This window comes from Arhodomonas sp. SL1 (genome assembly GCF_052060015.1).
Lineage (GTDB): Bacteria > Pseudomonadota > Gammaproteobacteria > Nitrococcales > Nitrococcaceae > Arhodomonas.
Window position 1 is genome coordinate 220,173 of the sequence record NZ_JBPODZ010000004.1, and the last position, 57,208, is coordinate 277,380.

The window sequence follows — 57,208 nt, forward strand, 5'->3', positions numbered from 1 at the left end:
GCCCCCTGTTCCACGATCTGGCCGCTGTGGATATAGATGGCGCGGTGGGCGACCTCGCGGGCGAAACCCATCTCGTGGGTGACCACCAGCATGGTCATGCCCTCGCGGGCGAGCTCCCGCATTACATCCAGCACCTCGCCGATCATCTCCGGGTCGAGTGCCGAGGTGGGCTCGTCGAAGAGCATCACCTTCGGCTCCATGGCCAGCGACCGGGCGATGGCCACGCGTTGCTGCTGGCCGCCGGAGAGCTGGCTCGGGTACTTGTCTGCCTGGTCGGCGATGCCCACGCGCTCGAGCAGGCGCTCGGCGTTCTCGGTGGCCTGCTCCCGGGACCAGCCCCGCACCTTCATCGGCGCCAGGGTGATGTTGTCGAGGACCTTCCGGTGGGGGAAGAGATTGAACTGCTGGAAGACCATGCCGACCTCCGTGCGGATGGCCTGCAGGGCGCCACGGCCGCCGCCGTGGGGCAGCAGCCGGTAACTGTCCACCTCGATGGCCCCGTCCTGGAAGGGCTCCAGGCCGTTGATGCAGCGGATCAGGGTGGACTTGCCGGAGCCGCTGGCCCCGATGATCACGATCACCTCACCGGGATCCACGGCCAGGTCCACGTCCTGTAGCACATGGAGGCTGCCGAAGTGCTTGTTCACCTTCTCCATGCGCACGATGGGCTCGTCGCTACGCTCGCTCACTCCAGGCTCCCTATTCAGGCGCGGCCGGCCGCACCGCGGCGTTCGTACATTCGCAACAGGAACGAAAGGCTCAGGGTGACGACCAGATAGAGCATCGCCACCATGAAATACGTCTCCAGCGCCGAGAAGGTGTCAGCGATGTAGATCTGCCCCTCGCGCACCAGCTCACCGACCCCGATCACCGAGAACAGCGAGGTGTCCTTGAGGCTGATGATCGCCTGGTTGCCGAGCGGCGGAACCATGCGGCGCAGCGCCTGGGGCCAGATGATGTAGTAGAAGGTCTGGCTGCGCGACAGGCCGAGTGACAGCCCCGCCTCCCGCTGCCCGCGCTCGATGGACTGTACGCCGCCGCGCACGATCTCGGAGATATAGGCGCCGGAGTTCAGGGCGATGGCCGCGACGCTGGCGGTGATCTTATCGATGGGCCCACCGAGGATCTGGGGGAGTCCATAGAAGATGAACAGCACCTGCACCAGCACGGGGGTGCCACGGAAGATCTCGATGTAGGTGATCGCCGGCGCCCGTGTGAACCGCGATGGCGCGATGCTGAGCAGCCCGAACAAGATGCCGATGAAGAAACCGATGAACAGCCCGCCGCCGGCGATGGCGACAGTCCAGGGTAGCCCTTGGAGCAGGTAAGGCAGCGCATTGAAGGCCGCCTGCCAGTCGAACTGGAACTCCACGTCGTCTCCCGCCTCTGTGGGGTTCGTGGTGGAAACGGCCGCCCCGCGGGCGGCCGGCGGACGGTACTTGTCTAGGGCCCGTCACCGGGGGGACGGGCCCGAGGGGGTCACTCGCTGTCCGGCAGCTCGCCGAACCACTTCTTGTAGATCTCGTCGTAGGTGCCGTCTTCCTTCATCGAGGCGAGTGCCTCGTTGGCGTCATCCACCCACTCGCTGCCCTCGACCAGGGCGAGACCGTATTGCTGCCCTTCATACAGGGGGCCTACCGTCTTCACCTGGCCCTCACCCTTTGTCTGGGCGAAGTAACCTACATTGGGGGCGTCGTAGAACACCGCGTCCACGGCACCGCCGAGCAGGGCCTGGTACATGTCGGAGCTGCCCGGATACGGCTCGATGGTGACGTCGCCACTGAGCTGGTTGCGCAGGTAGTCGTGGCTGGTGCTGCCGGTCTTGGTGCCCACGCTCTTGCCGTCGAGGTCCTCGACGGTCTGGATGGAGTCGTCATCGGCGTTGACGAGCAGTCGCAGACCGGAGTCGTAGTAGGGGTCGGTGAAGTCGACCACCTGCTCGCGCTCTTCGGTGATGGTGATGCCGGCGATGGCGATGTCCTTGTTGCCGGTCTGCAGCGCCGGGATGATGCCCTGGAAATCCATGGTCTCGAGCTCATAGTCGAAACCGGCGCGCTCGGCGACCTCGGCGAGGATGTCCATGTCGAAGCCGACCATCTCGCCGGTTTCCTGGTCGCGCATCTCGAAGGGCACGAAGCTCGGGTCGGTCACCGCCTGCAGGGTGGTTCGATCCTGGGCACCGGCGATCCCGGTTGCGGCGAGCGCCGCAGCCATGCAGCCGATGAGGGAGAATCCGCGCAAAGACTTGGTGTTCATTCTGCTCTCCTTAGTGGCTCTTCTCTTGTGGGCCTTGGCCGGAATGGCCTGACCAATGGTCACCGGGTAACGATGGGCCGGGAGAGCGCGGCCGTCAAGCCGCCCCCGGTCATCGCGGCACGGCGCGGCGCTCGTGGGGATGGGCCTCGCCGACCGGCACCACCGGATCGTAGCCTTCCTCGCGCAGGGCGCCGAGGATCTCCGCGGTGTGCTCGCCGCCCAGGGTCTCCAGGGTGGCCTCGACCTCCGTGGCGCGCAGCGACAGGTCGGTGAAGGTGCGCTGATGGGCGATCTGGATGACGTTGGCACCCCGGTCCGCCAGCAGCCGTGTGAGATCCGCCAGGGCGCCGGGGACGTCGGGGATGCCGACGCGCACGCGCACGATGCGTCCCGAGCGGACCAGGCCGCGCTGGATCACCGAGGACAGCGGCAGCAGGTCGATGTTGCCGCCGCAGAGGATCAGGCCCACTCGCTGGCCGCGGAAGCGCTCCGGGTCGGCGAGCACGGCGGCGAGCCCGGCGGCGCCGGCCCCCTCGGCGACTGTTTTCTCGATGTCGAGGAACAGCAGCACCGCCCGCTCGATGACGGGCTCGTCGACCAGCACCACGTCGTCGACGAGCTCACGGATGATGGGCAGGGTCAGGCGACCCGGCTCCTTGACGGCGATCCCCTCGGCGATGGTGGCCGGGCCGCATTGCACTGGCTTGCCGGCCAATGCCTGGCGCACCGCCGGGAAGCGCGTGGTCTGTACGCCGATGATGCGGATATCCGGGTTGAGTGCCCGGGCGGCGATGGCGTTGCCGGCGATGAGCCCGCCGCCGCCGATGGGGATCACCAGGGTATCCAGGGTCGGGTGGGCCTCGAGCATCTCCAGGGCGATGGTGCCCTGGCCGGCGATCACCCGCTCGTCATCGTAGGGGTGGATGAAGACATAGCCGTGTTCCTTGGCGAGGCGCCCGGCATATTCCCCGGCCTCGGCGACGCCTTCGCCCTCGAGGTGCACCTCGGCGTCGAAGGCCCGGGTGTTGCGCACCTTTACGTTGGGGGTGTGCCGGGGCATGACGATGGTGGCATGGATGCCGAGGCGTTGCGCGTGGTAGGCCACCGCCTGGGCGTGGTTGCCCGCGGACATAGCGATCACCCCGCGGCGGCGCTCCTCGGGGGTCAGCGCCAGCAGTCGGTTGAGGGCACCGCGTTCCTTGAACGCCGCGGTGAACTGGTGGTTCTCGAACTTGACGTAGAGCTCACAGCCGGCGATCTGGGACAGCGTGCGGGAGTGTTCGCAGGGAGTGTGAACGATGCTGGCGGCGATATGCGCCGCGGCGTCGCGGATGTTGTCGACGGACAGGCTCATGGCGGGATGCTCCGCATTGGCGCGCTTTGCCGGATAGTGTAACGGTGCCGCGCCGCCGCGCCAGCGGGTGCGTGTTCCCCCAGTATGGAAAGGGCCGACCCGCCGGATCAGCCCTTGTTCCCTGTCCTGGTGGTCGGTGATGCTTAGAAGCTGTAGACCACACCGGCGCCGACGGCGTCATCGGCGTCGTTGTCCTTGTCGTACCAGCCGGCCTCGGCGTAGACGTACATGTTGTTGCCGACGTTGTAAGTGCCAAGGATCTGGAACTCCGTGCGGCTATCGCCGTTGTCCGGGTCCACCTCGTTGATGGTGGTGGTGATCTCGCCGTTGCCGTAGTCGTAGCCGGCGTTGATGCCGTAGATGTCCACCTCATCATCGGCGAGGGTCTCGCCCTGGCTCGAGAAACGGGCGGCCAGAGTGACAGGGGCGAGATCCCAGGTCACCGACGCGCCGAAGACGCCGTCCTCGGCGGCTTCACCGGTGCCGTTATCGACGATGCCGCGATCGTCGTAGCCCACCGCGAAGCTCAGGGCCTCCATCTCGTACATGCCGACGACCTGGAAGGCGGTCTCGTCGGTGAGCGGCTGGCGCCCGGTGGCGCTGTCACCGTCGCCACGGATCTGGCTGGCGATCTGGAAGGAAAAGCCGTTCATCGCCGGCGAGAAGTAGGCGATGGTGTCACCCTCGCCGGAGTTGTCGGCGCCACTGGGGCTGAAGGCCTCGAAGGGGTCGACGGGGTCGTAGATGGCGTCGGTGTAGATGTTGTCCCAGGAGCCGGCGCGGAGGTTACCGAAGTCACCTCGGACGCCCAGGTAGGCCTGGTCGCCGTCGTTGAGGCCGCCGTTGGCCTTCGCCTCGTTGGCATCGTGCTCGAACTCGGCCTTGAAGTAGCCGGTGAGCCCATTGTCCCAGCGATGCGCGCCGGCGAATCCCACGGTGGAACCGTTGTCGGCGAACTCGGACTTCCCGTCACCATTCTCGTCGTTCTGCTCGTAGTAGATGAACTGGAGGTCACCGTAGACGGAGAAGGTGGTGTCGTCGTTGATCCGGAAGTCGGCGGCCTGGGCCCCGGTGGCCCCGACGGCGGCGGCAATGGCGAGTGCGGAAACGGTGCGCTTCATGGTTGCGTCCTCATTTGGTTGGCTGTAACAATCCCGTCACATAAATAGTAACGAGAATCGATCGCAACCGTAGCGCAGTAGGTGCGGCAACACAACAGGTACGTTGCGTGTGTAACGAAAAATTCATCATCCGTTGTGTTCTTACAACAACACGCCGCGGGCGAAGGCCCTGTCCCTCAGCCGGAGCTGTGTTCCGGGGCGTGTCGAGAGATCCCTACCGGCTGGGCGGATAGTGGTGCGGCGGGGTGCGGCCTCCCGAGGGGTCAGCCCGCGGCGTGGAGCCGCTCCTCGGCGATGCGGTCCGCGATCTCATTGGTAGGCAGTCCCTCACGGCGGGAGCGCCCGAAGATCTCGGTGAGGGTATCGGCGATGGCGTCAATGCGGCGGCGAACACGGAACGGGTCGTAGCCGTGATGTTCGTCGGCCACGTCGATGACACCGCCGGCGTTGATGACGTAGTCGGGGGCGTAGAGGATACCGCGGCGACGCAGGCGCTCCCCGTCGGCCTCGGTGGCGAGCTGGTTGTTGGCGGAGCCGGCGACGATGGCGGCCTGGATCTCCGGGATGGTGTCCTCATTGAGCACGGCACCGAGCGCGCAGGGGGCGAAGACCTCCACCGGCGCGGCGTGGATGGCGTCGACGCCCACCACCTCGGCATTGAATTCGGCGCTTGCCCGGCGTACGGCGTCCTCCTGGATGTCGCTCACCCAGAGCTCCGCGCCGGCTTCGTGGAGCAGGGCCGCGAGGTGGTGGCCGACATGGCCGAGACCCTGGATCCCGACCCGGAGCCCGTGGAGGTCGGCACGCCCCAGGGCCTCGCGGGCACAGGCCTGCATGCCCACGAACACCCCCCGGGCCGTAGCCGGCGAGGGGTCGCCGCTATGCACTTCCCCGTTTTCGTCGCGCTTGTCGGCGATGCCTACCACATGGTCGGTTTCCTCCGCCATGGCCCGAAGATCGTCGACCCCGGTGCCGGAATCCTCCGCGGTGACATAGCGCCCGCCGAGGCTCTCGACGAACCGGCCCATCGCCCGTAGCAATGCGGGGGATTTCCCCCTATGGGGATCGGCGATCACCACCGCCTTACCGCCGCCGAGGGGCAGCCCGGCCATGGCGGACTTGTAGGTCATTCCTCGGGAGAGCCGAAGCACGTCGGTGAGGGCCTCGCCGCTATCCGCGTACGGGTAGATGCGGCAGCCACCGAGCGCCGACCCCAGGCGCGTGTCGTGAATGGCGATGATGGCGCGCAGCCCCGATGCCTCTTCGTAGCCGAAGACCACCCGTTCGTGGCCACGGAACTCGGGATGCTCGAATGTGCTCATGGCGAGTCCTCCTCACATCACTGGCAATCCCGCCTTTTGAGCGGCCTGCCCCTGCATCAGTGTATCCCCGCCCCGTGGCGGTTGTCTCGACGGAACGCCTCCCTCACGGCGCGTTGGATATTTGCGCGGAAGGGACGGTTCCGCAAGCATGGCTTGCGTCCTCCCGGCGGGCTGTTATCCTCGCCGGAAACGAAATGATGACGAGGGGAGCGCAGGCATCCGTGGAGAACGCCGTGGGGCGGCATCCGCCCGCGAATCTCGAGGAGCTCCGGGAGCTCCTCGCCGAGATCCAGGCCGGTCGGCCCGGCTACCGGCTCGGCCGCCGGGCGGTATCGGTGCTCGCCGATATGGTCGCCGCCCCGCGCCAGGCTGCGGTATACAGCATCACGGAGCTCGCGGACGCCTTTGCCGTCCACCCCTCGACGTTGACCCGTCTGGCCAAGGCGCTCGGCTATCGCGGATTCGCGGAGCTGCAGGCCGTCTTCCGTCGCCACGTGGCCCAGACCGGCCATTTCTACAGCGGCCAGGTCTCGCGGCTGCGGGATGTCAGCGGCCGGCAGCACCAGTCCCTCGACTTGTTGTCCCGTATCGCCCGGGAGGAACGCGGCAATGTCCAGGGCATGCTCAACAACCTGGACGTCGCCAGCCTCGAGGGGGCGGTGGCGCTGATGGTGGCGGCGCCGCGGGTGCGGGTGCTCGGCCTGCGCCAGTCCCATCCGCTGGCGAGTTTCTTTTCCTACGCCCTCGGCATGCTGCGCGGGGATGTCACGACCTTCGACGCCGAGCATGGCCTCGCCCACGGCCTCGCGCAGATGAGCGGCGAGGACCTGCTGGTGGCCATAGGTTTCGCCCCGTATACCCGGGCCACGGTGACCGCCGCCGAGCTGGCGCGCCGGGAGGGCATGGCTGTGATTACCGTCACCGACAGCTATGCTTCCCCACTGGCGGCCCAGGCGCGACATGCGTTCGTGGCTCCGGCGGGGGGGCTGTTTTTCAGCAACAGCATGGGCTCGGCCCTGGTCCTCATCGAGGGCCTGCTCGCCTTGGTGGCGCGGGCGCTGGGGGATGACGCGCTCACCGCCCTCGAGCGGCGTGAGCAACTCATTAGGGCGCTGGATGTCGAGCTCTGACGGCGGCGAGCGCGGGTGGTGCGCCCGGCTCGTTGCGCCATAATTTGGTCACGGCTCCATGGGAGCAACCACAAGCGGGCGACGGATGTCGTCCGGACAACGCCAAGCTGAGAGGGAGGAACCCAATCATGCAATACAGCAGCAAGTGGCTCGCGGGTATCGTCGGCGGCGCCCTGGCGATGGGCGCGTCCATGGGTGTGAGCGCCCAGGACGAGTTCGTCACCATCGGCACCGGTGGCGTCACCGGCGTGTACTATCCGGCGGGCGGCGCGATCTGCCGTCTGGTCAACAAGGACCGTGACGAGCACGGCGTGCGCTGCTCGGTGGAGAGCACCGGCGGCTCGGTATACAACCTCAATGCCCTACGCGGTGGCGAGCTGGACTTCGGTGTGGTGCAGTCCGACTGGCAGTACCATTCCTACAACGGCACCAGCCGCTTCGAGGAGCAGGGGCCCCACGAGGAGCTGCGGGCGGTGTTCTCGCTGCATCCCGAGCCCTTCACCGTAGTGGCCCGCCAGGATGCCGGGATCACTGACTTCGAGGACCTCAAGGGCAAGCGCGTCAACGTCGGCAATCCCGGTTCCGGCCAGCGTGGCACCATGGAGGTCGTCATGGAGGCCATGGGCTGGAGCATGGACGACTTCTCGCTCGCCTCGGAGCTCAAGGCCTCGGAGATGTCCTCGGCACTGTGCGACAACAACATCGACTCCTTCGTCTACGTGGTGGGCCATCCCTCCGGTGCCATCGAGGAATCGGCGACGGCGTGTGATTCCCGGCTGGTGAACGTCGAGAACGACGCCGTGCAGGGGCTGGTGGATGACAACCCGTATTACTCCTTCGCCACCATTCCCGGTGGCATGTATCGCGGCACCGACGAGGACGTGACCACCTTCGGCGTCCGTGCCACCTTCGTGTCCAGCACGGACACCTCGGAGGATGCCGTCTACACGCTGGTCAAGGCGGTGTTCGAGAACTTCGACCAGTTCACCTCCCTGCATCCGGCCTTCCAGATCCTGGAGAAGCAGGAGATGGTGCAGGCCTCGCTCACCGCGCCGCTGCATCCCGGGGCGGAGAAGTACTACAAGGAGGCCGGGCTCCTGGAGTGAGGCCGATGTAAAGTCGATACGCGGGGGCGCCATCCGGGGTGTGGCGCCCCCGTTGCCTGGGCATCGCACAGTCACGGGATAACGAGAAATGACCAGCTCTGACCGGCCGGATTCCCCAGACCAAGAGGAGGGCGCGGGCGGTGCCGACGAGGTGCTGTCCACGGAAACAGGCGGGCGACGCCCCCATGGCTTCGCGGCACGGGTGCTGTTCTTTGTGCCCCTGGCATGGTCACTGTTCCAGCTCTGGTATGCCGCGCCGCTGCAGTACATCCTCGGCTTCGCGATACTCAACAGCACCGAGGCGCGCGCCATCCACTTGGCGTTCGCCATGTTCCTGGCGTTTCTGGCGTTCCCCGCCCTGAAGCGTTCCCGGCGGGACATCGTACCCGCCGCCGATTGGATCCTGGCCCTGGTCGCCGCGTTCTCTGCGGCCTATTTGTATCTCTTCTACGAACAACTCTCCCAGCGCCCGGGACTGTACAACTGGTATGACATCAGCGTGGCGGTGGTGGGCATGATCCTGCTGCTGGAGGCCACCCGGCGGGCGCTGGGTCCGCCGCTGATGGTGGTGGCGTTGATCTTCCTCGGCTATACCTTCCTCGGCCCGTACATGCCGGACGTGATCAGCCATGACGGGGCCAGCCTTGGCCGCGCGATGGGCCAGTACTGGCTGACCACCGAGGGCGTGTTCGGCGTCGCCCTGGGGGTGTCGACGAGCTTCGTGTTCCTGTTCGTGCTCTTCGGCGCGCTGCTCGAGCAGGCGGGTGCGGGCAACTACTTCATCAAGGTGGCCTTCGCGCTGCTCGGGCATATGCGCGGGGGGCCGGCCAAGGCCGCGGTGGTGGCCTCAGGTCTGTCGGGCATCATCTCCGGGTCCTCCATCGCCAACGTGGTGACCACCGGCACCTTCACCATCCCGCTGATGAAGCGGGTGGGCTTCTCCTCCACCAAGGCCGGTGCCGTGGAGGTCGCCGCGTCCACCAATGGTCAGCTCACACCGCCGGTGATGGGTGCGGCGGCGTTCCTCATGGTGGAGTACGTCGGCATCCCCTATATCGACGTGGTCCGGCACGCCATCCTGCCGGCGCTGCTCGGCTACATCGGGCTCATTTACATGGTCCACCTGGAGGCGGTCAAGGCCGGTATCCGCCCCCTCCACAAGCCCGATCGCGGACCGTTGTACGCGCGCCTGGCCATGACGGCCGGCATTGTGTTTGCCATCTGCGCACTGAGCCTGCTGGTGTACTATGGCATCGGCTGGATCAAGGTGCTGGCCCCGGACGCATCGATGGCCATCATCGGTGTGCTCATGGCGGCGTCGTACGTGGCCCTGGTGTGGCTGGCGGCACGGCAGCCCGAGCTCACCGCGGAGTTCGAGCAGGACCCGGAAACCGGCGACGTGAAGGTGCCGGAGACCGGTCCCACCGTGCGCGCGGGCCTGTATTTCCTGCTCCCCGTAGTGGTGCTCGTCTGGTGCCTGATGGTGGAGCGCTTCTCCCCGGGGCTGTCCGCGTTCTGGGCGGTGTGCTCGCTGATCCTCATCGCCCTGACCCACCGTCCCCTGGAGGCATTCTTCCGCGGCCGCGGTGGGCTCTCCGGGGAGACCCTCCGCGGGGGGCGGGAGCTGGTGCTCGGGCTGGTGGAAGGCGCCCGCAACATGATCGGTATCGGTGTGGCCACGGCCACGGCGGGTATCGTCGTGGGCACGGTGACGCTAACCGGCATCGGGTTGGTGATGACCGAGTTCGTGGAATTCATCTCCGGTGGCAGCCTGATCCTGATCCTGCTGTTCACCGCCGTGATCAGCCTGCTCCTGGGCATGGGCCTGCCCACCACCGCCAACTACATCGTGGTCTCCACGCTGATGGCGCCGGTGGTGGTGGAGCTCGCCGCACAGCACGGCCTGGTGGTGCCGCTGATCGCCGTGCACCTGTTCGTGTTCTACTTCGGCATCCTCGCCGACGACACGCCCCCCGTCGGTCTCGCCGCCTTCGCCGCTTCGGCCATCTCCGGCGCAGACCCCATCCGCACCGGTGTCCAGGGTTTCACCTACGATATCCGCACGGCGATCCTGCCGTTCATGTTCATCTTCAACACACAGATCCTGCTCATCGGCCTTACCGGCGTGGTGGACCTGGTCATTACCATCGCCTCGGCGGTGGCCGCCATGCTCCTGTTCGCCGCCGCCACCCAGGGGTTCTGGCTGACCCGGACGCGCTGGTACGAGACGGTGGCGTTGCTGCTGGTGGCCTTCAGTCTGTTCCGTCCCGGTTTCTGGTGGGACGAGATCTATCCGTCCTACCAGGAGCTCGACGGCGCCGAGCTCGTCGAGGTGGCCGAGCAGCAGCCCGCCGGGGGGCAGGTGCCTATCCATATCCAGGGCATGACCATCGAGGGCCGCGAGGTGGACAAGACCATCCTCCTGCCCCTCGGCGAGCCGGCGGAGGGCGAGGAGCGGCTGCGCAACGCCGGGCTGTTCCTGCGCGAGCAGGGCGAGGAGCTGGTGGTCGAGCGGGTGCGCTTTGGCAGCTCGGCCCGGAAGGCGGGGCTGGACATGGGCTTCCGGATCGTTTCGGTGCAGGTGGACAATGAGCGCCCCCCCAAGGAGCTGGTCTACATTCCAACCCTGGCGCTGCTGGCACTAGTGGCGTGGCTGCAGCTTCGCCGTCGGCGACGGGAGGCGGTGGCCGCTGGTGAACAGGCGCCGGCACACTGACGTAATCGGCTCCGGCTGAGGGAGGAACCCCGCGATGTTCCGGAAACTGCTACTACCGGTGGACCTTCAGGACAGCGGTCCCGGCGATGAGGCCGCCAGGCTGGCGGTAGGCCTCGCCCGGGCCCATGGGGCCAGCATCCATCTGCTGAGCGTCTTCCCGGGCGTCGGTCTGCCCTGGGTGTCCACATACTTCCCGGCCGACAGCCTGCATCGGGCCCGGGAAGATCTGCGCGCCCACTTGCAGCGGTGGGCAGCGGAACACATACCCGAGGAGATCCCCCACACCGCCAATATCGCAGAGGGGGCGCCCCACCGCCGCATCCTCGAGGAGATCGATCGGGTGGGGGCCGATCTCGTGGTGCTGCCGAGCCATGACGAGTCCGGCGCCGAGCGGATCCTGCTCGGCTCGGTGGCCACCAAGGTGGTGGAGCATTCCCACGTCTCGGTGCTGGTGGTGCGCCATCCGGGTGGGTAGGATGGGGGCATGAGTGATGCCCCGAACCTGCGTGAACGCCTCAACGCCGAGACCGGGCGGATCCGCTGGTCGGAGTTGGAGCGCCACTTCGCCCGTGGCGCCACGGTGACGGTGGCGCCGGATCTGGACTTGGTGGAGGTGGCGGTCTGCTTCGTCGACGACGACACCGATCGGGTCCAATCGTGGCTTGAGCGCGGTGAAGTCGCGCGAACCGGGGACGACGAGGCCCGTCGCTGGTCCGCCGTCGACGCCGAGCTCTGGGCCGTGGTGGTGCCCCCCTGGGTCCTGGTGCAGGAACCGCGGCCGGCGCATCTGCATTGAGCCCGCTGCATCGGATGGGATCATCGTCTACCCTGACGGAATCCCGGTACACTCTTGCTACCGGCACGATCCCCGGTGGGCAGTAGGGAGTATTTGTGGTGACCAAGGAAGCCATCAAGAAGGTCCTGGCGGAGGAGGCGTTCTTCTCGGACCTGGATCCGAAGATCCTGGATGTCCTCGCCAAGCATGCCCGTGAGCGGACGCTCGAGCGCAACGAGATCCTGTTCGGCCACGGTGACCCGGCGCAGCATTTTTATCTGTTGCGGGACGGCCGAATCGTGATCGAGGTGCCGGCCATAGAGGGTCCGTCACTGGAGGTGCAGGAGCTGGATGCCGGGCACGTCCTGGGCTGGTCCTGGCTGATCCCGCCCTATCGCTGGAGCTTCCAGGCCCGCGCCGACGAGCCTACCCACGTGGTCGAGTTCGACGGGGAGTCCATCCGCGCCCGCTGCGACGAGGATCCGATGATGGGTTATGTGGTGCTCAAGCGCTTCGCGAGCCTGATGTCCGAGCGCCTGGATGCCGCCCGGCAGAAGATGATGGAGGAGTGGAATCCGCCGGGATTTGCCTGATTACTCCGCCGGCGGATTCTTGAGGCGCTCCGAGAAACGGCGGCGGAACGCCGCCAGCTTGGGCGCGATCACCACCTGGCAGTAGCCTTGCCCGGGATTACGGGCGAAGTAGTCGTGATGATAGGGCTCCGCGGGGTGGAATGCCCCCAAGGGGGCGACCTCGGTAACAATGGGGGCGTCGAAGACCCCTTCGCGCTCCAGTTCGTCGATGACCGCCCTTGCCTGTCGCTGCTGTTCGTCGTCCTCATAGAGGATGATGGAGCGGTACTGTGGCCCTATGTCGTGGCCCTGGCGGTTCGGGGTGGTCGGATCGTGGACGCTGAAGAACACCCGCAGCAGATCGGCATACTCGATCACGGCAGGGTCATAGTCGATCCGTACCACCTCGGCGTGGCCGGTGCGCCCGGTACACACCTCCCGGTAGGTGGGCCCCGGATGGTGGCCCCCGGCGTAGCCGGGCGTCACCGCGCGGACGCCGGCGAGCTCCGCGAACACCGCCTCCAGGCACCAGAAGCAGCCGCCGCCGAGGGTGGCCTGTGGTTCGGTTTCCGGGTCAGCTGCCATCATGGCCCCCCTCGTCAGCCAGGCGTCCGCCGAGCCGCCGGATCTCCTGTTCCGCCTCCACCCGAGCGGTTACGTCCTTCTGGATGCCAATGTAATAGGTCAGGCGATCCTCGTCGTTGAACACCGGGGTAATGGAGAGCTCGTTCCAGAACAGTGAGCCGTCCTTGCGGTAGTTGCGCAGCGTGACCCGGCAGGGCTCGTTGGCCTTCAGCGCGGCGCGAATCCGGCTTATGCCCGGCTGATCACGGTCGTTTCCCTGCAGGAAGCGGCAGTCCTGGTAGAGGATCTCGTCGCGGGTATAGCCGGTGAGCCGCTCGAAGGCGGCGTTGGCGTAGATCAGGATGTGATCGTCGCCCTCCTGCTCGGCCACCACGATGCCGTCATTGGCGGCATCCAGCAGACGCTGGAGCAGGGCAGGGTCAAGGTGTTCCACGTCCATCGCAGATGAGGTCCCCTGTTGACCGGATCTCCAGCTTAGGGACCACCGGGACGCGTCGCAAGCACAGGCCACCCCGCCGGCGGTACCGGCGGGGTGGCAGATGGGTCGACCTTAGAATCGATAGCCGACGCCCAGGGTGTAGACCCAGGGATCGATGTCCACGTCCATGGTGGCGCGGGCGTCGCCCGGTCCCTTCAGGGTGGCGTCGGTGTCGATGTCGATATAGCGGATGTCCGCATTCAGCAGCCACCGGTTGCCGAGCTCGTAGTCCACGCCCACCTGTCCGGCGAGCCCCCAGGAGTCATCCAGGTCCAGCCGCGTGAAGCCCAACGCCTTGGTGTCGCCGTCCACGTCCTTGTCGAAGAAGCGCGTGTAGTTCACCCCGATCCCCGCGTAGGGGCGGAACTGGGTCCCCGTATCGAAGTGATACTGCAGGCTCAGCGTCGGCGGCAGGTGCTTGGTGGAGCCGACGTCGACCCCGTCGAGCATCCCGGTGCCCTCGATGTCGTGCTCAAAGGGGAACGCGCCGAGCAGCTCCACGGCCACGTTGTCGGTCATGAAGTAACTAACGGTGAAGCTGGGGCGGGTGTCGCTGTCCACGTTCACCCCGGCATTGGTGCCGGCGAGGGCGCCGCCGGGGTTGCTGCTGTCGTCGTCCGGGTCCACCAGGGACAGGCCGCCACGGACGATCCAGTCACCGGCGTCTGCGGCGGCCACCGGCGCTGCCAGGGTCGCCGCCAGTACGCCCGCCGCGGCAAGGGTAGAAAGCTTCAGTGCACGTTCCATGACATGCTCCTCTTTTGGTAACAGATGACCGTTTTGTTGCACCGCAGTTTGCGCAGCGAGGGCGGGCGCCGTCGTGATCTGGATCAAGACAGGGCAGGATGGGCGCCACTGTGGTATAAATCCGCGGTTGCCGGCGGACGACGGGCTGAAGGAGGGCGCAATTATGACGACCACGATTCGACAGGAAGACCTCATCGACAGCGTCGCCGATGCGCTGCAGTACATCTCCTATTATCACCCCAAGGACTTCATCGACGCCGTCCACGAGGCGTATCAGCGTGAGGAGAACCCGGCCGCCCGTGACGCCATGGCCCAGATCCTGGTGAATTCACGCATGTGCGCCGAGGGACATCGCCCGATCTGCCAGGACACGGGCATCGTCACTGTATTCCTGAAGGTGGGTATGGACGTGCGCTGGGAGGCGGAGATGGGCCTCGAGGACATGGTCAACGAGGGCGTCCGTCGGGCCTACAACCACCCGGACAACAAGTTGCGGGCCTCCATCCTCGCTGATCCCGCCGGCCGGCGTACCAACACCCGGGACAACACCCCGGCGGTGATCTACACGGACCTGGTTCCCGGCGATCGGGTGGAGGTGGAGGTGGCCGCGAAGGGCGGCGGCTCCGAGGCGAAGTCCAAGTTCGCCATGCTCAATCCCTCCGACAGCATCGTCGACTGGGTCCTCGAGCAGGTGCCGAAGATGGGGGCCGGCTGGTGCCCGCCGGGGGTGCTCGGTATCGGCATCGGCGGCACTGCCGACAAGGCCATGCGGCTGGCCAAGGAGGCCTGCATGGAACCGGTGGACATCCACGAGCTCAAGGCGCGGGGCGCCGCCAACACCGCCGAAGCCCTGCGTCTGGAGCTCTTCGAGAAGGTCAACGAGCTCGGGATAGGCGCCCAGGGGCTCGGTGGGCTGACCACGGTGCTGGACGTCAAGGTCCGTGACTACCCCACCCATGCCGCCAACAAGCCGGTGGCGATCATCCCTAACTGCGCCGCCACCCGCCACGTGCACTTCGAGCTGGACGGCTCCGGCGTCGCCGAGCTGCCGGTGCCGAAGCTCGAGGACTGGCCGGAGGTCACTTGGGGCGAGGCTGGTGACGTGCGCCGGGTCAACCTCGACGATGTTACCCCCGATGAGGCCCGGGGCTGGAAGCCCGGCGAGACCTTGTTGGTATCCGGCACCGTGCTCACCGGCCGGGACGCCGCCCACAAGCGGATCCAGGAGATGCTCGAACGCGGCGAGGAACTGCCAGTGGACTTCCGTGGCCGGTTCATCTACTACGTGGGCCCGGTGGACCCGGTCGACGACGAGGTGGTAGGCCCGGCCGGTCCCACCACCGCCACACGCATGGACAAGTTCACTGAGATGATGCTCGCCGAGACCGGGCTCACCGGCATGATCGGCAAGGCCGAACGCGGCCCCGAGGCCGTCGAGGCCATCCGCCGCCACGGCGCCGTCTATCTCATCGCCGTGGGCGGCGCCGCCTACCTGGTCTCCAAGGCCATCCGCAAGGCCCGGGTGGTGGCCTTCGAGGACTTAGGGATGGAGGCCATCCACGAGTTCGAGGTGGAGGACATGCCGGTCACCGTTGCCGTCAGCGCCGACGGCGAATCCGTCCACGAGCGTGGGCCGCGGGAGTGGCAGGCGCGGATCGCCGGTATCCCCGTCACTGTGGAGGGGTAGCCCCGACGCTGGTACTACCATGGCCGTTGCCGCGGGCGTGGCTCTCCCATACGCGGACGGAGAGGCAGCGCTTTCCGGCCACCGGTGACGCGGCAATGTGCACAGCGGAAACGGCGCCCGGGAGGCGTAGTGGCACTGGTCGAGTTCGACGCCCTGACGATGCGCTACGGGACCGAGGCCATGCGGCCGGTGCTCGACGGTGTTACCGGCCGTATCATGCCGGGGGAGTTCCTGGTGGTGCTCGGCCGCAGCGGCTCCGGTAAGTCCACCCTGCTCAACCTCCTCGCCGGCCTCGACCGGCCCACTTCGGGGAGCGTGCGCTTCGACGGCGAGTCCCTGTTCGAGTTGCCCGATGCGGCGCTGACCCGGCTGCGGCGCCGGCGGATCGGCATCGTTTTCCAGTCCTACAACCTGGTGCCGACGCTGACGGTCGCGGAGAACCTGCGCCTGCCCCTGGGCCTTAACGGGCTGGAGGAACGGACGGCGGTGAAGGAATGGCTGGAGCGGGTCGGGCTATCCGGCTACGAGGCGGCCTGGCCCGAGCAGCTCTCCGGCGGCGAGCAGCAACGGGTCGCCGTGGCCCGGGCACTGATCCATGCCCCGGAGCTGATCCTTGCCGACGAGCCCACCGGGAATCTCGACCTGGACAACGCCCGCCGGGTGGTGGAGTTGCTCGACGATCTCTGCCGTGCCGAGGGGCGCACCCTGGTCATGGTCACCCATAGCCGCGAGGTGGCAGGGCGGGCCGACCGGCTGCTCACTATCGAGCGCGGGCGGCTGGTGGACGTGGCGGGTTGAGCATGCGGTGGTTGCTGCTGGCCGGCCGCCGTGCCCTGTTCCGAGAGCGCCTGCAGCTGGCCCTGGCGTTGACGGGTATCGCCCTGGGTGTGGCCGTGGTGGTGGCCGTCGACCTCGCCAATCGCGGCGCCCGGGAGGCCATGGCCGAGGCGGTGACCCGGGTCGCCGGGGCCTCCACCCATCAGCTCGTGGGTGTCTCCACCGACCTCCCGGAGGCCCTCTACCGGCGCCTGCGCGTCGAGCTGGGGATCGCCGCCGCCATGCCGGTCCTGGAGGGCCGGGTGAGTCACGGCGGGCGTGGCTACGAGCTCCTGGGGCTGGACCCCCTGGTCTCGGGGCCTTTTCGCACGGGGGTGGAGCTCTCCGCGGACGGCGGGCTGCCGGCCTCGCTACTCGTGCGTGGCGATCGGGTGGCCGTGAGCGCCGCCACGGCGAGGGAGCTCGGGGTCGGCCGCGGCGATCGACTGGCCCTGGACACGCCGACGGGGACGGAATCCGTGGAGGTCGCCGCGGTGCTGGACGACCCGCAGCGGCGGCTGGATGGCGTGTTGGTTACCGATATCGCTGCGGCCCAAGAGCTCCTCGGTAGGGTAGGCGAGCTGGGCCGCATCGAACTCATCCTCGCCGACGACGAGGCCTCCCAGGTGCGTGCGCTGTTGGCGGCGGATCAGCAGCTACTCCCCGCGGGCCGCCGCCAGGCCGCACTGGCCGGCATGAGCGATGCCTTCCACATCAACCTGCGGGCGCTCTCGCTCCTGGCGCTGGTGGTGGGTCTGTTCTTGGTGCTCAATACTATGAGCTTCTTGGTGGTGCGGCGCCGCGCCATGCTGGCCACGCTCCGTGCCGTCGGTGCCAGCCGCGGCCAGGTCGTCGTCCAGGTGTTGGCGGATGCGGCGTTACTCGCGGTGGCCGGGACACTGATCGGCCTGCCCCTGGGCGCCGTCCTCGGTACCGGCTTGAGCAGCCTGGTGGCGGCCACCGTGGACCAGCTCTATCTCTCCATCGGCGCCGTGGATCCCTGGCAGCCCCTGGCGCTGGTGACGGGGGCGCTGCTCGGGCTCGCGGGCCCGCTGGCTGCGGCCCTGCCCGCCGCGGTGGAGGCTGCATCGGTACCGCCCCGGGCGGGACTGGCACGGGCGGACCTGGAGGTCCGGGCACGACGCACGGCCCGGCGGATGGCCGCCGGTGGCCTAGGGCTGCTGGTCGCAGGCGCCCTGCTGATCAGTATCAGTGACGGGCTCGCCGGCGGCTTCGCAGGGCTCTTCGCCGTGATCCTCGGTGCCGCGCTGCTGGCCCCGCTCTGGGTCCGATGGCTGGCCGCCGCGGGGCGGGGCGGAGGCCTTGGCTGGCGGCTCGCCGTGCGCGGCGCCGCTGCCTCGCTGAGCCGCACGGGGATCGCGGTCGCCGCCCTTTCCGTGGCGGTGGCCACGGTCATCGGTGTGGCCACCATGATCGCCAGCTTCCGGGCCAGCGTGGTGGATTGGCTGGAGGCGAGCCTGCGCTCGGATCTCTACCTCAGCGCCTCGGAGGGGCTCCCGGAGGGGCTTGCGGGCCGGTTGCGGGCGAGACCGGAGGTGGCGCGGGTGGCCCCCAGCCACTACCGCGAGCTGCCCGTGGAAGACGGTGATCTTCCGTTGCGCGCGGTGGCGGTGAGTGAGCAGGATCGTGGCGCCTATCCCTTGGTGGAGTCCCTGGACGGCGCCTGGCGGGCGTTCGACACGGAATCCGTGGTCCTGGTCAGTGAGCCGCTGGCGGCGCGCAAGGGCCTGACGCCCGGCGATACATTGACCTTGCCCGCGGCCGAGGGGCCCGCCCATCTCGAGGTGGCGGGGGTCTATCGCGATTACGCGGAGGTTCGGGGCAACGTGTTGATGCGGCTCGCCCTGTATCGCCGGCTCTGGGATGATCGGCGGACCACGGGTATCGGGGTGGTCGCCGCCCCAGATGTCGAGGCCTCGGCACTGGGGGAGACCCTGCGTGGCGAGCTGCCGGCCCATGTCTCGGTTACCGACAACCGACAGGTCTATCGCCGTTCCCTGGCAGTATTCGACCAGACCTTCCGGGTCACCGAGGTCCTGCGGGCATTGGCCGCGGTGGTGGCCTTTGTCGGCGTACTCGGCGCGCTGATGGCCCTGCAGCTCGAGCGCGCCCGGGAGGTGGCGGTGATGCGAGCACTGGGGCTGACCCGCCGCGGCGTGGCGGTCCAGGTGTTCGGCCAGAGCGGGTTCCTCGGGGCCGCCGCTGGGCTCTGGGCCATGCCCCTCGGTTTGGTCCTCGCCTGGTTATTGGTAGCGGTGATCAACCAGCGGGCCTTCGGCTGGAGCCTGGACTTCCGCATCGCCCCGGAGGCGCTGCTACAGGGCCTGGCGCTGGCGGTTGTGGCGGCGCTACTCGCCGCAGCCTGGCCCGCCCGGCGCCTCGCGCTGGCCCAGCCGGCACGGGGGCTGCGCCTGGAATGAGTCGAGGAGGTGACGCCTTGCCAGCGGCGGTCCGCAAGGGGCAATGGCACGTGGGTGCCGCGCTGGTGCTGGTCCTGTTCGCCGGGATGCTGGCGCTCGCCGGGGAATGGCGTGGCCGGTCGCCGGAGTCCGGCGACGATACCGCCATGGCCCTGTTGCGGGGGGATTCGGCGGGTTTTGCCCGGGTGACGGGAGCGCGGCCGTTCCGCTTCCCCGAGGACCACGTCGCCCATCCGGACTACCGCAGCGAGTGGTGGTATTTCACCGGGAACCTGGAGACGGCGAACGGCCGTCTCTTCGGCTTCCAGCTGACCTTCTTCCGCAGCGCGCTGGCCCCGGACATGCCCGAGCGGGCGTCCCGCCTGGCGAGCCGTCAGGCGTGGATGGGGCATTTCGCCATCACCGACGTCACTGCCGGTTCCCACCGCTTCGCCGAGCGCTTTCAGCGCGGCGCGGCCGGACTGGCGGGCAGTACCTTGGGGCCGGTGCGGGTGTGGCTGGACGACTGGGTGCTGCGCGCCGAGCGCCCGGATGGTCTCTTCCCCTTGCGCCTGCGTGCCCGGGAGGGGGATATGGCACTGGATCTGCGCCTGAGCAACGAGCGTCCGCGGGTATTGCAGGGAGACAGGGGCTATAGCCGCAAGGGCGCCGAGCCGGGCAATGCCTCCCACTACTATTCCTACACCCGGCTGAGCGCGGAAGGCACGGTCACCGACGACGGGGGCCGGACCCACGAGGTCGCCGGAACCGCCTGGCTGGACCGGGAGTGGAGTACTAGCGCCCTCGGGCCCGAGCAGGCGGGCTGGGACTGGTTCGCCCTGCAGCTGGACGACGGACGTGACGTCATGGTCTACCGGCTGCGCCGCCATGACGGCGGCACCGATCGCTGGTCGGCGGGTATGGTGGCCGGGGCACAGGGCAAGCGCCGTCAGCTCGACGCCGACGATTTCCGTGTCACGCCCCTGCGGTGGTGGCGCAGCCCCGACACCGGCGTGCGCTACCCCGTGGCCTGGCGGCTGGTGGTGCCTGCAAGTGACCTGGCCCTGCGGGCCGAGGCCGTCCTCCCGGCCCAGGAGATGCGCACCGCCTTCCGCTACTGGGAGGGCGCGGTGACGGTCACCGACCGGGCGGGCCGGCCCGCCGGTCGCGGCTATCTGGAGATGACGGGGTATTCCCCGTCCTCGCCGCCTCACGCCCCCCGCTGATCCGTTCCCCAATCCGTGGCTTCCCTCGGGCGTCCCCCCCCGTGGGTCAGCGATCCGGTGGGGCCCTACTGCGCAAACCCGTTGCCTGCTGCGCCCATTCGTTACCGCGTCGTGTCTGCCGATGCCTAGGCTTCGGCGCGCCGGCTGTCCGCATGGACTGAACAACCGGCGCGAGTCGAATCAGCACACCACACGCGGAGGGGAAGAATGGACAACAACAGACGCTGGAGGGGGATGTCCGGTTGCATGCTGGCGCTCCTGCTCTTCGCAGGCGCCGAACAGGCGTCAGCGATCGAAGTCGCCGAGGCCGGGCAACCGGTGGTCACCGGCGAGCCGAGTCGCGTCGGGCCACCCTGGAATCACCGAAGCTCATGGCGGGTCCCGGGGACGGAGACCGACTTCGTCATCGGCGGATACCTCAAGTTCGACGCCCTCTACGACACCGACTACGACCTCGGTGACGTAACCAACCCCCTGGCGGTCCGCAGTGAGGCGAACCGCACCGACGGGCGGACCACGTTTCATGCCAAGGAGTCGCGGCTCAACGTCCGCACGTCCACGGCCACCGGCGTTGGCCAGCTGAGTACGTACGTGGAGGCGCATTTCCTGCCCGCCGGCGACTTCTCGCTTCGCCACGCCTACGGCGAGATCGGGCCCTGGCTCGTGGGGCGCTCTTGGAGCAACTTCATGAGCTTCGTCGGTGCGCCGCGCTCGCTCAAGCTGGGCACCCCGACGGGGCATCCGTTCCGCCGCCAGGCGCAGGCGCGCTACACCGCGGCGCTGGGCGGTGACGGTCGGTTCTCCCTGTCCCTGGAGGAGCCGACCACCATTGTCGCCAACGCCGCCGCACCGGCGGAGACCCCGATGCCGGATGTCACCGCACGCTACGAGCACGGGCGCTGGTTCGCGCTTGCCGGTGTCGCGCGCCGACTCGAGACCCGCGACGGTGCGGGCACTGAAGGGGACTCGGTCACCGCCTTTGGTGTGAATTCCCAGCTCGCCCTGCCCCTCGGTGGTGCCACCCGGCTCAAGGGCATGGCCATGTACGGCGAGGGGCTGGGGGATTACCTGGGCCCGCCGGTGGCCAATCCCGCGGGCATGCCCGATGTCTACCTGGATGGTGGCGAGCTGGAGGCCGTCGAGCTTTGGTCGGCGTCGCTGGCCCTCGAGCATCAGTGGTCCAGCAGCTGGACGTCGACCCTCTCTTATACCCGGGCCTCCCAGGATATCCCGGGCCGTGTCGGTACGTTCGCTGAGGATGTGGACTACGCCTTCGCCGGCCTCTACTGGGATCCCATGCCCCGGCTGACCCTGGGCGTGGAGTACCAATACACCGAGGTGACGGATAACGACGGGGTGAACCGCGACGCATCACGCGTCCAGAGCTCCGCGATCGTGCAGTTCTGAGTATCGGCCCGCGCATTTGCGCACCGGCGTCAACGGTTGCGCAAATGCGTTATCACCCGCCACGGAGTCGTGGCTAGGGTTGCGCGGTAGTCACGGGCCACCAACACAACCGATATCGAGGAGGAGCGGAGCCATGAACAACGGATACCGCCGACGTATCGCCGCGGCCGGCATCTGTGCCGCGGCCGCGCTCGGGCTTGCCACGCCTGCCGCGGCCGCCGAGATCACACTCACCTACGCATTCTTCGCCCCCGCAGGCACCTTCCCCGGCAAGCAGATGCAGCACTGGGCGGACGAGCTGAGCGAACGCACGAAAGGCCGCGTCGAGGTCCAGACGTTTCCAGGCGGCACCCTGCTCGGTGCCGACGACATGTACGACGGTGTCCGCCAGGGGGTGGTGGATATCGGCCTCGGGGCACCGACGTATGACCCGGGGCGGTTCCCGCTGACCTACGCCCTGTCGTTGCCCCTTGGCTTCGAGAGTGCGACGGCGGCGAGCAGGACCTACCGGGACCTGGTCCGTGAGTTCGACCCGGCGGCATACCAGGACTACAAGGTCATTGCCCTGTTCACCAGCGAGCCGAGCCACATCCAGTCGCGGGAACCGGTGCGTGGCCTCGACGATATCGCGGAGATGAAGCTGCGCGCGGCCGGCGGCGCCGTGGACGCCCTCGACGCCCTGGGCGCGGCCCCCGTGGGGATGCCGATGCCCGCGGTGCCCGAGGCGGTGCAGACCGGGGTCATCGACGGGGTGCTCTCCTCCCGGGAGATCCTTCGTGACTTCAAGCTGGCCGAGAATCTCGACTACGTCACCGACTACCCGATGGGGGTGATCACCTTCGCCGCGGTGATGAACAAGGACCGCTGGGATCGCCTGCCCGAGGAGGTGCGCCGGGTGATCGAGGAGCTCGGTCCGGAGATGGCCGAGTGGACCGGCCGCTACCACGACGCGGATGTCGACGATGTCCTGGCGTGGGCCCGCACCGAGGAAGGCCTGGAGGTGGTCTCGCTGGATGCCGGCGAGCGCGAGCGCTGGGACCGCCGCCTCGCCCCGCTCGTGGACGCCTGGGAGCGCTCCGCGCGCGACCAGGGGCTGCCGGCGGAGCGCTTTTTGGAACGCCTCCGGACACTGCGCGAGCGTCATGAAAGCGACGGGGAGTAGATGGCTGCTGCCGCGCCCGCGCCCGAGGTACGAGCTATGACCGCGTTGATGAACCTGCTCAGCCGAGCCCTAGCGGTGATCGGCGCGACGGCGCTGGCCGGCCTGCTGGGCCTGGCCGTGCTCGATATCCTTCTGCGTGCCGTGGGCTACCCGGTCCCCGGTAGCTACGAGATCATCGGCTGGCTCGCCGCGGTGGCGATGGCCGCCGCGGTGGGGCATACCCAGGCCCACCGCGGGCACGTGGCCATCGACCTGCTGCTGACCCGGTTGCCGGCGCGGCTCCGCGACGCCCTGGAGGCGATCACGATGCTCCTGTCCATCGCGCTGTTCGCGCTCGCTTCCTGGCAGCTCTTCCAGCATGGTGTGGCGTTGCAGGCGTCGGGCTCCTCGTCGGGTACCCTCAAGGCACCCGTCTACCCCTGGGTCTATGCCACGGCAACGGGGATGGCCGCGTTGACCCTGGTGCTGACGCTCCAGCTCGGCGAGCACTTGCGGGGCCTGATTACGCACGCAGCCGTAACTGGCCCCGACCGCCGGGGTGGGGGTGTGTCATGACGCCAACGGCCATCGGCATCGTTGGATTCGCCGCCATGCTCGCGCTGATGGCGGTGGGCATGCCGGTCGCCTTCACCATGATGCTGGTGGGGGTGGTTGGCGTCAGCCTGGTCCTCAACCCAGGGGCCGCGCTGCATCTGCTCTCCAGCAACCTCTGGGAGGAACTCTCCTCCTACGGGCTCACCGTGATCCCGCTGTTCGTCCTCATGGGGCAGCTGGCCTACCGCAGCGGGGTGACCCGGCGGTTGTACCGGGCCGCCTACACCTGGTTCGGGCGGCTGCCCGGCGGCATCGCCGGCACCACGGTGCTGACCTCGTCGGGGTTCGCGGCGATCTGTGGTTCCAACTCGGCCACCGCCGCCACCATGGGCACCATCGCCCTGCCGGAGATGCAGCGCTACGGCTATGACCGTGGTCTGAGCACCGGCAGCGTCGCCATCGGCGGGACGCTCGGCGCGATCATCCCGCCGAGCGTGGTGCTCATCGTCATTGCGGTGCAGACGGAGCAGTCGGTGATCGATCTGTTCCTGGCGAGCTTCGTCCCCAGCGCCTTGCTCGTGGTGCTGCTGCTCGCCACCATCTCGCTGCTGTGCTGGCGCCGGCCCGCGCTCGGCCCCGCCGGACCCGCCACCGGCATTGCGGAGAAGCTCCGGTCACTGACCGGGGTGACGGAGGCGGTGGTGCTGTTCGCGCTGGTGGTGGGCGGGCTGTACCTGGGCTGGTTCACGCCCAGCGAGGCGGGGGCGGCCGGCGCCTTCGGCGCCCTTGCCATGGGCTGCTGCGCCGGGCGGCTGGGCTGGTCGGATCTCAGCCGGGCCATGGTTGAGACCCTGCGCATATCCGCCATGGTGGTGTTTCTGATCACCGGGGCGGTGCTGTTCGGGCGCTTTCTCACCATCACGCGACTGCCCTTCGCCCTCGCCGAATGGGCCGCCGCCCTGCCGGTGCCGGCGGTGGTGATCCTGCTCGTGGTGCTGGGCATCTATGCCGTCGGCGGGGCGCTGATGGATGCGCTGGGGTTCCTGGTGGTCACCCTGCCGATCTTCTTCCCGCTGGCCCAGGCGCTTGGTTTCGACCCCGTGTGGTTCACGGTCCTGCTCACCCTGGTGACCACCATGGGTGCGGTCACCCCCCCGGTCGGGGTCAACGTCTACATCGTCAGCGGCTTCGCCCCGGACGTGCCCGTGCAGACCATCTTCCGCGGGGTGGCCTTGTTCATCATCGCCTACTTGGTCTGTATCGCGGCGGTGATCGTCTATCCCGATCTCGTGCTCGCGTTGCCCCGTGCAGCGTCCTAGGCGCGCCGGCCCCCGCGGCGATCCCTGTGGTTTCCCTTCAACGGAGGATTGAGATGATCGAGCCCTACAACTGCGTCGGCCTGATTCCAACGGTACGCGGCATTCGCCGGCGCGCCGACATGATGACCAACATCGAGCACATCCGCCACCTCACCAAGGCGGCCTCCTGGCTGTCCAGCCTGGACATCCCGGTGCGGCTGCTGGTGCTCCCCGAGGGCGCCCTGCAGGGCTTCAATGACGAGGTGCTCGATCTCGATCATGTGGCCTTTGCCCGCGAGTGCGCCATCGACATCCCCGGTCCGGAAACCGAGGCGCTGGGAGAGATCGCGCGCCAGTACGACTGCTACCTCATGGCCCAGGCCAAGGCCAGGCACCCGGACTGGCCGGATCGCTTCTTCAACGTGGGCTTTGTGCTGGATCGCCAGGGCGAGGTGATCCTCAAGCACTACAAGCTCGCCAACCTCTACCCCGTCGAGCACGGATTGACGCCATCGGATATCTTCGACTGGTGGGTCGAGACCTATGGCCGCGATCTCCAGGCGTTCTGGCCGGTGGTGGACACCGAGATCGGCCGGCTCGGGATCATGATGGCCAACGAGGCCTCCTACCCCGAGAACGGACGGGGGCTGGCCATGAATGGCTGTGAGGTGGCGTATCGTGCCTCGTTCCCCCATCCGCATACGGGCAACGACTTCTTCGAGGTTTCCTCGCGGGCGCGGGCGTTGGAGAACAACATGTATGTGGTCGCCCCTAATATGGGGACCTACTACCTCTTCGATGATTCGGATACCCCCATCGACACCTTCGGAGGCCGCTCGCATATCGTGAACCATCGTGGGGCGGTGATCGGCAGACAGGACTACGGGGCCGGCTCGACCTACCTCGCCGGCGTCATCGACATCGAGCAGTTGCGCCACCATCGCGAGAACGCCCAGGTGTCCAACTGGCTCAAGGACGTCCGCTCCGAGCTGGCCCGCGTCATCTATGACCGGGAGGTCTACCCCAGCAATCTCTACATGGACCGGGTGCCCATGGATCACGCCGAGTACCGTCGTGAGGTCATCGACCGACAGGTGGCGCTGATGAAGGAGCGTGGCATTTGGCGCGATTCGGCGTACCGGGGCGGCGCGTGAGGGTGGCATCCCCGGGGCCGCGGGCTCAGCCCGTGATCCCGGGGAGGCGCTCCAGCGTGGCCGAGGGCAGCTCGCCGAAGGCGTCCCGGTAGAGCTTGGCGAAGCTGCTGCCGTTGTAGAAACCGTGCTCCGCGGCGATGTCACCGACCCGCGACTCAGCGGGGCTCGCGGTGAGCAGTGCGTCGTGGACCCGGCGCAGGCGCAGTCGCTTGATGAAGGTCATCGGCCCGATCTGGAAGCGCTCGAGAAAGGCCGTCTCCAGCGTGCGTATGGACACGCCCGTGGCCGCCACCAGGTCGCTGGGGTGGATGTCCGCCGGATCGTGCTGCTCGATGTGCTCGAGGGCGACCTGCAGCGCCCGGCGCCGGCCGGTGACTGGAGTGGGTAGCGGTGGGCGCGGGGCGGGATCCCGCCGGAGCTCCAGCAACGCCCGTAACAGGAGCTGTTCCAGTTGCGTCCCGGCAGGGCGGTTCCGCAGGGCCGATTCCTCGTCGGTGATCTCGCGGCACAGCGTCCCCAGGAGGTTGGCGAAACTGCGCCCGGGGCCGCTGCCCAGTTTCAGTATGCGCGGCAGCCTCAGTGGGGCCTCGGCCGCCTCCGGGGCCATCGAGCACAGCAGTGAACCCGCCTGCTCCCAGCCGAAGGACAACACGATGGCGGTGCACTCCTCACTCCACTCGGTGTTCATGGCGTCGCCCGGGGAGTAGGCGAGGGCCTCACCCGGCCTGACCGTGGGCTCGTCCCTGCCGAAGTGTCCCGTCAGTCCTCCTTGTAGGGGAACTATGATTTGAAAGGAACGAAGCGGAGGCGAGACCACATGTACGCGGGTGCCGTGGTAGGCGCCAAAGAGGTGACCGAGCCCTAGCGCGAAGTGACTGATACACAGGCTCGTGGATCCAAGTCCCCGTCGCCGCCGGTAGTGGAAACGTCGCGGGTCGATGACGGAACTCACCGCCCGTTCCGCCCGGCGCAGGTCATGTCCGTGGACGAAGACATTGGACGACAGCGGTGGGCCGCTGATACCGGGAATAACGGTTCTTCCGTGCATTCGCGGTGCGATCAGCGCTGGCCGGAACTAGGGCGGTAGGTCGATCGCTGGCGGTAAAGTCCTGCGCCAGCCCTGGGCGGGGCAGAAGTTGAAATACACATTCTCGCCTCCCCTTCCCCCGATTGGGACTTTCGAAATCACGCTATTGGTCCGCGGCCGCGGTGATGCCCCGCGTCGCGATTGCCATCTGGGGTTCATAATTTTAAGTATAAAATAGATTATAGAGGCTCGGCGGTCTCGCGCAAGGGGTGCCGGTTCGCAATGCGAGGACGGTCACTGGGTCGGGGGGCATGTGTCATTCCGTGATTCCGGTACGGGCTCGTGCGGGCCAGGTTTTCCCCTTGCAGGGCCACAGCGGGACTCCAGCTCCTGGCTGATACCGTCTAGGCCGACGTCGGCGAGCCGGGGCCGCAGGCTTGCGCGATAGGTGCGCAACAGGCTGATACCGAGCACCCGGGCGTCATACACCTGCCAACCCCCGTTGTCACGATGGAGCATGAGGTCGACGGAGAGGCTGCGCCCGCTGCGATCCTGCAGTAGCAGGCGAACCACGGCGCGGCCATTCGCCTCGCGGACGGTGCGGTACTCCACCTCTCCATGGCGGGCGAACTCAGCGACTTCGTCCGCGTACTCGCTGACCGCTGTGGCGTAGAGTCGTAACAGGTGCTCGGCGAATGCCTTCGTGAAACGTGTCCGTGTCTCCGCCTCCGAATCGCCCCAGTGGGGACCGGCGATGAACCGGGCGATCCCCTCGATGTCCGCGTGGGGCACGTACAGGCGCTCCAGGATGGCACGCGCGTGCTCGCGATCCGAGGCGATCGTCTCGGTATCCCGGACCACGGTCTCGAGACCCCGAGAGACCTGTTCACGGACCAGCGCGGCGGCCCCGGCGGAGCCGTCCGCGGCGGCGATGCTGCAGGTGAGGGCCAACGCAAGGCCCAGGATCAGGGTGAGGCGGGCGGATGCGTGGTGGCTCATGGGTGGTCGATATTCCAGTACATGCGGCCGAAGGTAACCGCCGCTTGGACCACGCGCCACCGGGGTTGGGTTCAATGGGAAGGGGGACACGGCCCCGAACGGGGCCGCGTCCCGGTGCAGGACTCAGGCGTGTGGCTTAGTCGTCATCCCGGTCGGGAGGACCCACGCCCTCCGGCGGGCCGCGACGCCCGTCATCATCATCATCGTCCTCGTCGTCATCCTCCTCATCGTCCTGGTCATCGTCGTCGTCATCGTCTTCGATGGCCTCGTCGCGGCCCATGGTGATGGCGATGATCCGCTCTGCCTCGAAGTAGCTCTCACCGTCACTGCCGAAGGCCTTGATATGGGTCCGACCATTCGCGTCGAGGGTGGTGAGATCCGGCGTGGACACACGGCCCCGGCCGCTGACGATCAGCGCCCCGCCGTCGACCAGGCGCACCCACGTCGCGGTGCCATTGACGTCGACCTGGATGGTGTCGGCGGTATCCGCGGCGATCAGATCACCCTCGAGCCGTGTGGGGGCGCTCTCACCGTCGTCGTCCCCCTCGGCAGGGGCCGTGCCGAGATCCCCGTCGTCGGCGTCCTCATCGTCCTCATCGTCCTCATCGTCGTCACCGCGGAGGATGACCAGGCTGGCCCGTAGCGGGTCGTCGATCACACCCTTCACCGTCAGTGGCCGGCCGTCGGCGATGGCATCGCGGGAGAGTCGGTCGCCGTCTCCGTCGACGACGGGCGTGGTGTCGGCCAGGGCAATCGCGCGACCGTTACGCAGGGAGAAAATGCCTTCCTCATTCACCGGGCCAGCGGCAACCCCGCCACGCGTGCCGATGGTGGGGCGGGTGCCCAGGGTGATGCTGAATGCCTCGAGCTGGCGGCGGCCACTGTCCTCGTCGCGGTCGAGCTCACCGATGGCGATCACCGCATCACCCTCGACCAGGGTGGCGAGCTCGATGCTCGAGCCCAGCGTGTCGAACACCGCCGTGTCCTCCTCGCTCTCCACCTCAACACAGGCACGATCGGAGGCCTGTGCGGACGGGCAGACCAGCAGCTCGTCATCATCCATGAACCGCCGTATCGACCCGCTGACGCTGATGATCGGCGTATCATCGTCCTCCGCCATGCCGTCATCGCCGTTTCCGTCGGCGAGTTCGTCGTCGTTGGTTCCGTCGTCCGCGTCGTCGCCGTCCTCCGCGGGTGCCGTGCCGTCGCCAGGGGTGTCCTCCTCGTAGGTGTTGACCAGGACCACCGGCCGGAAGAGGCGCTCTCCGGTGCCGGTCTCCACCACGAGCAGGGAGTTGTCGGCGTCGATGTCGAGCTCCAGGTACAGGGTGTTGTCCTGACTGACCCGCAGCGCCTCATCGGGAACGAGGTCGATATGGCCGCTCGGCAGCCGTGCCTCCACCGGGGGCTCTTCGGTGTCCTCGTCCACGAGCTCCACGCGATCCGCGTTTAGCCGTACCTTCTCGTATTCGCCCACCGGGACGTCCTCGGCCACGGTCAGCAGCTCCGAGTAGTCCCGTAGCGCCAGGATGTCCAGGGTCCGCGGCTCGTCGAGCAGTGAGATGGCCTCTTCGTCGCTGTCCTCCCGCGGCAGCAGGGTGATGCCGGTGACCGTGACGTTGATCTGCTCGTAGATGTCCGTGGGCGCGTCCGTGAGCAGCACCGCGACGTTGCCGCCGCTGTCGGTGCTCCCGTCGGCATCGGCGGTCGCGGCCGTATCACCGCCACCACCGCCACCACAGGCCCCCAGCAGCAGGACCGAGGCGGCCGTCAGGCCCAGCCCCAGGTTGCGGAATCGAAAGAGATCCATGGGCTTCCCTCCTTTTGGTGTTATCGCCAACAGCCTCCGCCTTCGACACACACAGCGACAAGGGCTGTCGCGCTTAGTTGCGACGGGCCGCACGGCGACGGCGTTAACGGGTTGTCGGTAGTCGGCGACAGGGCATCAGCCGGCGGAGGAGGGGCACTGCGGGGCCGGCGCGGGGCGGTCGCTGAGCAGCAGATAGGCGGCGGCGAGAACGCTGATCCCCGCGCAAAAGCTCATCACTACAGCCATGTCCGCGGCCGCTCCGATCCCCACCAGCGCGGTCATTCCGCCGGCGGCGGCCCCGAGACCAAACTGGAAGAAGCCGAATAGGGCGGAGGCCGCGCCGGCGTGGTCCGGATAGGAGTCGAGCAGGCCGGTCACGGTGTTGGCGCCGACCAGCCCCACCATGCCGACGGCGAAGAACAGCGGGACCGCCACCCCCGCGAGGCCGCCGAAACCGCTCAGGGTGGTCGCCAGCAGTGCCAGGCTGCCGGTGAAGGTCACCGCCGCACCGAAGGCGAGCAGGCGCCGGTAGCCGAAGCGGCGCACCAGCACCCCGTTCGCCAGGTTGGCGGCCACCAGCCCGAGGACGTTCAAGGCGAAGTAGTAACCGAAGGCCCGGGGGCTGACGCCGTGGACCTCGATGTAGAGGAACGAGCTACTCGCCACGTAGGCGAACAACGCACCGAAGGCCATGCCGCCACAGAGCAGGTACGCCACCGAGGCCCGGTCGCGCAGCAGGTGGGTGTAGGCCACGAAGCGGCGGCCCAGGCCATCGCGGCCGCGGCGTGCCCGCCCGTTGGTCTCCGGTAGGGCCCCCGTGACCATCGCGAGGCAGACCAGCCCGAATCCCGTCAGTACCCAGAAGATCCCCCGCCACCCCACCGTGTCGACGATCTGGCCGCCGAGCAGGGGTGCGATCAGCGGGGCCACCGCCATCACCAGGATGACGAAGGACATCGCCCGTGCCGCCTCGGCGCCGTGGTGGACATCGCGGATGATGGCACGGGAGACCACCGGGCCGGCCGCCGCGCCGAGCCCCTGGAGCAAACGGCCGGCGAGCATCTCCGGCAGGCTGGTGGCGACGGCGCAGAGCACGCTCGCCACCAGGTAGACGAGGATGCTGAACGCGAGCACCGGCCGGCGGCCGTAGCGGTCGGAGAACGGGCCGTAGATCAGCTGGCCGATAGCGAGGCCGATGAAGAACAGGCTCAGGCTCTGTTGCGCCGCCGCCGCGGAGGCATCGAGCTCCCGCGCGAGCCCCGGCAATCCCGGCAGGTAGAGGTCGATGGACATCGGCCCGAACGCGGTAAGGAGGCCAAGGATGGCGATCAGGCCGATCCCCCTGGAGACGCGGGTACGCAGCATGGGTGGCTACCGGCGGGAAAGCTGAAATAGGACAGTTAGCATAGCACCTATCATGGGGACGTCCGGGCAAGGGGACAACCCTGCCGCGTTTCCGTATATCCTTGGGGGAGTGACTACTCGGAGGTGTGCCCATGTCCGCGGCCACGGCCTTGCGTACCCGTTTCCCCGCTGCCGCCCGCATGCCCCCTCCGGCCCGGGAGGGCGGGTCCGGTGAGCTCGCGGGGCTGTTGCGCTCGGGGCGGGCGGTGGTGCTCACCGGTGCCGGCTGTAGCACCGGCTCCGGGATCCCCGACTACCGGGATGCCGGAGGGCGCTGGAAGGGCCGCCAGCCCATGCAGTACCAGCAGTTCCTTCGTAGTGCGGCGGGGCGCCGGCGCTACTGGGCACGGAGCCTGCTCGGTTGGCCGCGGGTGGCCGCGGCCACGCCCAATGCCGGCCACCGCGCACTGGCATCGCTCGAGGCTTACGGTGCGGTCACCGGGGTCATCACCCAGAATGTCGATGGGCTCCACGGGCGTGCCGGCAGCCGGGTGGTGGTGGACCTCCATGGCCGCCTCGACCGGGTGGAATGTCTTGATTGCGGCGCCATGGGCGAGCGTGACGCCTTCCAGGAGCGCCTGTGGATCGCGAATCCGCAGTGGGGCCGTCTCGCCGCCGGCGACGCCCCGGATGGAGACGCCGATCTCGACGGCGTCGACTACGACCGCTTCCGGGTGCCGGGCTGTGGGCGTTGCGGCGGCGTGCTCAAGCCGGCGGTGGTGTTCTTCGGGGAAGGGGTGCCCCGGCCCCGGGTGGATCGGGCCATGGGGCTGATGCAGGCGGCGGACACCCTGCTGGTCGCCGGTTCCTCGCTAATGGTCTGGTCGGGGTATCGCTTCGTCCGTGCGGCCCGCGAGCGCGGCATGCGCGTGGTCGCCGTGGGCCTGGGCCTCACCCGTGGCGAAGCGGAGCTGGATTTCCGGGTCACGGACGACTGTGCCACGGTGCTCGCGGGCCTCGCCGACGCGCTGCCGGCGTAATTTCGGGTCAGTACGGCTGCTCGGCGGTCGCGAGGAATTCGGCCTCCGCTGGCGTGGAAGGGCGAGCGAGTACGGCATTGCGATGGGGGAAGCGGCCGAAGCGCAGGATCACCTCCCGGTGCCGGCGCGCCGCCTCGGCGGAGCGCTCGAAGGGCGGGCGTTGCGCCTCGGGCATCTCCGCGGCCAGGGTCTCGAACAAGGCCACCGACCGATCCTGCACCGGCAGGGATTCGGCATGCATCATCGGCATGTACAGGAACAGCCGTTCCACCGGGCGCAGCTCCCGCGCCTCGCCGCGGGATTGTGCGTTCAGGCTGTGGGCCAGGGCCTGCCGGTCGCTGGCGTAGGCCTCCGGATTGGCCCGGTAGAGGTTGCGCGGGAACTGATCGAGCAGGAGGATCAGCGCGAGCCGCCCGCGCGGGGCGTCCGCCCAGTGCTCCAGGGCCCCTTCGCGGGCGCTCGCCACGGATTCCCGGAACCGTGTGTCGATATCGTCGTCCAAGGCGGGATCGGCGCGAAACCACAGCGACGCGCGCTCCGCCGCGATCTCGCCGTCGCTGCGCCGTTCGGCATCCACGCCGAACCAGTAGTCCAAGATGGCCCGCGCCTGATCGTCCATGGCTTCATTGTGCCCGCCGGGGGCACGGCCGTGCTACCGTCGCGGTCCATGCTCTCAATCGTCACGGAGGAGACCCGTTTGGCAGCCCCGAACCCGTTCCCGGGCCCCCCTGCGCGGCCGCTGCGGTATCCGTGGCTATGGCGGGGCCTGGCCCTGCTGCTGCTAGCGGCAGTGGTGTGGCTGTCGCTGACGCCGTCACCACCGACCCCGCCGGCGGCACTGTCTTGGGATAAGGCCCAGCACGCCCTGGCCTACGTGATCCTGGCCTGGTCCTTCGGCCAGGTCTGGCCGCGCTCCCCGGCGCGTGTGGCCGCCGGCCTGATCGTCATCGGCGTACTCATCGAACTGGCCCAGGCCGCTACTTCCGCTCGCGTGATGGAGGGCGGCGACGTCCTGGCCAACACCGCCGGGGTGCTGGGCGGCACGGTGCTCTGTCATACCCCACTCGGTGGCGTCTTCCACTGGCTGGAGCGCCTGCTTGCTCCCGGTCATTCCCGGGGCGGCCCGTAGCCGCCGCCCCCCGGGGTTTCGATCACCACCACGTCACCCGCGTCCACCTCGGTACGATCCGTGCCCTCCAGGTAGTCGCTGCGGCCGTCACCGCGCTCCACCCACTGGCGCCCGAGCGCCCCGGGCTCGCCGCCGGCGAGCCCGGGCGGTGCCACCCGGCGGGAGTTGGAGAGGATGGCCACGGTCATGGGCTCGTTGAAGCGGATGCGGCGCACGGCCCCATCCCCCCCGTGATGGCGGCCGGCCCCGCCGGATCCGCGGCGGACGCCGAAGCCGTCGAGCCGCACCGGGAAGCGCCACTCCAGCACCTCCGGGTCGGTGAGCCGGGAATTGGTCATGTGCGAGTGCACTGCGCTGGCGCCGTCGAAGCCCGGGCCCGCGCCGGTACCCCCACACAGGGTCTCGTAGTGCTGGTAGCGCTCGTTGCCGAAGGTGACGTTGTTCATCGTCCCCTGGGAGGCGGCCTGCCGGCCGAGCGCGAGGTACAGCGCATTGGTCACCACCTGGCTGACCTCGACGTTGCCGGCGACCACGGCCGCCGGGTAGCGGGGGTTGAGCAGGCAGCCCTCCGGGATCACCAGCTCGACGGGCTGCAGGCAGCCGTCGTTCAAGGGGATATCGTCAGCCACCAACGTGCGCAGTACGTAGAGCACCGCCGCGCGGGTCACCGCCACCGGGGCATTGAAGTTGCTCGACTGCGCCGCGCTGGTCCCGGTGAAGTCCACCCGGGCGCTGCGGCCGGCACGGTCTACGGTGACCGCCACCCGGATCGCGGCGCCGTTGTCCATGGGGAGCTCGTAGTCGCAGTCGTCGAGGACGTCGATGACGCGGCGGACCTGCTCCTCGGCATTGTCCTGGACGTGGTGCATGTAGGCGTGCACCACCTCCAGGCCGAACTGGGCGATCATCCCGCGTAGCTCCCGGGCGCCCTTTTCGTTGGCGGCGATCTGGGCGCGCAGGTCGTTCAGGTTTTGCTCGATGTCGCGCACCGGATAGTCGCCGCCGGTGAGCAGCTCACGGACGGCGGCCTCGCGGAAGCTGCCGGCCTCCACCAGCTGGAAGTTGTCGATGAGCACCCCCTCCTCTTCGATGCGGCTGCTGTCCGGCGGCATGGAGCCGGGGGTGATGCCGCCCACGTCGGCGTGGTGGGCTCGGGAGGCGATGTAGAACAGCACCCGCTCGCCGGCATCGTCGAACACCGGCGTGACCACGGTGATGTCAGGCAGATGGGTGCCCCCGTGGTAGGGGTCGTTCAACATGTACACGTCGCCGCGGCGCATGCTATCGCGCCGGCGCTCGGCGATGGCGCGCACGCTCTCGCCCATGGAGCCGAGGTGCACCGGCACGTGGGGGGCGTTGGCCACCAGATTGGCGTCCGGGTCGAAGACCGCGCAGGAGAAGTCCAGGCGCTCCTTGATGTTGGCGGAGTAGGCGGTCTTGCGCAGGGTCACGCCCATCTGCTCGGCCACGGACATGAACAGGTTGTTGAACACCTCTAGCATCACCGGGTCCACGTCGGTGCCCACAGCCACCCGTGCCGGCCGGGCCTCGACGCGCTCCATGACCACATGATTGCGGGGCGATACCGCCATCGCCCAGCCGGGCTCGATCACGATGGTGGAGACCGGGTCACGGATGATCGCCGCTCCGGTGACGCGATCGCCGGGGAGGAGTTGTTCGCGGTCGTAGACCGGGGTGTCGTGCTCCGCGCCGGCCATGTGGGTGGTGACCCGGGCCAGGACCTCCGGCGCCCCGGCCTCCCGGGGCGCGAGCTCGGGCTCGTCGTCCAGCGCCCCGCTCTCGGCGGTGAGCTCCACGGTGGCGGCGGCGATGAGCAGCCGCTTGTGGGGCATCACGAAGCCGAACTGCTGGCGGTGCTCCGCCTCGAAGGCGGCCCGGACGGTGTCGGCCGCGGCCAGGTCCACCTCCAGCGTGGTATCGGTGCCCTCGTACTTGGCGTGCAGGCGGCGGCGCGCGCCCACCCGTTCAGGGTCGCAGCCCTGGTCGGCGAGCTCCGCGCGGCCCTCCGCGGCGAGGTCCTCGAGGGTGGTGGTGACGTGTTCGAGCAGGGCGTCGTCCAAGGGGGCATCCACTGGCATCTCCCGCAGGGTGGAGAGATCCGCCAGACCCATCCCATAAGCGGAGAGCACGCCGGCATGGGGGTGGATGAGCACCCGCTCCATGCCCAGGGCGTCCGCCACCAGGCAGGCGTGCTGGCCGCCGGCACCGCCGAAACAGTTGAGGGTGTAGCCGGTGACGTCGTGGCCGCGCTGCACCGAGATCTCCTTGATGGCGCTGGCCATATTCTCCACGGCGATGCGCAGGAACCCTTCCGCGACCTCCACGGCCGTGCGCTCGTCGCCGGTGGCGGCGTGGATCTCTGCGGCCATCTCCGCGAAGCGTTCATGGACCACATCGGGATCCAAGGGCTGATCCGCCTCGGGGCCGAAGACCCGGGGGAAGAACTCCGGCTGGAGCTTGCCGAGCATCACATTGCAGTCGGTCACGGTCAGCGGTCCACCGCGGCGGTAGCAGGCCGGTCCGGGATCGGCGCCGGCGGAGTCCGGGCCGACGCGGTAGCGGCTGCCGTCGAAGTGGCAGATGGAGCCGCCGCCGGCGGCGACGGTGTGGATCTGCATCATTGGCACGCGCATGCGGATGCCCGCGATCACCGTCTCGAAGCTGCGCTCGTACTCGCCGGCGTAGTGGGAGACGTCGGTGGAGGTGCCACCCATGTCGAAGCCGATGACGCGCTCGAAGCCGGCCATGGCGGCGGTGCGCACGCTTCCGACGATGCCGCCGGCGGGTCCGGAGAGGATCGCGTCCTTGCCGGCGAAATAGCGGTGCTCGGTGAGCCCGCCGTCGGATTTCATGAACATCAGTCGGGTGTCGCCGAGCTCCGCGGCCACCTGGTCGGCGTAGCGGCGCAGGATGGGGGAGAGGTAGGCGTCCACCACCGTGGTGTCGCCACGGCCGACCAGGCGCATCAGGGGGCTTACCTCGTGGGACATCGATACCTGGGTGAACCCGATCTCGCGGGCGATGGCGCCGAGCCGCGCCTCGTGCTCGGTGTAGCGGTAGCCGTGGACCAGGCAAATGGCGATCGCCCGGATGCCGGCGTCATAGGCCGCCTGCAGGGAGGCACGAACGCCCCCCTCGTCCAGGGGCTCGATCACGCGGCCGTCCGCGCCGAGGCGCTCGTCGACCTCCACCACCTGCTCGTAGAGCAGCTCGGGGAGCTCGATGTGCTGGGCGAAGATCTCCGGCCGCGACTGGTAGCCGATCTGCAGGGCGTCGGCGAAGCCCCGCGTGATCGCGAGTACCGTGCGCTCACCGCGTCGCTCGAGCAGGGCGTTGGTGGCCACTGTGGTGCCCATCTTGACGTGCTCGAGTTGCTCGGCGGGGATGGGATCGTCGCCGTCGAGCCCGAGCAGCTCGCGGATGCCTTGCAGAGCGGCGTCCCGGTAGCGTTCCGGGTTCTCGGAGAGGACCTTACGGGTGAGCACCGCCCCGTCCGCCCGCCGGCCGATGACGTCGGTGAAGGTCCCACCACGGTCGATCCAGAACTGCCACTGTCCGCTGCCTTGCGCCTCGCTTCGGTTCATCGTCTCCGTCCGTTTCGTGCTTCGTCCTCCCTGGCGGCTGGCGGCGGCGATCCCTGTTCGCCGGTGTGGTCCTCCATTCTACGGCATTCAGCGGGACATCCGTTGCGGCAGCCAGGTGGCGATCTCCGGGAAGGCCACCAGGATGCCCACGGCGACGAGGAGCACCAGGAAGAAGGGCAGGGAGGCGGCGGCGATGCGGAAGATGTTCTGCCCGGTCAGCCCCTGGAGGACGAACAGGTTGAACCCTACCGGCGGGGTGATCTGGGACATCTCCACCACCACCACCAGGAAAATGCCGAACCACAGCGGGTCGATGCCCGCCGCCTGCACCATGGGCAGGATGATGGACGTAGTGAGGACCACCACGGAGATGCCGTCGAGGAAGCAGCCCAGCACCACGAAGAACACCGTCAGGGCGGCCAGCAGCGCCAGGGGTGAGAGGCCCATTTCCGCGATCCAGGCGGCGAGTGCCCGGGGTATCCCGGTATAGCCCATGGCCGTGGTCAGGAACGCCGCCCCGGCGAGGATGAACACGATCATGCACGAGGTCCGCGTCGCCCCCATCAGTCCGGCACGGAAGCTCCCCCAGTCCAGGCCGCCGGTGAGCGCGGAGAGCAGTAGGGCGCCGGCGACGCCGACGGCGGCGGCCTCCGTTGGGGTGGCCAGCCCGGCGTAGATGGAGCCGATCACCCCGACGATCAGCGCGAGCACCGGGATCAGTCGGGTGGAGGCGCGCAGACGCTGGCCCAGCGGCAGGGCGGGGTCCGCCGGCGGGTTGCGGGCCGGGTGCAACAGCGACCACGCCACCACGTAGCCCATGAATAACCCGACCAGCAGCAGACCGGGGAGCACGCCGGCGATGAACAACCGGGCGATGGAGAGCTCGGCGCTGATGCCGTAGACGATGAGGATGATGGACGGCGGGATCAGCAGGCCGAGGGTCCCGGAGCCCGCCAGGGTGCCGATGACCATGCGATCGTCATAGCCGCGGGCGCGGAGCTCGGGGATGGACATCCTCCCGATAGTGGCCGCGGTGGCCGCCGATGAGCCGGAGACGGCGGCGAATACCCCGCAGCCGAGGATGTTGACGTGCAGCAGCCGGCCGGGGAGGCGCCGCAGCCAGGGCGTGAGGCCCGCATACATGTCCTCGGACAACCGCGAGCGGAACAGGATCTCGCCCATCCAGACGAACAACGGCAGCGGCGCCAGCGACCAGCTGGACACCGACCCCCAGAGGTTGGAGCCCAGGATCAGTCCGGTGGGGGAGCCGGTGAACTGGCTGATGGCAACCCAGGCCACGGCCATCAGGCTCACGGACACCCACACGCCAGCGCCGAGCAGCAGCAACAGCAGTGCCACCAGGATCGCGCCGGTCTCCAGGGTCCCCATTCAACCGTCCTCGGCGTACAGGGGTGGTTTGCCGCGGAGCATGCGGGCGAGGTTGTCGGCCAGCGACAGGGTGAACACCGCGAGACCGGCGGCCATGGCGGACTGCGGGATCCACAGCGGCACTGCGAGCAGCCCCGGGGAGACGTCGCCGTAGGCGATGGAGCCGCGCACCAGGTCCACCGCCCACCAGCTGGCGTAGGCGCTCATCGACAGCGCCACCGCCACGCAAAGGATCTCCAGCGCCCGTGCTGTACCCGCCGGCAGGTGCTCGATGAGCACTCGTACCCGGATGTGGCCGCCGTGATTGAGGGTGTGGGCCAGCGCGAGGAACGTGGAGGCGGCCACGCAGAAGCCCGCCAGCTCGTTGGCGGACGGTACGGAAAACCCCAGTACCCGGCCCACCGTCTGGGCGAGGATCAGCACGGCAATGGCCGCAAGGCATAGTGCGGCGGCCACACCGGCGCTCAGGTAGAGCAGGTCGAGTGCTCGGCGCATGTACTCGGCCCATCAATTGGGGGGAGGATGGGGCCAGTGGCCCCACCCGCTTACTGGCGGTAGGCCTCGATGATGGCCTCACCATCCGCGCCGGTCTTCTCCAGCCACTCGTCCGTCATGGTCGCGCCGATCTCGTTGAGCCCGGACATCAGCGCCTCACTCGGCTGGAGGACCTCCATGCCGTTGTCCTCGAGGATCGCCTTCTTCTCCGCGGCCTCGGCGCGGCTCATCTCCCAGCCCCGGGATTCGGCCTTGGCGGCCGCCTCGAGCACCGCCTCGCGGGAGCCCTCGTCGAGCCCACCGAAGGCCTGCTCATTCACGATGACCATGTTCTTGGGCAGCCACGCCTGGATGTCGTAGAAGCGGTCCACGAAGTCCCAGGCCTTGGAGTTGGCACCGGTGGACGGCGAGGTGATCATCGCCTCGACGATGCCCGTGGAGAAGGCTTGGGGGATCTCCGGCACCTCCACCTGGGTGGCCACCATGTCCGTGAGCTCCGCCAGCCGTGAGGTAGTTGGGTTGTAGGCACGGAACTTCAGCCCCTCCAGGTCCGAGACCTCGTCCACCTCCCGGGAGGTGTACAGGCCCTGGGCCGGCCACGGGACCGCGTAGAGCAACCGAATCCCGTCGTCGGCCAGTCGTTCCTCGATGGCGCCGCGGGAGGCCTCCCAAAGCCGCTCCGCGTCCTCATAGCTGGTGGCGAGGAAGGGGATGGAGTCGACGGCGAAGACCTGGTCCTCGTTGCCCAGGAGGGAGATGAAGACCTCCCCCGCCTGGACCTGCATGGTCTGCACGGCGCGCTTGATCTGCGGGTGTTTGACCAGCGAGCCGGCGGAATGGACGGTGATCTCCAACTCGCCATCCGTCGCCTCGGCCACGTCCTCGGCGAATTGCTGGATGTTTTGGGTGTGGAAGGTGGCATCCGGATACGGCGTCGCCATGTTCCACTGGGCGGCGCCCGCCGTGCCGGTGCCCAGCGCCAACGCCAGCGTTGCCGCAATCGCCTTACTGCGTTCCATGACTGCTCCCCTTGCCTTTGGTTGCGACGGTGCCCCGCCGGCGGCGGGGCGGTGTCTTTCGTTATCGCCGGCCCGGCGGCTCGGTCGGGCCGCCCCGCGCAGTATAGCGTTTCAATGCCTCAGTGATCAGTGCCCGGGCCTTCGGCGTCCAGGGCCTCGACCTGCACCTCCACTTCCACGGGGCCCGCCTGCTCGAAGACGAGGGTCAGCGGGAAGGTGCTGCCCTCCTTTAGGCCCTGCTCCAGGCCCATGAGCATGACGTGGTAGCCGCCGGGGACGAGCTCCAGGGGTTGGTCGGGGGTGATGGCCACCTGCGCCACGTGGCGCATGGTGCGGTTGCCGTTCTCGCTGACGGTCTCGTGGAGCATGGTGTTGCGCGCCACCGGCGATTCCACGCCGATAAGCCGGTCGCCGTCGCCCTCGGCGGTGACCCGGAAATACGCGGCGCCCGCCTGGGAGGCGGGCGGCGTGGCCCGGGCCCAGGGCGCTTCGACGGTGATAGCGCCGGCGCCGAACTCGGCGGCGTGGGCGGTGCCCAGCGCCAGTGATAGGACTGCGGCGGCGGTGAAGAGTCGCTTCGTCATGATGCTCCCTGCTTGCTGGCAGTATTGCGCGTGCCGGCGACGGGCGGGGGGACCCCGCCCATCGTCCCTTTCGGTGGGCTCAAGCCTCGGCGGTCTCCCGTGCCTTGTCAAAGGTCAAGGTCTCGCCCTCGACGTCCACGCGGATCACCTCGCCCGGGGCGAAGGTGCCGCTCAGGATCTGCTGGGCCAGCGGGTTCTCCAAGCGCTGCTGGATGACCCGCCGCAGCGGCCGGGCGCCGTAGACGGGATCGAAGCCCGCCTCGCCCAGCTTGTCCAGGGCCGCCTCCGAGATCACGAGACCCAGATCCCGCTCCTTGAGCCGCTGGCTCAGGTAGGCGGTCTGAATCTCGGTGATCCGGCGGATCTGGCGCCGATCCAGCGGATGGAAGACCACCACGTCGTCGATCCGATTGATGAACTCCGGTCGGAACTGCTGGCCGACCACGTCCATGACCGCCGTCTTCATGGCCTCATAGCCCTCGGCCGCCTTGTCCTGGATGAGGTGCGAGCCGAGGTTGGAGGTCATCACGATCACGGTGTTGCGGAAGTCCACCGTGCGCCCGTGGCTGTCGGTGAGGCGGCCGTCCTCGAGGACCTGCAGCAGGATGTTGAACACATCCGGGTGCGCCTTCTCCACCTCGTCGAGGAGGATTACCGAGTAGGGCTTACGCCGGACGTGCTCGGTGAGGTAACCGCCCTCCTCGTAGCCCACGTACCCCGGGGGCGCGCCCACCAGCCGCGCCACGGAGTGCTTCTCCATGAACTCCGACATGTCGATCCGGATCATCGCCTCCTCGGTGTCGAAGAGGAACGAGGCCAGGGCCTTGCACAGCTCGGTCTTGCCCACACCGGTGGGGCCGAGGAAGAGGAACGAGCCGTTGGGGCGATTGGGGTCCGACAGCCCCGCCCGGGAGCGGCGGATGGCGTTGGAAACGGCCTCCACCGCCTCCTGCTGACCGATGACGCGCTCGCCCAGGGCCTCCTCCATGCGCAGGAGCTTCTCCCGCTCGCCTTCGAGCATTTTGGAGACCGGGATCCCGGTCCACTTGGAGACCACCTCGGCGATCTCTTCGTCGGTCACCTCGGTGCGCAGCAGGGTCTGCTCGCCGGTCTCCGCCTCGGAGGCCCGCTCGAGCTGGCGCTCCAGCTCCGGGATGCGGCCGTACTGCAGCTCCGACATCCGCCCGAGGTCGCCGGCGCGGCGGGCGGTCTCCAGCTCCAGGCGCGCCTGCTCGAGCTGCTCCTTGATGCTCTGGGTGCCCTCCACCGCGGCCTTCTCGGAGTTCCACACCTCCTCGAGCTCGGCGTATTCGCGCTCCACCTGCTCGAGCTCCTCGTCCAGGGCGGCGAGGCGCTTGCGCGAGGCCTCGTCGGACTCCTTCTTCAGCGCCTCGCGCTCGATCTTGAGCTGAATGCGCCGCCGGTCGAGGCGGTCCATCTCCTCGGGCTTGGAGTCGATCTCGATGCGGATGCGGCTCGCGGCCTCGTCCACCAGGTCGATTGCCTTGTCCGGGAGATGCCGATCGGTGATATAGCGGTGCGAGAGCGTCGCCGCCGCCACGATGGCCGGGTCGGTGATCTCCACCCCGTGATGGACCTCATAGCGTTCCTTCAAGCCGCGCAGGATGGCGATGGTGTCCTCGACGCTGGGCTCGTCCACTAGCACCTTCTGGAAGCGCCGCTCCAGGGCCGCGTCCTTCTCGATGTTCTTCCGGTACTCGTCGAGGGTGGTGGCGCCGATGCAGTGCAGCTCACCGCGCGCCAGCGCGGGCTTCAACATGTTGCCCGCGTCCATGGAGCCCTCGGCCTTGCCGGCGCCGACGATGGTGTGGATCTCGTCGATGAACAGGATAATCTGGCCCTCCTGCTTGGCCAGGTCCTTGAGCACCGCCTTCAGCCGCTCCTCGAACTCGCCGCGGTACTTCGCCCCGGCCACCAGGGCGCCCATGTCCAGGGACAGCAGGCGCTTGTCCTTGAGTGCCTCGGGTACCTCGCCGTTGATGATGCGCTGGGCGAGGCCCTCGACGATGGCGGTCTTGCCGACGCCGGGCTCGCCGATGAGCACCGGGTTGTTCTTGGTACGGCGCTGGAGCACCTGTACGGTCCGGCGGATCTCGTCGTCGCGGCCGATCACCGGGTCCACCTTGCCCTGCTCGGCGCGCTCGGTGAGGTCGATGGTGTACTTCTCGAGGGCCTGGCGTTGGTCCTCCGCGTTGGGGTCGGAGACGTTCTCGCCGCCGCGGACCTGCTGGATGGCCTGCTCCACGGCCTGCTTCTCCGCCCCCGCCTCGCGCAGGATGTTGGCGGCGTTGGCACGCTTGTCGTCCACTAGGGCGAGGACGAAGAGCTCGCTGGAGATGTAGGCGTCGCTGCGCTTCTGGGCGAGCTTGTCGGTGACGTTGAGCAGACGCCCGAGCTCGTTGGATACCTGCACCTCGCCGCCGGCGCCCTCCACCTGGGGCATGCGGTCGAGGGCCTCGCCGAGCTTGGAGCGCAGATAGTTGACGTTCACCCCGGCGTGCTGGAGGAGCTGGCGCACGCCGCCGCCCTCCTGGTCGAGCATGGCCACGAGCAGGTGCTCGGGCTCGATGAACTGATGGTCCCGGCCGACGGCGCGGCTTTGGGACTCCGCCAGGGCCTGCTGGAATTTCGTGGTGAGCTTGTCCATCTGCATGGGCGCAAATCCTCTTGAATCCTATTGCTCGCTATGCCCTCACAGATGGGGTGGGCGCGGTGCGATTGCAACGCCCTCAGCGCCCGTTCGGCGCGATCCGCTCCCAGGCCCAGGGTGGTGGCGCACCGCCGAAGCACTCGGCCAGGAAGTCGATGAAGGCACGGACCTTCGCCGAGACGTGGTGGGTGTAGGGGTAGATGGCGTGGACGGCGAGCTCGGGGGTGCGGTAGGCGGTGAGCACCCGCTCGAGCCGCCCCTCGTCCACGGCGCGGTGGGCGATGAAATCCGGGGTGAGCACCAGCCCGCTGCCGGCGGCCGCGGCCTCCACCAGCAACTCGCCGTTGTTGGCCTGGAAGCGTCCCTGCACGGGCACCCGATGCTCGTCGCCCTCGGGTCCGGTGAGCCGCCATTCCCGGGTGCTGCGGCCGTAGGCATAGATCAGGCAGGGGTGGCGGGCGAGATCCGCCGGCGTCTCCGGGCGGCCGTGGTGGTCGAGGTATTGCGGGGCCGCGCAGATCCAACCCTCCGAAGGGGCGATACGGCGGGCGATGAGGCTGGAGTCGCGCAGGGCGGTGATCCGGATGGCCACGTCGTAACCCTCGTTGACCAGGTCCACGAACCGGTCATTCAGGGTGACGTCCACCGACAGCTCCGGGTAGCGTTCCAGGAACGCGGGCAAGGCCGGGGAGAGGTACTGCAGGGCGAAGGATACCGGTACATTGACCCGGAGCAGCCCCCGGGGGCGCGCCTGGAGGTCGCCCACCGCCCGTTCCGCCTCCTGCAGCTCCTCGAGGATACGCCCGGCGCGTTCGCGGAACCGCAGCCCCGGTTCGGTGAGGTGTAGCCGCCGGGTGGTGCGGTTGAACAGCCGCACCCCGAGGTGCTGCTCCAGGGTCTTGATCTGCTTGCTGACCACGGACTTCGACAGGTCCAAGCGCTCCGCCGCGGCGGTGAAGCTACCCTCCTCGGCGACGCAGACGAACGCCTGCAGGGCGGCGAAACGATCCATGGCATGCCCCTTCGGCAGTTTGCTGACGTTAGTATGATCGACTGTAGTCCATTTGGAAACAGTTTTTCCATTCAGCGCTATATTGTTGCGATGAGTTGTCAGTTACGCTCCCTGCACTCATAACCGCAAGGGAGATAACCCCCATGACCCGTGTACTGGTCCTCTACTACAGCATGTACGGACATATGGAGACGATGGCGGAGGCCGTAGCGGCGGGTGCCCGCGAGGTCCCCGGCGCCGAGGTCACCGTCAAGCGCGTCCCCGAGACCATGCCCGAGGACGTGGCCCGGAATGCCGGCGCCAAGCTCGATCAGGCGGCGGCGGTGGCCGAGTCCGCCGAGCTCGCCGACTACGACGCGGTGATCTTCGGCACACCCACGCGATTCGGCAACATGGCGGGGCAGATGCGCAACTTCCTGGACCAGACCGGTGGGCTGTGGGCCAAGGGCGCCCTGGTGGGCAAGGTGGCCAGCGTGTTCACCTCGACGGCCACCGGCGGCGGCAACGAGAGCACCATCCTCACCGTCTGGCCGACCCTGGCCCACCATGGGATGGTCATCGTGGGCCTGCCCTATGCCAAGGGCCAGGAGCTATTCGACATCAGCGAGACCCGCGGCGGCTCCCCCTATGGCGCGGCCACCATCGCCGGTGGGGACGGCTCCCGTCAGCCCAGCGACAAGGAGCTTTCCCTGGCCCGGACCCAAGGGCGCCACGTCACCGAGATCGCCGCGAAGCTCGCGGAATGAAGCCGATCGGGCGCACCCCGGTGTGCGCCCGGTGGCGCGTTGTGGAGGAATCATGGGACTGTTGATTGAAGGTATCTGGCACGACCAGTGGTACGACACCGATCGTACCGGCGGGCGTTTCGAGCGGCCGCAAACCGTGTTCCGGGACTGGGTTGAGCCGGATCCGGCCGCACGCTTCCCCGCCGAGCCCGGCCGCTACCACCTCTACGTCTCCCTGGCCTGCCCCTGGGCCCACCGGGTGCTGATCCTGCGCCGGCTCAAGGGGTTGGAGGACGTCATCGGGGTATCCGTGGTCCACCCGTACATGGGGGCGCAGGGCTGGCACTTCGGCGACTACCCCGGCGCTACCGGCGACCGGGTCAACGGTTTCGACTACTTGCATCAGGTCTATACGCGGGCGCAGAGCGACTACACCGGCCGGGTGACGGTGCCGGCGCTGTGGGACAGCCGCGAACAGACCATCGTCAACAACGAGTCCGCGGATCTCGTGCGCATGCTCAACTCCGCCTTCGACGCCTGGGGCGACGCCTCCCGGGATTTCTATCCGCCGGAGTTGCGCGGGGCCATCGATGCCATCAACCCCTACGTCTACGATCGGATCAACAACGGTGTCTACAAGGCCGGCTTCGCCACCGCCCAGAACGCCTACGAGGAGGCCGTGACGGCGTTGTTCAGCGCCCTCGACGAGCTGGAGGCGCGGCTCGGCGGTCAGCGCTACCTCGCCGGCGAGCGCATCACCGAGGCGGACTGGCGGCTGTTCACCACCCTGGTGCGCTTCGACCCGGTCTATGTCGGGCACTTCAAGTGCAATATCCGGCGATTAGTGGACTACCCCAACCTCTGGGCCTACACCCGCGAGCTCTACCAGTTGCCGGGGGTGGCGGAAACGGTGAACCTGGACCACATCAAGCGCCACTACTACACCTCGCACCCCCATATCAATCCGAGCGGGGTGATCCCCGCGGGGCCGGAGATCGACTTCACCGCCCCGCATGGGCGCGGCCCGTGATATGGTTCCATGTTTTACTGATCATTTACGGAACCATGAGCGATCGATCCAAGCACAGCGCCGGGGCCGTCCATGTGGGGGCGGCCCGTCTCCCCACCCGCTGGGGGGCATTCATCATCCACGGCTTCGAGGAGCCCGGCCGGGACCATGAGCACGTCGCCCTGGTAATGGGGGAGGTGGAGGGCGTGGAGGCGGTGCTGGTGCGGGTGCACTCCGAATGCCTGACTGGCGATGCCCTGTTCAGCCAGCGTTGCGACTGCGGCCCGCAGCTCGAGGCGGCGCTGGAGCGGATCGGCCGCGAGGGCCGTGGGGTGTTGGTGTATCTCCGCCAGGAGGGCCGGGGGATCGGGCTGCTGAATAAGATCCGCGCCTACGGGGTCCAGGATCGGGAGGGTGCGGACACCGTGGAGGCCAACGAGGCCCTGGGCTTCGCGGCGGACGCCCGTGACTACACGGTGGCCGCGGACATGCTCCGCTATCTCGGCGTGCGCTCGGTACGCCTGCTCACCAACAACCCCAGCAAGGTCACGGGCCTCGAGGCCGCTGGTGTGCGGGTGAGCGAGCGGCTGGCCCTGCACGCCGGGCGCAACCCCCACAATCACACCTACCTGGAGACGAAGGCGGCCAAGTTCGGCCACCTCTTTGAGGAGTGAGGACTGGGCACCGCTTCAGAGCGGGACCCGATAGCTGCCCTCGTCGAGTAGGTCGACCCCGCACTCGAGCTGCTCGATCCAGTCCAGGAAGCGATGGATCATTTCCCTTCCCTTGAACGGACGCCCGTGCTGCGGTACGAGCCAGTCGATGTCCATGCCGCGCACCATCCGCGCCCATAGCCGGCACGCCCGGTTGGCCGTCATGTAACGCTGATGGAAGCCGCGCATGGTGGGGATATGGGCCTCGAAATCGGTCACCGGCTCGCCGGGATGATCGTCCACTAGGGAGGCCCCCATATCCCCCGAGAACAAAATCTTCGCCTTCGGGTCATAGAACTGGAAGTTCCCCACGGAGTGGAGGAAATGCGCCGGAACGGCCTTGATCACGGAGTCGCCGAGTGGGACGTTACCCCCCTGGTCCTCCAGCCCGATGATACGATTGGCGATGCGCGCGCTCTGGTAGGAGGGCACCAGGTGGGGCAGGAAGCGGGTCCACAGCCGCGAGCAGACCACCTTGCAGTCGGTGTACATCAGCCAGCGGTCCAGGGAGGCGATAATGTCCGGATCCTGGTGGGAGGCGAAGACGTACTCCATGTCCTTGATCCGGATCTGGCGGCCGATGGTTACCGACAGCGGGGTGTAGGTGAGGTCGCCACCGGGATCGATCAGCCCCGCGTGATCGCCATCCAGTATCAGGAACTGGTTCGACTGTATGCCGTGTTCCCCGGCGACCAGGGTGTCGAAGGTGTAGCAGGCGTGGTGTCCGTCGTTATAGAGCTCGATTGACATTTCGCGTTTCCGATCCTCAGGGCTGTGCCTCGGCAGTTCTTTCGCAGTGCCCGCTGCCGACTGCCGCCAAGGCTATCGTTTCAAGGTGGGCGTCCGTTGATCCAGATCAATAATCCCGAGTCGCCAGTGCGCTATCAACCCCTCCCGCCAATGTCCTCAGGCCGCAAGCATCGCCGCCACCCGTCGCGGATGTCCGTTCTATGAGCCGTTTTGTTCCCCCCTGGCTGTTGGCCCTGCTCGTGCTTCTCACCGTTGGGGCGTGGATTGCCAGCGGCTACGTGGTCCGTGGCGAGGGGCGCGAGGAGGCCGGCGGCAACCCCCCTTCGACCCAACCCATGGCCGTGGAGGTCGACGAGCCTGAGTCCCGGCGCATCACCCGGGAGCTGGTGCTACAGGGGCAGTCCCGGGCGGAGCGACGGGTGACGGTGCGCGCCGAGGTGGCCGGCCGTGTCCGAGAGCTCCCCGAGGCCAAGGGCGCGAGGGTGGAGGTGGATACAGTGCTGGCACGGTTGGCCATGAACGACCGGCAGGCGCGACTGCGCGAGGCGCGGGCGCTGGTCGCCCAGCGCGAGGAGGAGGCGGAGGCGGCCCAGCGCCTCGGCGATAGCGGCTTCCAGTCCCGCACCCAGATCCGTGGCGCGGAGGCGGCGCTGGAGGCGGCACGGGCCCGGCTGGCCGCGATCGAGGAGGAGATCGAGAATACCCGGGTAAGGGCGCCGTTTGCCGGGATCCTGGACGGGCTCCCGGTGGAGGAGGGGGATTACCTGACGCCGGGCTCCGCGGTGGCGGAGCTGGTGGACCTGGACCCCTTGCTGGTGGTGGTCAACGTACCGCAACGGGACATCGAATCGCTGCGGGAGGCCGGCGAGGTCGGCGTGCGCTTCGCCACCGGTGCGAGCCGGCAGGGGCGCGTGGGCTTCGTCGCGGCCAGCGCCGATGAGGACACGCGGACGTTCCGGGTGGAGATCGCGGTGCCCAACGAGGAGGGCGCGATCCCGGCGGGGGTCAGTGCCACGGCGCGGGTACCGGTGGGGGCCACCGCTGCCCATTTCCTCTCGCCCGCCGTGCTCGTACTCAATGATGATGGCGAGCTGGGCGTGAAGGGCGTGGACGACGACGGCGTGGTGGTGTTCCATCCGGTGGAGGTGGTCCGTGCCGAACGCGAGGGCTTCTGGGTGGCCGGGCTGCCGCAGGGCGTTCGGGTGATCACGGTGGGCCAGGGCTTCGTCCGGGAGGGCGAGGAGGTCCGCGTGGTGGCCGCCGAGGACTCACCGCTGGGGCAGCGCTGAACATGGCGGACATGATCGCCGCTACCTTCTCGCGCAGCCGCACCGTCCTGCTCCTGCTGGTGATGATCCTGCTGCTCGGCGCCAATGCCTACGTCAATATCCCCAAAGAGGCGGAGCCGGATGTCGCCATACCCATCATCTATGTCTCGGTAGGCCACGAGGGGGTCTCGCCGGAAGACGGTGAGCGCCTGCTGGCCCGGCCGTTGGAGACCGAGCTCCAGTCCATCGAGGGCCTCAAGGAGATGCGCACCACCGCTGCGCTGGGGTATGTGGCCGTGATCCTGGAGTTCGAGGCGGGCTTTGACGCCGACCAGGCGTTGCGGGACGTGCGTGAGGCCGTGGACATCGCCAAGTCCGATCTGCCCCCCGCCAGTGATGAGCCGCGGGTCCAGGAGGTCAACGTCGCGCTCTTCCCGGTGCTCACCGTCGCCCTTTCCGGGCCGGTTCCCGAGCGGACCCTGTTGGAGCAGGCCCGGGCCCTGCAGGACCGTCTGGAGGCGTTGCCCAATGTGCTGGAGGCGGATATCGGCGGCGAGCGCGAGGAGGTGTTGGAGGTCATCGTCGACCACCAGGTCATGGAGACCTACGGCGTCGACTACGAGCGGCTTTTCTCCCGGGTGCGCAACAACAACCTGCTGGTGGCGGCGGGCACACTGGACACCGGGGCCGGCCGGCTCCCGGTCAAGGTCCCCGGCCTCATCGAGGGCTTCGGGGACGTACAGGATCTGCCGCTGAAGGCCAGTGGCGATCGGGTGGTCACCTTCGGGGACGTCGCCCGCGTCCGCCGCACGTTCAAGGACGCCGACGAGTTCGCCCGGGTCGACGGACAGCCGGCGCTGACCCTGGAGGTGTCCAAGCGGGTGGGTGCCAACATCATCGAGACCACCGCCGCGGCCCGCGCCGTGGTGGAGCAGGCCCGCGCCGACTGGCCGGAGGGGCTGGGGGTGGCCTACCTGCAGGACCGTTCCGAGGATATCCGCACCATGCTGCGGGACCTCCAGAACAATGTCCTTGCCGGTGTCGTTCTGGTGATGGCGGTGGTCATTGCCGCCCTGGGCTGGCGGCCGGCGGTGCTGGTGGGCCTGGCCATACCGGGTTCGTTCCTGGCCGGTATCCTCGCGGTCCACCTGCTCGGCTATACCATGAACATCGTGGTGCTGTTCAGCTTGATTCTGGTCGTGGGGATGCTGGTGGACGGTGCCATCGTGGTGGTGGAGCTCGCCGAACGCCGCCTTGCCGAGGGCTGGGGCCGGCGTGAGGCCTATCTCCACGGCGCCCAGCGCATGGCGCCGCCGGTGATCTCCGCCACCGCCACCACGCTGTCGGTGTTCCTGCCGTTGATGTTCTGGCCCGGCGTGGTCGGCGAGTTCATGAAGTATCTCCCCATCACGGTGCTGCTGACCCTGACCGCCTCCCTGGCCATGGCGTTGGTGTTCATCCCTGTGCTCGGTGGCGTCATTGCCCGGCCCAGTGCCGCCGCCACCGCCAATGCCGAGGCCCTCGTGGCCGCCGAGCGCGGCGATCTCGCGAGCCTGCGTGGTTTCGTGGGCGCGTACGTGCGCTTGCTCGGCCGTGCCCTCAATCACCCCACCGCCGTGCTGCTGTTCATCGTCGCGGCCGTGGCCGCGACGTACGGCGCCTACGGGCTGCTTGGGCGCGGGGTGGAATTCTTTCCGGATGTGGAGCCCGAGTTGGCCCAGGTCCAGGTCCACGCCCGCGGGGATCTCTCGATACGGGAGAAGGACGAGCTGGTGCGCGCCGTGGAGCGCCGGCTGCTCGCCTTCGAAGAGATCGAACACGTCTATGCGCGCACCATCAGCGATCCCCAGGGATTGCAGAACGTCACTCCGGATACCGTGGGCGTCATCCAGCTGGATTTCCGGCCGTGGGAGCAGCGACGCCCGGCGGCGGAGATCATGGCGGAGATGCGCAAAGCCACTGCCGATCTGCCCGGCATCCGCGTGGAGATCCGCAAGGCCCAGGCGGGCCCCGGCCAGGGCAAGCCGATACAGCTCCAGGTGGCGGCGGCCAACGGCCTGCATGCCGCGGTGGAACGGATCCGCGGGCTCATGGAAGGACTCGGCGGCTTCAGTGACATCGAGGATAATCGCCCGGTGGCTGGCGTCGAGTGGCGTATCGAGGTGGACCGGGAGAAGGCGGCCCGCTACGGCGCGGATATCCAGCTCGTGGGCAATGCCGTGCAGCTGGTGACCAATGGCATCTTGCTCGCGGACTATCGCCCGGACGACGCCGACGACGAGGTCGACATCCGCGTTCGTTTCCCCGCCGAGGACCGTAGCCTGGAGACCCTGGAGCGGCTGCGTGTGCCCACCGATTACGGCCAGGTCCCCATCGGCAACTTCGTCGACCTCCGGCCCGGGCCGAGTACCGGGACCATCGAGCGGGTGGACGGCCGTCGGGTCTTCACTATCCGCGCCGACGCCGCCGAGGGGCGGCTGGTGGATAACCAGGTCCAGCGCCTGCGTACCGCGCTGGCCGAGGCGGAGCTGCCAGACGGGGTAGAGGTCAGCTTCGCCGGCGAGGACGAGGACCAGCGCGAGGCCCAGGAGTTTCTCAGTGCCGCCTTCATGGTGGCGGTACTGTTCATGGCACTCATCCTGGTGGGGCAGTTCAACAGCTTCTACCAGGCGATCCTGGTGCTCTCCGCCATTGCCTTTTCCACTGCGGGCGTCCTGCTCGGGCTGTTGGTCACCCAGCGGCCCTTCGGGATCGTCATGGTGGGCGTGGGCATGATCGCGCTGGCGGGCATCGTGGTGAACAACAACATCGTGCTCATCGACACCTATAACGCCCTGCGCCGGGAGGGGCAGGGCGTGCGGGAGGCGGTCCTGCGCACTGCGGCCCAGCGCCTGCGGCCGGTGCTGTTGACCTCGGTGACCACCATCCTTGGTCTCATGCCGATGGTGCTGAAGCTCAACGTCGACATCATCGGCCGGGAGATTCAGTACAACGCCCCCTCCACCCAGTGGTGGGCCCAGCTCTCCAGCGCCATCGCCGGCGGTCTCGCCTTCGCCACCGTGCTGACGTTGATCCTCACGCCCTGCTTGCTGATGTTGGGCGCCAACGTTGGCGATGCCCTCAGCCGGCGGCGATGAGCTCCCTGCTCACCGCCTTGAGATCGGCGCCGATGATCTGTGGCGGCGGGAATAGCGCCTCCCACACCTGCCCCGGACGCGCCACGAAGGCCCCGCGCCAGCCGGCGCTCATGGCGCCGGCCACGTCCCAGCCGTGGGCCGCTACCATGGTCAGGGCGGCGGGCGGTTCGCCCAGGGTCGAGGCCGCGGTCTCGTAGACTGCACGTGCTGGCTTCAGCGCCCGGGCACGATCCACCGACAGCGCTTCGCTGAAGAGCGGGCGCAGACCGGCATGGGCGAGTTGCTCGTCCATCGCCTCCGGGGCGGAATTGGTGAGCGCCACCAGGCGAAAGCCCGCGTCGCGCAGGTCCTCCAGCGCCTCCGGAACCTCGGGGTGCGGCGGCAGCCGGCGCATGGCCGCGCCCACCGCCTGGCGGTCGTCGTCGGCGAGGGTGAGGCCGCGGCGCTCGGCGACCATGGCGAGCGCCGCGGCCCCAACGGCACTGAAGTCCTCGTAACGGCCGGTGAGTGTGATGGTCATGGCGCTCTGCAATACCTGCGTGAACCACTCCCGTCGTGCCCCTGCATCCCCGAACAGGCGCTCGAACAGCGGATCCAGCGCCGCCAGGTCGAGCAGCGTTTCATTGACATCAAATACAATCGTCTGCGCCATGCTACCTCCGGGTTCCGGGCGTCGGTCTGTCGTCCCACTCGGTTAACGTTTGCAGGATCGAAGGTGTCTGTCCATGGGGCGTGTCCCGGCGGCCATTCGCGAATACTGGATCCGGGGCGGTTCGTCCTCCCGGGCACCGGCCCGGATACGCCGACGCCTGGCCGAGATGCCCGGGGTCAGCGGGGTATGGACCGATGGCTCCGTGCTCCGGGTACGGGGTTCGGTGCCGTTCGACATGCTTGAGCGGATTGCCCACGACAGCGGCTGCGCCATCGAGCCCCGTCCTCTCCGGCCATACTCCGCGCCGGCCACCACCGCTGCGGTCAGGCTGGTCGGGGTGGCGGCGGCTGTGTTGCTGGTCGTCGACGCCCTCGCCCAGTCCTTCGAGGGCGGTACGGCCTGGCGGCTGCTCTCCCTGGCCCTCGCGCTGGCGGCGACGTTGTGTCTGGCGCGGGCATGGCGGCGTGACCGGCGTCCGTATCCCTTCGCCGGTTTGAATGCCCTGGTCGCGTTGGCCCTGGTCGGGAGCTGGGTCCATGCAGGATTCGCCGCAGTTGTGCCGGAGCGTCTGCCCCTCGACGGAGAGGTGGGCTATCTCGCCTTTCCGCTGTTCACCCTCGCCGTATACGTCGGAGGACTGCTGTGGGTGGAGGCCGGGGAGCTCCTGCCGGCGGGGCCCGGCGGGGGCGCCGATGATGGGCCGGCGCGGCGGTCCGTCTACGAGCTGGCCAACCGCGTCGCCCTGGTCATGGCCATCGCCACGCTGGCCCTGATTGCGATAATGGTAGCCGTATGGCTGGTTGCGGACGAGTTCGGTCTCGCTGTCCTCGCCGGGTGTACGCTGGCCGTGCTCGCCGGCCTTCCCGCCTTGCCCTTGGGCGTTGCCCTGACCGCAAGATTCGGTCTCGGCCGTCTGGCCGAGCATGGTGCCATGGCCCGCACCGAGGGCGCGCTGCCTACCCTCGCCGGACTGCGTGCGGTGGTCTTCGACAAGAGCGGGACGCTGACCACTGGTGACCCGGAGGTGGTGGCGGTGGAACCGGTGGAGGGGGTGGCCATACGGGATCTCTTCCGCTGGGCAGCGGCCGCCGAGGCCGCCGCCGCGCCGGGCGCGGTGACCCGGGCGGCAAGGGAACGCGGCATCCCTGTCCATCCTCCCGCCGCGTTTCGCCGCCTTCCCGGGGGCGGCGTGTCGGTGGAGCCGGCGGACGGCCGGCGCGTTACCATCGGCCCGGATGCCGCTCTCGTGGAGGCCGGCATCGATAACCCCCTCAGCCCGCGCGGGGCGGAGCTGAAGGCGGAGGGCAGCACGCCGCTGTTCGTCGCCGTGGACGGCGTCCTGGCGGGCGCGATCGCCCTGTCGGATCCGCTGCGCCCCGAGGCGGCAGACGTTGTCGAAAGGGTGCGTGCCCTCGACCTGGAGGTGGTGTTGCTCACCGGCGACGATGCCCTCGCGGCCCGGGCGGTGGCCGATCGCCTGGGTATCGCGCTGGTGCGTGCGGGGGCGGAGGGCGGGGCCAAGGTGGACGAGCTGCGGGCGCTGCGCGAGGAGTATGGCCCGGTGGCGATGGTCGGCAACGGGGTCGACGATGCCGATGCCCTCGCGCGCGCGGATGTGGGGATCGCGGTTTTCGGGGCCGACCCCGAGGCGGCCCGCCGCGCATCGGTGACGCTGGCCCGGGACTCCCTCCACGCCGTTGCCGATGCCCTGGTCCTCGCCCGGTTCAGCCTCCGCAATCTGCTTGTCGGCAGCGGAATGGCCGCCACGTATTGCCTGGCCCTGGCTCCGGTCGCGGCCGGGTTGTCGCAACCCCTGTTCGGTTGGCTGCTCACCCCCATGGCGATGCTGGTGTTAATGCTACTATCGATGGCGACCGTGGCGGTCAACGCCGCGCGCTTATGCTTTCAGGAGGTGGGCTCTGCGCCTCCGCCGGGGAAACGAGGTCTGTAGGCATGCTTCGTCGTCTGCTCGTCACCGTCATCGTGGCCGCCGTGGTCGTCGCCTGTGCTACCTCCCCAACCGGCCGTCGCCAGCTGCAGCTCTTCCCGCCGGGCCAGATGCAGGCCATGGGGGCCGCTGCCTTCGCGGAGATGAAGGAGGAGCAGCCCGTGGTCCGTAACCGGGAGGTCACCGGCTACGTCCGTTGCGTGACCGATGCGGTCACCGAGGTGCTGCCCGCGCGTTATCGCCTGGACGAGGGCTGGGAGGTGGAGGTCTTCGACGACGACAGGGCCAACGCCTTCGCGCTGCCCGGCGGCAAGATCGGCGTTCATGCCGGTATGTTGGAGCTCGCCGAGACCCCCGACCAGCTCGCCGCGGTGATCGGCCACGAGATCGCCCACGTGATGGCCGATCACAGCAACGAGCGCATGTCCCAGCAGTTTGCCGTGGGCTCCGGGCTCGCGGTGGCCGGCGTCATCGCCGGTAGCGGTGACGGGGACCGGCAGCAGGCGCTGGCGCTGCTCGGACTCGGCGCCCAGGTGGGGGTTCTGCTGCCGTTCAGCCGCCTCCACGAGAGCGAGGCCGATGAGATCGGCCTGGAGTTGATGGCGCGGGCCGGTTTCGATCCCCGGGAGGCCGTCGCCTTGTGGCGGAACATGAGTGAGGAAGCGGAGGGCCGAGCGCCGCCGGAGTTTCTCTCCACCCATCCTTCCCATGGGACCCGCATCGAGGACCTACAGGCGCGTATGCCCCGGGCCCTCGATCTCTACCGCAGCGCCCGGGCCGAGGGGCGGGAGCCTCGGTGCGTGCGGGTGGTACCGTAATGCGAGCGTGCGGTAGGACGGCTTTGGAGGGGCGTTACGCGCAGAGGCCCCGGAGCGGGGCGGTAACGTGCTTGTCGCTCCGAAGGCGGAGCCTAGTCGCTTCGCGCACGCCACCGCCCCACTCCGGGGCGGATGGGATTCCGGCTTTCGGGGTTTGCTCGCGGCGGTGGATCGGCCCTAGTGGTCAGCGATAACCGCCGCCTCCCATAGCGCGGGAACCGGATGGGAGCGACTAGGGCGAAGCCCTTCGGAGCGACCCAGACGGTTCCCGCGCTATGGGAGGCCCCCCCCGTGGTCGCCGGATCCTGCACGGCCCTGCGGGGGCGGCGCGGTGGTGCGCGGATCGCTCCGAAGGGCTTCGCCCTAGTCGCTCCCGCGCACCACCACGCCGCCCCCTACGGGGCCACCGGGCTCCCGGTCTCGTCAGCCGCTCGCTAGGCGCCGGTACTTGATGCGGTGGGGACGGTCCGCCTCGTCGCCCAGGCGCTTGCGCCGGTCCGCCTCGTATTCCGTGTAGTTGCCCTCGAACCAGGTTACCTGGCTGTCGCCCTCGAAGGCGAGCATATGGGTCGCGATACGGTCGAGGAACCAGCGGTCATGGGAGATGACCATGGCGCAGCCGGGGAAGGCCAGCAGCGCATCCTCCAGTGCCCGCAGCGTCTCCACGTCCAGATCATTGGTGGGCTCGTCGAGGAGCAGCACGTTGCCCCCCTTCTGGAGCAGCTTGGCGAGGTGCACCCGGTTGCGCTCGCCACCGGAGAGCTCGCCGATGCGCTTCTGTTGCTCCGTGCCCTTGAAGTTGAAGCGGCCGACGTAGGCCCGTGACGGGACCTCGTAGCTGCCCACACGGATGATGTCGTGGCCCCCGGAGATCTCCTCCCAGACGGTGTTGTCCGTGTTGAGGTCCTCGCGGCTCTGGTCCACATAGGCCATATCCACCGTATCGCCGATGCGGATCTCGCCACTGTCCGGCCGCTCGGTACCGACGATCATGCGGAACAGCGTCGACTTGCCGGCGCCGTTCGGGCCGATGATCCCGGCGATGGCGCCCGGCGGCATCTTGAAGCTGAGGTCATCGATGAGCAGGGTCTCGCCGAAGGCCTTGCGCACGTCATTCGCCTCGATGACCAGGTCACCCAGGCGCTCGCCCGGCGGGATGTAGATCTCGTTGGTCTCGTTGCGCTTCTGGAACTCCTTGGACTGCAGCTCCTCGAACTGGCGCAGCCGCGCCTTGCTCTTGGCCTGCCGGCCCTTGGGGTTGGAGCGCACCCACTCCAGCTCGTTCTTCATGGTGCGGCGGTGGGCGGCCTCCTCGCGGGCCTCCTGGGCCAGGCGCTTCTCCTTCTGCTCCAGCCACGAGGAGTAGTTGCCCTGCCAGGGAATACCCTCGCCCCGGTCGAGCTCCAGGATCCAGCCGGCGGCGTTGTCCAGGAAGTAGCGATCATGGGTGACCGCCACCACGGTGCCCTCGAACTCCTTGAGATAGGTCTCCAGCCAGGCCACCGATTCCGCGTCCAGGTGGTTGGTGGGCTCGTCGAGCAGCAGCATGTCGGGCTTCGACAGCAGCAGCCGGCACAGCGCCACCCGGCGTTTCTCGCCGCCGGAGAGCGTGGTGACGTCCGCCTCCCAAGGGGGCAGCCGCAGGGCGTCGGCGGCCTGCTCGAGCTGGCGGTCCAGGTCCCAGGCGCCGGCGGCCTCGATCTGGTCCTGGAGCTTGGCCTGCTCCGCCATCAGCGCCTCGAAGTCGGCGTCGGGGTCGGCGAACTGGGCGGAGACCTCGTTGAACCGGTCCACCAGGGCCTTGGTCTCGCCGACGCCCTCCTCGACATTGCCGCGCACGTCCTTGGCCGGATCGAGCTCCGGCTCCTGGGCCAGGTAGCCGATTCGGATGCCGGGCTGGGGCCGTGCCTCGCCTTCGTACTCGGTGTCCACGCCGGCCATGATCCGCAGCAGGGTGGATTTGCCGGAGCCGTTCAGGCCGAGCACGCCGATCTTGGCGCCGGGGAAGAACGACAGCGAGATGTCCTTGAGGATGTGTTTCTTGGGCGGGACGACCTTGCCCACCCGGTTCATGGTGTAGATGTACTGGGCCATGGATGCCATCGGGTTGCGTTGGGGAACGGGAGCCGCCGGTGACGGCGGCAGGGATACGGTTTAAGTGCAGTGTAAGGACATATCTGGTACGGATAAAGTCGCCC

General features: G+C 68.4%; 48 protein-coding genes (1 of these 48 running past the window's edge). 24 read left to right on the top strand and 24 right to left on the bottom strand.

Annotated elements, in window-relative coordinates:
* The 6 genes from ACQ754_RS08165 to ACQ754_RS08190 form a co-directional block, all read right to left on the bottom strand.
* Positions 1-689, bottom strand: partial view of an amino acid ABC transporter ATP-binding protein gene (locus tag ACQ754_RS08165; protein ID WP_440996514.1) — the 5' portion only. The gene continues 73 nt to the left of window position 1, outside the view; 689 of the gene's 762 nt are visible here — the first part of the coding sequence; it begins with the start codon at positions 687-689; the stop codon falls past the left edge of the window.
* Between the two features lie 14 nt (positions 690-703).
* The gene (locus tag ACQ754_RS08170) at positions 704-1,372 is read right to left on the bottom strand and encodes an amino acid ABC transporter permease (RefSeq protein ID WP_440996515.1); all 669 of its coding nucleotides are present in this window, start codon (positions 1,370-1,372) and stop codon (positions 704-706) included.
* Between the two features lie 107 nt (positions 1,373-1,479).
* Positions 1,480-2,256 (bottom strand): transporter substrate-binding domain-containing protein, encoded by a 777-nt coding sequence (locus tag ACQ754_RS08175; protein WP_440996516.1) that lies wholly within the window; start codon positions 2,254-2,256, stop codon positions 1,480-1,482.
* 109 nt (positions 2,257-2,365) lie between these two features.
* The gene (locus ACQ754_RS08180; RefSeq protein WP_440996517.1) at positions 2,366-3,610 is read right to left on the bottom strand and encodes a threonine ammonia-lyase; all 1,245 of its coding nucleotides are present in this window, start codon (positions 3,608-3,610) and stop codon (positions 2,366-2,368) included.
* Between the two features lie 143 nt (positions 3,611-3,753).
* Positions 3,754-4,731, bottom strand: a complete 978-nt coding sequence (locus tag ACQ754_RS08185) for a porin (RefSeq protein WP_440996518.1) — start codon at positions 4,729-4,731, stop codon at positions 3,754-3,756.
* Positions 4,732-4,994: 263 nt separating this feature from the next.
* Positions 4,995-6,053, bottom strand: a complete 1,059-nt coding sequence (locus tag ACQ754_RS08190) for a Leu/Phe/Val dehydrogenase (RefSeq protein WP_440996519.1) — start codon at positions 6,051-6,053, stop codon at positions 4,995-4,997.
* Between the two features lie 194 nt (positions 6,054-6,247).
* Between ACQ754_RS08190 and ACQ754_RS08195 the strand changes: the two genes are divergently transcribed.
* The 6 genes from ACQ754_RS08195 to ACQ754_RS08220 all read left to right on the top strand — a co-directional run bounded on the left by ACQ754_RS08195 (position 6,248) and on the right by ACQ754_RS08220 (position 12,373).
* The gene (locus ACQ754_RS08195) at positions 6,248-7,183 is read left to right on the top strand and encodes a MurR/RpiR family transcriptional regulator (RefSeq protein WP_440996520.1); all 936 of its coding nucleotides are present in this window, start codon (positions 6,248-6,250) and stop codon (positions 7,181-7,183) included.
* Positions 7,184-7,311: 128 nt separating this feature from the next.
* Complete coding sequence (locus ACQ754_RS08200) at positions 7,312-8,289, top strand: TAXI family TRAP transporter solute-binding subunit (protein ID WP_440996521.1); 978 nt, start codon at positions 7,312-7,314, stop codon at positions 8,287-8,289.
* 88 nt (positions 8,290-8,377) lie between these two features.
* Complete coding sequence (locus ACQ754_RS08205; RefSeq protein ID WP_440996522.1) at positions 8,378-11,005, top strand: TRAP transporter permease; 2,628 nt, start codon at positions 8,378-8,380, stop codon at positions 11,003-11,005.
* A 34-nt stretch (positions 11,006-11,039) separates the two neighbouring features.
* On the top strand, positions 11,040-11,480 hold the full coding sequence (locus tag ACQ754_RS08210) for a universal stress protein (RefSeq protein WP_440996523.1): 441 nt from the start codon (positions 11,040-11,042) through the stop codon (positions 11,478-11,480).
* A gap of 9 nt (positions 11,481-11,489) precedes the next feature.
* On the top strand, positions 11,490-11,801 hold the full coding sequence (locus ACQ754_RS08215) for a DUF2288 domain-containing protein (RefSeq protein WP_440996524.1): 312 nt from the start codon (positions 11,490-11,492) through the stop codon (positions 11,799-11,801).
* Between the two features lie 98 nt (positions 11,802-11,899).
* Positions 11,900-12,373: a Crp/Fnr family transcriptional regulator gene (locus tag ACQ754_RS08220; RefSeq protein WP_440996525.1), complete on the top strand. Its 474-nt coding sequence runs from the start codon at positions 11,900-11,902 to the stop codon at positions 12,371-12,373.
* Here the strand turns inward: ACQ754_RS08220 and msrA are convergent, their stop codons facing one another.
* The 3 genes from msrA to ACQ754_RS08235 form a co-directional block, all read right to left on the bottom strand.
* Positions 12,374-12,937, bottom strand: coding sequence for a peptide-methionine (S)-S-oxide reductase MsrA (msrA, locus tag ACQ754_RS08225; RefSeq protein WP_440996582.1), 564 nt, complete (start codon positions 12,935-12,937; stop codon positions 12,374-12,376).
* On the bottom strand, positions 12,927-13,376 hold the full coding sequence (locus tag ACQ754_RS08230; protein WP_440996526.1) for a PAS domain-containing protein: 450 nt from the start codon (positions 13,374-13,376) through the stop codon (positions 12,927-12,929). The genes msrA and ACQ754_RS08230 overlap by 11 nt, the downstream gene beginning before the upstream one ends.
* Positions 13,377-13,487: 111 nt before the next feature.
* The gene (locus ACQ754_RS08235) at positions 13,488-14,162 is read right to left on the bottom strand and encodes an OmpW/AlkL family protein (RefSeq protein WP_440996527.1); all 675 of its coding nucleotides are present in this window, start codon (positions 14,160-14,162) and stop codon (positions 13,488-13,490) included.
* A 163-nt stretch (positions 14,163-14,325) separates the two neighbouring features.
* On the opposite strand from ACQ754_RS08235, the gene ACQ754_RS08240 reads away from it, so the two are divergent.
* The 9 genes from ACQ754_RS08240 (at position 14,326) to ACQ754_RS08280 (ending at position 25,866) form a co-directional block, all read left to right on the top strand.
* The gene (locus tag ACQ754_RS08240; RefSeq protein WP_440996528.1) at positions 14,326-15,849 is read left to right on the top strand and encodes a fumarate hydratase; all 1,524 of its coding nucleotides are present in this window, start codon (positions 14,326-14,328) and stop codon (positions 15,847-15,849) included.
* Between the two features lie 129 nt (positions 15,850-15,978).
* On the top strand, positions 15,979-16,647 hold the full coding sequence (locus ACQ754_RS08245; protein WP_440996529.1) for an ABC transporter ATP-binding protein: 669 nt from the start codon (positions 15,979-15,981) through the stop codon (positions 16,645-16,647).
* 2 nt (positions 16,648-16,649) lie between these two features.
* Positions 16,650-19,106, top strand: a complete 2,457-nt coding sequence (locus ACQ754_RS08250) for an ABC transporter permease (RefSeq protein ID WP_440996530.1) — start codon at positions 16,650-16,652, stop codon at positions 19,104-19,106.
* Positions 19,107-19,123: 17 nt separating this feature from the next.
* A complete protein-coding gene (locus ACQ754_RS08255) occupies positions 19,124-20,311 on the top strand; it encodes a lipocalin-like domain-containing protein (RefSeq protein ID WP_440996531.1) in 1,188 nt (395 codons plus the stop codon).
* 207 nt (positions 20,312-20,518) lie between these two features.
* On the top strand, positions 20,519-21,718 hold the full coding sequence (locus ACQ754_RS08260; protein WP_440996532.1) for a DcaP family trimeric outer membrane transporter: 1,200 nt from the start codon (positions 20,519-20,521) through the stop codon (positions 21,716-21,718).
* Between the two features lie 133 nt (positions 21,719-21,851).
* Positions 21,852-22,880, top strand: a complete 1,029-nt coding sequence (locus ACQ754_RS08265) for a TRAP transporter substrate-binding protein (protein WP_440996533.1) — start codon at positions 21,852-21,854, stop codon at positions 22,878-22,880.
* A 36-nt stretch (positions 22,881-22,916) separates the two neighbouring features.
* Positions 22,917-23,435 (top strand): TRAP transporter small permease, encoded by a 519-nt coding sequence (locus ACQ754_RS08270; RefSeq protein WP_440996534.1) that lies wholly within the window; start codon positions 22,917-22,919, stop codon positions 23,433-23,435.
* Positions 23,432-24,733: a TRAP transporter large permease gene (locus ACQ754_RS08275; protein ID WP_440996535.1), complete on the top strand. Its 1,302-nt coding sequence runs from the start codon at positions 23,432-23,434 to the stop codon at positions 24,731-24,733. The genes ACQ754_RS08270 and ACQ754_RS08275 overlap by 4 nt, the downstream gene beginning before the upstream one ends.
* 53 nt (positions 24,734-24,786) lie before the next feature.
* Positions 24,787-25,866 (top strand): nitrilase-related carbon-nitrogen hydrolase, encoded by a 1,080-nt coding sequence (locus ACQ754_RS08280; protein WP_440996536.1) that lies wholly within the window; start codon positions 24,787-24,789, stop codon positions 25,864-25,866.
* 25 nt (positions 25,867-25,891) lie between these two features.
* Here ACQ754_RS08280 and ACQ754_RS08285 read toward each other — a convergent pair whose 3' ends face one another.
* From ACQ754_RS08285 to ACQ754_RS08300, 4 genes are all read right to left on the bottom strand, one after another.
* Positions 25,892-26,914, bottom strand: coding sequence for an AraC family transcriptional regulator (locus tag ACQ754_RS08285; protein WP_440996537.1), 1,023 nt, complete (start codon positions 26,912-26,914; stop codon positions 25,892-25,894).
* A 273-nt stretch (positions 26,915-27,187) separates the two neighbouring features.
* A complete protein-coding gene (locus tag ACQ754_RS08290; protein ID WP_440996538.1) occupies positions 27,188-27,892 on the bottom strand; it encodes an MlaC/ttg2D family ABC transporter substrate-binding protein in 705 nt (234 codons plus the stop codon).
* 136 nt (positions 27,893-28,028) lie between these two features.
* The gene (locus tag ACQ754_RS08295; RefSeq protein ID WP_440996539.1) at positions 28,029-29,702 is read right to left on the bottom strand and encodes a DUF4382 domain-containing protein; all 1,674 of its coding nucleotides are present in this window, start codon (positions 29,700-29,702) and stop codon (positions 28,029-28,031) included.
* A 135-nt stretch (positions 29,703-29,837) separates the two neighbouring features.
* Positions 29,838-31,067 carry a Bcr/CflA family multidrug efflux MFS transporter gene (locus ACQ754_RS08300; protein WP_440996540.1) on the bottom strand — a complete coding sequence of 410 codons (1,230 nt, stop codon included), beginning with the start codon at positions 31,065-31,067 and terminating at the stop codon, positions 29,838-29,840.
* A gap of 131 nt (positions 31,068-31,198) precedes the next feature.
* On the opposite strand from ACQ754_RS08300, the gene ACQ754_RS08305 reads away from it, so the two are divergent.
* Complete coding sequence (locus ACQ754_RS08305) at positions 31,199-32,086, top strand: NAD-dependent protein deacetylase (RefSeq protein ID WP_440996541.1); 888 nt, start codon at positions 31,199-31,201, stop codon at positions 32,084-32,086.
* Positions 32,087-32,093: 7 nt separating this feature from the next.
* Here the strand turns inward: ACQ754_RS08305 and ACQ754_RS08310 are convergent, their stop codons facing one another.
* On the bottom strand, positions 32,094-32,705 hold the full coding sequence (locus ACQ754_RS08310; RefSeq protein WP_440996542.1) for a DUF924 family protein: 612 nt from the start codon (positions 32,703-32,705) through the stop codon (positions 32,094-32,096).
* Positions 32,706-32,783: 78 nt separating this feature from the next.
* Between ACQ754_RS08310 and ACQ754_RS08315 the strand changes: the two genes are divergently transcribed.
* Positions 32,784-33,215, top strand: coding sequence for a VanZ family protein (locus tag ACQ754_RS08315; protein ID WP_440996543.1), 432 nt, complete (start codon positions 32,784-32,786; stop codon positions 33,213-33,215).
* On the opposite strand, the gene ACQ754_RS08320 is transcribed toward ACQ754_RS08315, so the two are convergent.
* The 7 genes from ACQ754_RS08320 to ACQ754_RS08350 all read right to left on the bottom strand — a co-directional run bounded on the left by ACQ754_RS08320 (position 33,194) and on the right by ACQ754_RS08350 (position 43,990).
* Positions 33,194-36,820 carry a hydantoinase B/oxoprolinase family protein gene (locus ACQ754_RS08320; protein ID WP_440996544.1) on the bottom strand — a complete coding sequence of 1,209 codons (3,627 nt, stop codon included), beginning with the start codon at positions 36,818-36,820 and terminating at the stop codon, positions 33,194-33,196. The genes ACQ754_RS08315 and ACQ754_RS08320 overlap by 22 nt on opposite strands.
* 87 nt (positions 36,821-36,907) lie before the next feature.
* On the bottom strand, positions 36,908-38,209 hold the full coding sequence (locus ACQ754_RS08325; RefSeq protein WP_440996545.1) for a TRAP transporter large permease: 1,302 nt from the start codon (positions 38,207-38,209) through the stop codon (positions 36,908-36,910).
* Positions 38,210-38,704, bottom strand: coding sequence for a TRAP transporter small permease (locus tag ACQ754_RS08330; protein WP_440996546.1), 495 nt, complete (start codon positions 38,702-38,704; stop codon positions 38,210-38,212).
* A gap of 50 nt (positions 38,705-38,754) precedes the next feature.
* Positions 38,755-39,723, bottom strand: a complete 969-nt coding sequence (locus ACQ754_RS08335; RefSeq protein ID WP_440996547.1) for a TRAP transporter substrate-binding protein — start codon at positions 39,721-39,723, stop codon at positions 38,755-38,757.
* Positions 39,724-39,842: 119 nt separating this feature from the next.
* Positions 39,843-40,307, bottom strand: coding sequence for a copper chaperone PCu(A)C (locus ACQ754_RS08340; RefSeq protein WP_440996548.1), 465 nt, complete (start codon positions 40,305-40,307; stop codon positions 39,843-39,845).
* Positions 40,308-40,386: 79 nt separating this feature from the next.
* The gene (gene clpB, locus ACQ754_RS08345) at positions 40,387-42,975 is read right to left on the bottom strand and encodes an ATP-dependent chaperone ClpB (RefSeq protein WP_440996583.1); all 2,589 of its coding nucleotides are present in this window, start codon (positions 42,973-42,975) and stop codon (positions 40,387-40,389) included.
* Between the two features lie 82 nt (positions 42,976-43,057).
* Positions 43,058-43,990 carry a LysR substrate-binding domain-containing protein gene (locus tag ACQ754_RS08350; protein ID WP_440996549.1) on the bottom strand — a complete coding sequence of 311 codons (933 nt, stop codon included), beginning with the start codon at positions 43,988-43,990 and terminating at the stop codon, positions 43,058-43,060.
* 143 nt (positions 43,991-44,133) lie between these two features.
* Between ACQ754_RS08350 and wrbA the strand changes: the two genes are divergently transcribed.
* The 3 genes from wrbA to ribA are packed head-to-tail and all read left to right on the top strand — an operon-like array spanning position 44,134 to position 46,398.
* On the top strand, positions 44,134-44,736 hold the full coding sequence (gene wrbA, locus ACQ754_RS08355) for an NAD(P)H:quinone oxidoreductase (RefSeq protein ID WP_440996550.1): 603 nt from the start codon (positions 44,134-44,136) through the stop codon (positions 44,734-44,736).
* Positions 44,737-44,788: 52 nt separating this feature from the next.
* On the top strand, positions 44,789-45,745 hold the full coding sequence (locus tag ACQ754_RS08360; protein ID WP_440996551.1) for a glutathione S-transferase family protein: 957 nt from the start codon (positions 44,789-44,791) through the stop codon (positions 45,743-45,745).
* 35 nt (positions 45,746-45,780) lie between these two features.
* Complete coding sequence (ribA, locus tag ACQ754_RS08365; RefSeq protein ID WP_440996552.1) at positions 45,781-46,398, top strand: GTP cyclohydrolase II; 618 nt, start codon at positions 45,781-45,783, stop codon at positions 46,396-46,398.
* A gap of 15 nt (positions 46,399-46,413) precedes the next feature.
* Here ribA and ACQ754_RS08370 read toward each other — a convergent pair whose 3' ends face one another.
* Positions 46,414-47,187: an MBL fold metallo-hydrolase gene (locus ACQ754_RS08370; RefSeq protein ID WP_440996553.1), complete on the bottom strand. Its 774-nt coding sequence runs from the start codon at positions 47,185-47,187 to the stop codon at positions 46,414-46,416.
* Between the two features lie 200 nt (positions 47,188-47,387).
* On the opposite strand from ACQ754_RS08370, the gene ACQ754_RS08375 reads away from it, so the two are divergent.
* On the top strand, positions 47,388-48,476 hold the full coding sequence (locus tag ACQ754_RS08375; protein WP_440996554.1) for an efflux RND transporter periplasmic adaptor subunit: 1,089 nt from the start codon (positions 47,388-47,390) through the stop codon (positions 48,474-48,476).
* Positions 48,477-48,478: 2 nt separating this feature from the next.
* On the top strand, positions 48,479-51,592 hold the full coding sequence (locus tag ACQ754_RS08380; protein WP_440996555.1) for an efflux RND transporter permease subunit: 3,114 nt from the start codon (positions 48,479-48,481) through the stop codon (positions 51,590-51,592).
* Here the strand turns inward: ACQ754_RS08380 and ACQ754_RS08385 are convergent.
* On the bottom strand, positions 51,576-52,244 hold the full coding sequence (locus ACQ754_RS08385; protein ID WP_440996556.1) for a haloacid dehalogenase type II: 669 nt from the start codon (positions 52,242-52,244) through the stop codon (positions 51,576-51,578). The two genes, ACQ754_RS08380 and ACQ754_RS08385, sit on opposite strands and share 17 nt — an antisense overlap.
* A 73-nt stretch (positions 52,245-52,317) precedes the next feature.
* Here ACQ754_RS08385 and ACQ754_RS08390 point away from each other — a divergent pair, with 73 nt between their 5' ends.
* The gene (locus ACQ754_RS08390) at positions 52,318-54,195 is read left to right on the top strand and encodes an HAD-IC family P-type ATPase (RefSeq protein WP_440996557.1); all 1,878 of its coding nucleotides are present in this window, start codon (positions 52,318-52,320) and stop codon (positions 54,193-54,195) included.
* A 2-nt stretch (positions 54,196-54,197) separates the two neighbouring features.
* Entirely contained in the window at positions 54,198-55,010 is an 813-nt protein-coding gene (locus tag ACQ754_RS08395) for a M48 family metallopeptidase (RefSeq protein ID WP_440996558.1), read from the top strand.
* A 423-nt stretch (positions 55,011-55,433) separates the two neighbouring features.
* Here the strand turns inward: ACQ754_RS08395 and ettA are convergent, their stop codons facing one another.
* Positions 55,434-57,104, bottom strand: a complete 1,671-nt coding sequence (gene ettA, locus ACQ754_RS08400; protein ID WP_440996559.1) for an energy-dependent translational throttle protein EttA — start codon at positions 57,102-57,104, stop codon at positions 55,434-55,436.
* Between the last annotated feature and the right edge of the window lie 104 nt (positions 57,105-57,208).

Bases quoted from the DNA above. Each gene is read 5' to 3' on its own strand.
- ACQ754_RS08240 (WP_440996528.1), top strand. From the start codon at position 14,326: ATGACGACCACGATTCGACAGGAAGACCTCATCGACAGCGTCGCCGAT.
- ACQ754_RS08295 (WP_440996539.1), bottom strand. From the start codon at position 29,702: ATGGATCTCTTTCGATTCCGCAACCTGGGGCTGGGCCTGACGGCCGCC.
- ACQ754_RS08175 (WP_440996516.1), bottom strand. From the start codon at position 2,256: ATGAACACCAAGTCTTTGCGCGGATTCTCCCTCATCGGCTGCATGGCT.
- ACQ754_RS08265 (WP_440996533.1), top strand. From the start codon at position 21,852: ATGAACAACGGATACCGCCGACGTATCGCCGCGGCCGGCATCTGTGCC.
- ACQ754_RS08360 (WP_440996551.1), top strand. From the start codon at position 44,789: ATGGGACTGTTGATTGAAGGTATCTGGCACGACCAGTGGTACGACACC.
- ACQ754_RS08300 (WP_440996540.1), bottom strand. From the start codon at position 31,067: ATGCTGCGTACCCGCGTCTCCAGGGGGATCGGCCTGATCGCCATCCTT.
- ACQ754_RS08270 (WP_440996534.1), top strand. From the start codon at position 22,917: ATGACCGCGTTGATGAACCTGCTCAGCCGAGCCCTAGCGGTGATCGGC.
- ACQ754_RS08200 (WP_440996521.1), top strand. From the start codon at position 7,312: ATGCAATACAGCAGCAAGTGGCTCGCGGGTATCGTCGGCGGCGCCCTG.
- ACQ754_RS08285 (WP_440996537.1), bottom strand. From the start codon at position 26,914: ATGCACGGAAGAACCGTTATTCCCGGTATCAGCGGCCCACCGCTGTCG.
- ACQ754_RS08310 (WP_440996542.1), bottom strand. From the start codon at position 32,705: ATGGACGATCAGGCGCGGGCCATCTTGGACTACTGGTTCGGCGTGGAT.
- ACQ754_RS08325 (WP_440996545.1), bottom strand. From the start codon at position 38,209: ATGGGGACCCTGGAGACCGGCGCGATCCTGGTGGCACTGCTGTTGCTG.
- ACQ754_RS08195 (WP_440996520.1), top strand. From the start codon at position 6,248: ATGATGACGAGGGGAGCGCAGGCATCCGTGGAGAACGCCGTGGGGCGG.
- ACQ754_RS08180 (WP_440996517.1), bottom strand. From the start codon at position 3,610: ATGAGCCTGTCCGTCGACAACATCCGCGACGCCGCGGCGCATATCGCC.
- ACQ754_RS08235 (WP_440996527.1), bottom strand. From the start codon at position 14,162: ATGGAACGTGCACTGAAGCTTTCTACCCTTGCCGCGGCGGGCGTACTG.
- clpB (WP_440996583.1), bottom strand. From the start codon at position 42,975: ATGGACAAGCTCACCACGAAATTCCAGCAGGCCCTGGCGGAGTCCCAA.
- ettA (WP_440996559.1), bottom strand. From the start codon at position 57,104: ATGGCCCAGTACATCTACACCATGAACCGGGTGGGCAAGGTCGTCCCG.
- ACQ754_RS08320 (WP_440996544.1), bottom strand. From the start codon at position 36,820: ATGAACCGAAGCGAGGCGCAAGGCAGCGGACAGTGGCAGTTCTGGATC.
- ACQ754_RS08305 (WP_440996541.1), top strand. From the start codon at position 31,199: ATGTCCGCGGCCACGGCCTTGCGTACCCGTTTCCCCGCTGCCGCCCGC.
- ACQ754_RS08290 (WP_440996538.1), bottom strand. From the start codon at position 27,892: ATGAGCCACCACGCATCCGCCCGCCTCACCCTGATCCTGGGCCTTGCG.
- ACQ754_RS08280 (WP_440996536.1), top strand. From the start codon at position 24,787: ATGATCGAGCCCTACAACTGCGTCGGCCTGATTCCAACGGTACGCGGC.
- msrA (WP_440996582.1), bottom strand. From the start codon at position 12,937: ATGGCAGCTGACCCGGAAACCGAACCACAGGCCACCCTCGGCGGCGGC.
- ACQ754_RS08190 (WP_440996519.1), bottom strand. From the start codon at position 6,053: ATGAGCACATTCGAGCATCCCGAGTTCCGTGGCCACGAACGGGTGGTC.
- ACQ754_RS08215 (WP_440996524.1), top strand. From the start codon at position 11,490: ATGAGTGATGCCCCGAACCTGCGTGAACGCCTCAACGCCGAGACCGGG.
- ACQ754_RS08370 (WP_440996553.1), bottom strand. From the start codon at position 47,187: ATGTCAATCGAGCTCTATAACGACGGACACCACGCCTGCTACACCTTC.
- ACQ754_RS08275 (WP_440996535.1), top strand. From the start codon at position 23,432: ATGACGCCAACGGCCATCGGCATCGTTGGATTCGCCGCCATGCTCGCG.
- ACQ754_RS08380 (WP_440996555.1), top strand. From the start codon at position 48,479: ATGGCGGACATGATCGCCGCTACCTTCTCGCGCAGCCGCACCGTCCTG.
- ACQ754_RS08340 (WP_440996548.1), bottom strand. From the start codon at position 40,307: ATGACGAAGCGACTCTTCACCGCCGCCGCAGTCCTATCACTGGCGCTG.
- ACQ754_RS08395 (WP_440996558.1), top strand. From the start codon at position 54,198: ATGCTTCGTCGTCTGCTCGTCACCGTCATCGTGGCCGCCGTGGTCGTC.
- ACQ754_RS08335 (WP_440996547.1), bottom strand. From the start codon at position 39,723: ATGGAACGCAGTAAGGCGATTGCGGCAACGCTGGCGTTGGCGCTGGGC.
- ACQ754_RS08390 (WP_440996557.1), top strand. From the start codon at position 52,318: ATGGGGCGTGTCCCGGCGGCCATTCGCGAATACTGGATCCGGGGCGGT.
- ACQ754_RS08375 (WP_440996554.1), top strand. From the start codon at position 47,388: ATGAGCCGTTTTGTTCCCCCCTGGCTGTTGGCCCTGCTCGTGCTTCTC.
- ACQ754_RS08230 (WP_440996526.1), bottom strand. From the start codon at position 13,376: ATGGACGTGGAACACCTTGACCCTGCCCTGCTCCAGCGTCTGCTGGAT.
- ACQ754_RS08385 (WP_440996556.1), bottom strand. From the start codon at position 52,244: ATGGCGCAGACGATTGTATTTGATGTCAATGAAACGCTGCTCGACCTG.
- wrbA (WP_440996550.1), top strand. From the start codon at position 44,134: ATGACCCGTGTACTGGTCCTCTACTACAGCATGTACGGACATATGGAG.
- ACQ754_RS08185 (WP_440996518.1), bottom strand. From the start codon at position 4,731: ATGAAGCGCACCGTTTCCGCACTCGCCATTGCCGCCGCCGTCGGGGCC.
- ACQ754_RS08260 (WP_440996532.1), top strand. From the start codon at position 20,519: ATGGACAACAACAGACGCTGGAGGGGGATGTCCGGTTGCATGCTGGCG.
- ACQ754_RS08250 (WP_440996530.1), top strand. From the start codon at position 16,650: ATGCGGTGGTTGCTGCTGGCCGGCCGCCGTGCCCTGTTCCGAGAGCGC.
- ribA (WP_440996552.1), top strand. From the start codon at position 45,781: ATGAGCGATCGATCCAAGCACAGCGCCGGGGCCGTCCATGTGGGGGCG.
- ACQ754_RS08210 (WP_440996523.1), top strand. From the start codon at position 11,040: ATGTTCCGGAAACTGCTACTACCGGTGGACCTTCAGGACAGCGGTCCC.
- ACQ754_RS08330 (WP_440996546.1), bottom strand. From the start codon at position 38,704: ATGCGCCGAGCACTCGACCTGCTCTACCTGAGCGCCGGTGTGGCCGCC.
- ACQ754_RS08350 (WP_440996549.1), bottom strand. From the start codon at position 43,990: ATGGATCGTTTCGCCGCCCTGCAGGCGTTCGTCTGCGTCGCCGAGGAG.
- ACQ754_RS08205 (WP_440996522.1), top strand. From the start codon at position 8,378: ATGACCAGCTCTGACCGGCCGGATTCCCCAGACCAAGAGGAGGGCGCG.